A 57,671-nucleotide genomic window follows, 5' to 3' on the forward strand; every position below is an offset into this window, starting at 1 on the left:
CGATTAATTTACCTGTATATCTATTTAAAGAAATTCGTATGCTCTTCTCGTTATTATCTTGATGTTCCCAAAATAATACATGAAACGGTTCATTCACTGTTTGATCATCCACAACAAGATGATATTCAGCTGGAATTTCAATAATATGTGCTACTTGCTTTTTTCTTTCTTCATCTTTTTGATTCATCATATCCTCTCCCTATCTCTAGATATGGTAATTATATCATTTTCTAGAAAAAGTCCCTCAATCTATAGAAAAAACAGCTAGACTTCTCTAGCTGTTTTACTTCGTTTCACGATGCAATGTTACCCGCTTTAATCGTGAACAATATTTTTTTAGTTCGATACGTTCTGGGTTATTTCGCTTATTCTTCTTTGTAATATAATTACGATCACCGCATTCTGTACAAGCTAATGTTATATTTACGCGCATATGTAGCCCTCCTTTTCAAAGATTGCAAATAAAACGTAATGATTACGATTTATATATTATACATTAAAATTTCATTTGTCAATTACATAATAAAGTGAAACTTTTATCAGTGAGGTTTTCTTCATCCCCTACTGATTATTAGCCCTCACCAATCGGACTTTTACGGGCGTTCTATCTCCTACCTAACTTTTTTTACTTTCGCCGAATTTTGAGGCGGGAGTCTTACTCCCCGCAAATAGCGGGATAAATAGAAAGAAAGCGACTAAACCATCTTGATTTTAAGATGATTTTAGCATTTATTACAGAAAAGACAAAAAACTGCAACAATTAGTTCATACGAAATTCACATCAATCGATTACTATTAAATTTGTACATAATGAATTTACTAAAAATCTCATTTATGAATATATGAAGCCTCATTAGAAAGGAGTTAAAAACATGAAAGCTAAATATCGTTTTATGATTTCATCATTTGCAGCATGTGCTTATATGATTTGGTATTTAGTATAATAAGCAACCTGACTTGTAAATATGAAAAGGTGTGTATATAAATGGACTATAATCAATCAACTGTTAACTATTGGAAAGCATTTGTATTACCATATACATTCGCTTTAGAAGAGTTAAAAACAAAATTCGAAATTATGAACCGGGAAGCTCAATTTTTAGAAGACTATAACCCGTTTGAACATATAAAAACAAGATTAAAACAACCTGCAAGCATCATAAAAAAACTGGAGCGTAAAAATTTAGCTCCAACAATTGAGAATGCCCAAACACATTTACAGGATATTATCGGCATACGGATTACATGCTGCTTTGTAGAAGATATCTACCACTTAAAGGAAGTTATTGAAAATCGTGAAGACATGCAAATTGTAGAAGTCAAAGACTACATAGCCAATCCAAAGCAAAATGGCTATAAAAGTTTGCATATGATCATTAAGTATCCATTATCATTGAATTCTGGCACAAAAGATGTCTTTGCAGAAATTCAGTTACGTACACTTGCAATGGACTTTTGGGCAAGTTTAGAGCACAAGCTCTACTATAAATATGAAGGGAATATTCCCGATTATTTGAAAGATGAACTTCACGATGCTGCCATGAAAGCTGAAGAACTTGATAATAAAATGGCAACAATCCGCCAAGATATCGATGATATTGAAGCATGTTCAAATCAAATTTTATTACCATTATAAAAATCATACTAAGTAGTTCAGCTTTCGTGGAGAAACAATAGAAATAGCATACAAATTATTAGGCCAAATCACATATTGATTTGGTCTTTTATTTTTGCTATTATTTCAACGTTTTTAATGATTTGATATATAAGCAAAAAAAGATATGAAATAGCACTCAATGATTACGTATAACTGATAAGGTATTCGATTTAAAAACATAATATATCTAAAATAGTTCACTTAATATTGGGAAAACTTTTTTTGGAAGGTAAATGGAAATTTTGTGTTAAAATAAATGAATATACAGATTCCGAAAAGTTGTATGTAAACTAATGAGCAGAATACTTGAATCAGACTGAATAAAGAATAACTCCTTAGAGGGAGGGGATACAATGAAAAAAATAATGGTTGTCGGTGCTTCGGGAGTTCTTGGTAAATTAGTTTGTACAGAACTACTTCGTATATTTAATAATCAAGTTAAATTAACAGTTACTGACTATAAAGCTGATAGAGGAATGAGATTAGCAAAGTCATTTGATCAGGAAGTGATGTTTCAATATTTAGATGTAACTAATGAAGAAAATACAAAGAAAATACTTAAAAATATTGACATTGTAATAGTTATTTTAAAACAACAAAACCCATATATTCAAAAAGCTTGTGTAAATAACGATATTCTATGTATCGATGTTACACCATTTACGGACTTTGTAAAAAAAATAGAAATATTGCATCAAGACACTGAAAAAAATGAAGTAGGGTCAATCGTAATGTCTGGATTCTTTCCAGGATTATCTGGATTGATGGTTAAAAAAGCAGTCTCAAATTTTCATGAAATAACAGAGGTGAATGTAGGGCTACTACAAAATACTAATGCAAAAGCTGGAATATCAGGAATTTTAGACATGTTAAAAATAATTTCTCAACGTGTCGATTATTATGAAGACCGCCATTCAACTAACTTATCAGGATTTTCCAAAAAAAGAAGAATGTATTTCTTTGAACCAAATGATAATCGGGAAGTAAGACTAATTGACCATGCTGAAAAACAATTCCTACAAAAAGCACTACATATTAAAAATATAAACTATTGGACTTCTTGGAATAGTGTTTTCTTTAACAAACAAATCTCTTTCCTTAAAAAATTTGGATTAATTGATGTTATCCTTAAGCTTAATAATAACAAGTTTCTTTCAAAAATTGTTAAACATAACCCCAATAAAAATGAAGATGCGTTTCTTACAGTAGAAGTAACAGGGGTTATTGATGATACAAAGTGTAAAAAAACTTTATCCTTATCCACCTTTTCTGATTATCATTTAACGGCTATGGTTACAGCTGCCTTGGCCAAGATAGCAGTTAATAAAAAGATAACAGGTGTAGTTTTTCCTTCTGAACTAACGAGTGTAGATGAAATACTTTCTGAAATAAATTGTAAAGATGTAACTTTTAAAGAATTTTTTCAAAAATAAAGTATTTATAGCTTAGTGGTTCTTCTTAATTCCCCTTTGTTCTTGGACAACCTTATGATATAAATTATGGTATTAGTTCAAGAACAAAAAATAAACACGCTAAACAACGCTTGGAGATGTATCTAAGCATTTTTATGTGCTAAATTTATTGCTAATTGTATCGTTTTTTGGTACGAAAATTTTACTGTGAATTTAAATTTTCTCCACGTTATCGGAACTACTTATCCTAATACAAAGCCTTTTTTATTTCTTTTTTATCCCCCTATTTGCGGGTAGTAAGACTCCCACCTCAAAATTCGGCGAAAGCAAAAAAGTTAGGTGGGAGATAAACTGCCCGTAAAAGTCCGATTGGTGGGAGATAATAACCACCAATGTGGGATGAAGAAAACCCCCACTGATTAAAGTTTCACTTTATCGTACGAACCTCTTCAATTTTCCAATGTTCCTCTTCTTTTCCAAGTGCATACTGCACTTTTTTCTGAAGAGATTTTCCACTATCCATTTCTTTTTCTTCTGTTTCCGCAATAACAAAATTACCTTTCGTATCTTTAATCTGAACATGCTCTAACTCAATTTTTTTATTTCCTCTTTGAAATGCTGCTTCTTTTTGTGTCCGTAAATCTTCAGCACCAACAATTTTGGTTGAAAACAACGCCATATGTTGATCGAGGTTTTTGTCATTCGTTGTTTGAACAAATGCCTCAATTACATTTCGAACTTCTTTTTCATCTTCTGGTGTTATATGTAGTTTCACTTCTTTTTTCACTGTGATGTCTTTCTTCTCTACCTCTTTTTTCTGTGTTTCCTGCTGAGATTGACATCCCATTAACAATAATCCAGCTGCAATAACAATCCCTAATTTCTTAATGAATCTTCGCATCCTATTTCCTCCCCCAAAAATAAAAAGCGAGGCAAACTGCCCCGCTTTTTATTTCGCAATTAGCGTCTACCTTTATTCGGGTCACCACCGCCAACAATATCGAAAACACGTTTTGCTATATTTGTATTTTCTTGAACACCAGAGAATAAGTATTTACCTGGTCCAAATGCATATACGTTTACATCTTCACCAGTATGTCCACCTGTTGTCCAACCTGTAACTGATCGCTTATTAAAGATATCTTCAATTGCATTATCAATTTTCGTTACATCTTTTGATGGAGCAATATCATTAACAGCTTTAATTTCTTCTGGCGTTAATTCTAAATCAATATATTTTTTCAATGTTTCTTCTACATTTGCACCTTTTACAATTTCATTTGCCATAAAGTCTGGTGTGCGTTTTGCAGCTTTAATTGCATCTACTTTAAAGTTATATTCACCGTTCGCACCTAGAGAGAAACCACCTGTAGAATGGTCAGCAGTTGCAACGACTAATGTATGCTTATCCTTTTTCGCAAATTCGATTGCTGCTTTAAACGCTCTTTCGAAGTCTTCCATCTCACTCATCGCTGCCACTACATCATTATCATGACCAGCCCAGTCAATTTGGCTACCTTCGACCATTAAGAAGAATCCCTTATTATTTTTATTCAAGCGATTAATGGCTGCATTTGTCATTTCTTCTAATGAAGGTGTTTGATCATTACGATCAATCATTTTATCTAAACCACCTGGTGCAAATAAACCAAGAATTTGATCATTTTTATCGTTTAATAATTGCTGACGATCCGTTACATAACTATAGCCAGCTTTCTTAAATTCTTCTGTAAGATTGCGATCCTTTCTTACGAAGTTATTCACACCGCCGCCAAGCATAACATCTATTTTATGCTTACCTTTAATTTTTTCATCAAAGTAATCATTCGCAATTGCATCCATATTTTTACGACTAATATCATGTGCACCAAAGGCAGCTGGTGTTGCATGTGTAATTTCAGAAGTTGCAACTAGCCCTGTTGATTTCCCTTGTTCTTTCGCTTGCTCAAGTACCGTTTTTACTTCTGTTTTATCATTATCAACTGCAATTGCTGCATTATATGTTTTCACACCCGCTGACATCGCTGTTGCTGCCGATGCCGAGTCCGTAATATTTTCATGTTCATCTTCTGGATATGTCTTTTGTGTTCCTACAAGATGTTTATCAAATTCTAACGGCTCCATTTCAAATGTTTTTGGATTATCTTTCATATAACGATGAGCTGTCATATAAGAAGGCCCCATACCATCCCCAATTAATACGATGACGTTCTTAATTTTTGCATCATTTTCTTTTCCGTCTGCCTTGATTACATCCGAACGCGTAAAGTTCCATGTTGTTACTGAAGCAATTGCTAAAGATGCAACAGCAGCAAACGGCCATGCTTTCTTTACAAACTTTTTCACTTTTTTGTCCCCCTAATAGGTTATTAAGTTCCCTCTACTCAATTTAATGGAAAACTATTAAGGAAGAGTTAGACTTATGTAAATATTTTGTTAAGTTATGTAAATTATAGTTATAATTTGTATTTATTTGTCTATTGTTATGAAATATAGATTTTACAAAACACATGTAAGTGGATTGGATTTTCTGCAAATTCACAACAAAATCTTTACATTTCCTATGATAAAATATTCTTACTATCGTTTGCTCTTTCTGTTTTCACTTCGCATGTAGCAGAAAAAAGCCCTGACCGCTTCTATGCATGGCCAGATGCTCTCTCCCATCTAAAAAGAAAAGGGGGATATGTCGGTTTTTTAATTGATGTATATATAATTAGAAATGTGGTGATTCTCTATGCAAATACAAAAACTAAATGAATCTAGTATTCCAGATCTTCTTTCGCTTTGTGAGGCTGTTGGTTGGTTACAGCATGAATCGTTTATGAAGAAACAATTTGAAATGTACCTTTCAGTCGGAACATTATTCGGGTGTCTCCATCGCAACAAACTAATCGCTACTGGAGGAGTATTTCCTTTTGAACCCGGCTTTTCTTCCATTGGTATGTTAATCGTTCATCCTGACTTTCAGAGACAAGGAATTGGCCGCGCCTTGCTAGATCATTGTCTGCAACTAGCCGAGGCCGCCCTTCCTACTATCCTTATTGCAACAGAAGCTGGTATACCTTTATATGAATCATATGGTTTTAAGACAATAACAAAAATTCATCGATTCGAAAAACTTGTTACGAACTCAACTACGAATCTCTCTCATTTAAAACAAATTGAACAACATGATCTTGACTCTCTCATTGAACTGGATCAAATGGCAACAGCCGCTCATCGATCACATCTCTATTCATTATTACTATCTAGGGCCAACTTCTCTCTTAAATTAGAAAAAGACCATAAAATAGAAGCCTTTGCATTATGTACACAAAAAGGGGATGTATTATGCGTTACCCCCATGATCGCCAAACAGGAGGAAGATGCTATACGGTTATTACAAATGATTTGTAACGCTTGGAATGGAGCAATCCGTATTGATGTTCCACATTCACAATTTACATTTCGTAAATACCTTCAAGCAGAAAATTTCCAAGAAACACTACTTTCACCTCTTATGATAAAAAATGGAAAACACCTCTCTGGAAATCGCGATATGCTATTTGCTATGATAGATGCAGCGTTATGTTAGAAAGGGGACACCTATTTGAATCGAATGAAATATTATATGGTGAGTTGCCTCGCTCTTACCCTATTAGCGGGATGCAGTATGGCAGAAAAGCCAGCAGAACAAGCAAAACAAGTAAAAGATACAATTGCAACCAAATTAACTACCGATGAAAAAATGGTCGAAATAGATGGACAAACTATTTATTTCAAACAAATTGGAAAAAAGAAACCACCATTACTTATGCTTCATGGATTCGACGGATCATCTAACGGCTTTCGTGATATTTATTCCGAATTAGCAAAAGACCATACCATTATTGCTGTTGACATTTTAGGATTTGGTCGCTCGTCTAAACCAATGGATTTCCAATATACATTCCCAAATCAAGCAAACTTATATTATAAGTTAATGAAAAAACTAGGCTACGATACATTTTCAGTCCTTGGTCACTCCATGGGAGGAGAAATTTCTCTAAATTTAACATACTTATATCCCGATGCAGTGACCCATCTTATTTTAACGGATGCCACAGGGATTAGATCGTTAACGAATAAAAAAGGCTCACCAAAGCCTCAGCTATCGAGCGATTTACATACGGTTTCTTCTATTGCAAATTATGATGAAAGCAAAGTAAAATTCAAACGGAATGACACAGAACACTATACAAAAATGAAAAACACGCTGTGGGCCAACCGTCTTCGTATTAATGCTAATAAAATTCAAGCTCCAACTTTAATTATTTGGGGAAGACATGACGATAGTGTCCCTGTTACAGAAGGTGAATCCTATCATCAATTCTTAAAAAACAGTACTTTCCACGTTATAGAAAAAGGTTATCATGCACCATTTCGCCAAGAACCAGAAGAATTTATGGGATATGTAAAAGAATTTTTTGAAAAGAATCCAATCCAAACAACGAAGTAACAAAAACGGGTATCCCATCTTTGAGATACCCGTTGCATATATTAAGCAGCTGGTTTTTGTCGTCTGTGCATTTTTGAACCTAGTAATTTGGGTACAATCCAGCCATCGACTCCAAGTTTTCCGGCATTCATACCAGAGACAAGAACGAACATAGATAAAATAACCATTTGTGGATTTACACCTAGAGACCCACTAAACATATAGGAAAAGTTCATTACAAGGCCAAAAAAGACAGCTGTTTTCGTTAAACAACCTACAATTAAACCTATTCCAACTAGAATCTCTCCCCACGTTACAAGTGTGTTAAATAGATCGACATTCGGGATGGCAAAGTCTTGTAAAAATGATGCCCACCAAGATTGAACAGCTGGTTGTGCTCCTTTTGATTTTTCAATAGCTCCTTGCAAATAACCTGTCGCATTAAATCCATTACCTTGGAGTTTACCGATACCAGCCATCACCCATGTATACCCAAGATAAACACGGATAACCGCTAACACAAAAGAAACTGCTTTGTTTTCTCTCAAAAATTGAATAACCATATAATCCCCCTAAAACTGTAATTAAGTTAGTTACAGAAAATGCAATAACATTAGTTACTTATTTTATCATGTTAATTATCAATTATGATAATCACATAGATTGTTAAAGACTAACATTTATATAGTTACTTTCATTTCCCTGCAAAAAACTTAAACACATCATAACATAATTGATAATGATTTTCACTATCTTTCATAAAAAAATGATATGATAAAGAATAAAACGTACTTNNAAGTACGTTTTATTCTTTATACAGTTCAAATGTAAGAGTCTCATCATCTAATAGTTTCGCATCTTGAAATGCATCGTCTATTGTTTTTTGATGATTGATAATTCCATAAAATAAGCGAATTGTAAACATAAGTGCTGCATTTCCATCCACATAATCTGTTGAACCAATGTATGCTTTCACACCACTATTTAAAAAAACTTCCGCAAGTTTTGGATCCCCTAAAGTACAGCCACTATTGATAATATATTTATTATGCAATTTTGCATATCGTTTGATTTCACCTACACCAAAGTTCCCTCTCGGTTCATCTTCTTCATATACATCTTCTCCTAATTCCCCCATTATTAACTCACCTTCATCACCATGGAAACAAAAAATAATATAATTTACATCTTCATACAAACTTTTCCCTGAAAGAACATCTATCAAATCACGTGGCCGACAAATCCAATATGTAATAACTCTTGCCCCCAAATACTCAAATGTCGCTCGAAGTGCTTGTGCTTCTAAATCAGAATTATCCCCAACTACCAATGCAATATTCAAATGAATCCCTCCGTTCCTAAGGTCATTTCATATATACCTGTTTCTTCTAAAAAGTCTTCTCTGGTTAGCGCTTGCTTTTGTAAGTACTGCCTATATGCCGTGATTGTTCCATCATGTGAAACAACATAGATTCTTTCTGCCTTTAATGTACAGCACCAATTGATGAATTGATCTGCAATATTCCAAAATTCCGTCTCTGAAATCGTATTCACCCCCTCATTCCACAATATACCATTTATACTTTCTCCTAAAGAAAAACTAGGAAATAATTCTTGAATCAACTGCTGATTTAGTAACTGATCACAAGGCAATGTTCTCGCTCCTTTACGATACGGAAAAATACGCGGGGAAATATACGGATGTGTTACTTTACGACAGAACATTTGCGAACTCCATATTGCCGCAGTTTGTAATGTTCGGAGGGTGGGACTTGCGATTAATACATCAGTTTCCTCTAGTGGCAAACTACTTTGAAGTAATAACGCTTGTTTCTCACCTTCTTTTGTCAAAGGCGGATTCTCTACTTGCAAACTCATTGGTAAATCTTTCGTATGCTTCCCTTCACCATGTCTTATGAAAATAAGTTTCATTGTTTTATTCCTTTCAGTAAAAATAAGCGCCTCCTTCTACAATTCTTTCTTCTTTATCATCCTCTGAATTCCTTCCACAATATTTTTTAGCGCAATGGTAAATACAAATGTAAAAAACATTTGACACACATTTTGGAAATTATTATGATAAATGATGTAAAACCTTTTTTACACCATTTATTTTTTTAGGAGGGTTCACAAAGATGAAATGGCTTATTTATTTTATCGGCATGATAATATGGGGATACATAAATGGATTTTTTAGTAGTGATAAAACTGCTAATCCTTGGATTAAAGATGATGAGCGAGAACAAAAAATTAAGCATAAAGCAATTATAGCGAGTTGGTCAGGAATTTTTATGTTTTGTATAATTAGCCTTTTTAATAAATTATTAGGTTTAGGTGGAGGAGAAAAATCACCTTACTTACCAGATCCCTTCGCCACTATTTTAAAAGAAAATGTTGAGTTACAAGTTTTAATTATACTTTTCATCATGTATGGAGTTTTTTATTTATATTATCGAAAAAAATTGAGCGCTTAAGCCTGTTCATTCATTAATCCATCATTTCAAACTCATGATTTTCCTCCCAAATGGTTATAGTAACAGAGATAAAGTGAAACTTTAATCAGCCCTCACCAATCGGGCTTTTACGGGCAGTTTATCTCCCACCTAACTTCTTTGCTTTCGCCAAATTTTGAGGTGAGAGTATTACTGTTCGTTAATGCGGGATAAAACGAAACTCTGAGGAGGATATATCAATGAGTAACTCAAACGACTTTTTAGACACAATACAAGAGAAACAAGCGAAAGACGAGCAGAACAGAAAACACCAAGGTAAAGGGAACCCTGGGAAAAAGAAACCAAATAAAACACACAAATAATCATCAGCAAAAATGGATTTACCTAAAATAATTTTAGGTGAATCCATTTTTTAGTTCTCTTTTATAGAAACAACATCATCCCAATTCCACATCTCATAATAACTCCCCAGTACATCAATATTTCCAATCCATTTCTTCGCTTTCGATCCATCACGGTTTGCCAGCCACATGTTAGCTGTTTTGCGATTTGAACGCACCCAAGTCAGCTGCTTGTTGCGTTTTATATACAATGGGTGATAATCTCCATATTTGTTAGGAGGGATTGTAATCTTTCGTTGTAAATCCGTTTCAATATCAACTTGATATAAAGAAGGTAATGACCTTTTTTCTTCTTCGTTTGCCCACTCCATTTCTCTTGCTCTTGAAAGAGTAAGCAGTTTGTCGTTATGCCAAGTAAAATCCCAATCAACATATCCTTTAGGAGTAAATTTTTCTCGCTGAAGAGCAGGTAACTCTTTTACTTTAAAATGTTTATTCTCTAACGCAACCCTCCCGCTTCCTTCAATATAAGCTAATATATTTTTCGATGGAGCCCATTGTATCCACCTGCCGTTTAGTAACATTTGATCCACTTTTTCAAAATGACTGCCATCCGCTTTCAAAAGACAAAGTGTATTACTATCAGCTGACCACGAGGCAGTTGGTTCAGCTAAAAAAGCAATCCACTTTTGATTTGGCGACCACTTGAAATTACTTGCAACATAAGCTAGGAAATCCTCCTGCATACTCGGCAATGAATACAGGTGCTTCATTTTATTTGGATTCATTCCAGCATCACTTTGCACTTCATATAACTGCGCTCCTGTCCAACCTGTCGAAAGCAGCTGAGCAGTGGAAGATACGAGAAATTTCTTTCCATCTGGGTACCATGCATAATCCCCTACACCTGACGATACATTTTCAAATGTTGCATTCTTTTTTTCTGCATCAAATATATTTAACGTGCCTGTAAATTCAAATGCAATTGTATTTTCTACCGGGGACCATTGATAGTTTGTTGCTTCTGCATGAAACGGGACAATCTTTTTTCCATCCGCAACTCGGTACAATTCAAGTCGATTTTGTTCTTCCCCCTTTGCGTATGCAATCCATTTCCCATCATGTGACCATTTTGGCTTTGTTATGTACTCTCCTTTTGTTATTTGTTTTTCTTGTCCATCTATTTTCAACCACAGATTATGACCACGAATAAACGCTACTTTTATCTCGTTTATCTCAGCTTGAACAGTAGGCACAGCTTCACATAAACAGTAAATGCAGATAATAGAAACAATAAGGTGCTTCCACATTTTTCTTCGATCCTCCTATCGCTCATCCATCTTATCATTCCCTGCATTTTTTATTTAAATAAAATTATTGTTGACAACTTTTCAAATATAGTTTCATAATACAAAACATAGTTTAGTTAAACGAATTATATATCGGCTTTGGAGGAATCCTAGTAGCGACTTATATCCCTGTCTCAGAGAACTGATGGTTGGTGCGAATCAGTACACATACAAGCGTGAATTACAATTCTGGAGCTTCTTTCCCATAGTGCAAGTAAGCATGAAGGGAAAGACGGGTCTTTCCGTTATCTTAAAGTGAGTGGTAAACAATTTTTCTGTTTACAAGTAGGGTGGTACCGCGATTTCTATCGTCCCTATCGGAGTTTCCGATAGGGACTTTTTTGCATCCCCCTTTTTAAACAAATTCATATATTACGCGTTGAAAGAATCGCAGTAGTAACTTATATCCCTGTCTCAGAGAGCTGATGGTTGGTGTGAATCAGTACATATACAAGTGCGAATTACAATTCTGGAGCTTCTTTTTCGTAGTGCTATTTATTGCATGAAGGAAGAGACGGATTTTTCCGTTATCAATAACTGATAAGTAAGCACATTCTTGCTTACAAATAGGGTGGTACCGCGATTTTTTCGCCCCTATCGGAGTTTCCGATAGGGGCTTTTTCTGTTTCTCACAAAAGAAATATTAAATAATTCCGAATCTTATGATAAAATTTTATAAGCGCTTACAATAATTGAAAGGTGGTGATATATGCCAAAGAAACCGTAGCAATGTTTACAGATAAAAAAGGAGGATGTATCAATGACAAAAAAAACAGAAATTCCATCACATTTAAAACCATTTGTATCTAAGCAACATTATGATCAGTACACACCAGTTAACCACGCTGTGTGGCGTTACATTATGAGACAAAATCATAGTTTCCTCAAAGATGTTGCCCATCCAGCCTATGTCAACGGGCTACAATCATCTGGTATTAATATAGATGCAATTCCAAAGGTTGAAGAAATGAATGAATGCTTAGCACCAAGCGGCTGGGGCGCAGTAACAATTGATGGACTTATCCCTGGCGTAGCATTCTTTGATTTCCAAGGTCATGGTTTATTACCGATCGCAACAGATATTCGTAAAGTAGAGAATATCGAATATACACCAGCTCCTGATATTGTTCATGAGGCGGCTGGTCATGCACCAATCTTACTTGATCCTACATATGCAAAGTATGTAAAACGATTTGGACAAATTGGAGCAAAAGCTTTCTCAACAAAAGAAGAACATGACGCTTTTGAAGCAGTGCGCACGTTAACAATCGTGAAAGAAAGTCCAACTTCTACACCCGAAGAAGTTGAAGCTGCCGAAAGAAAGGTAATCGAAAAACAAAAACTTGTTTCTGGATTATCAGAGGCAGAACAAATTTCTCGTCTATTCTGGTGGACGGTCGAGTATGGATTAATTGGAGATATAAATAATCCTAAAATTTACGGTGCTGGCCTTCTTTCCTCCGTCGGTGAGAGCAAATATTGTTTAACAGACGCTGTAAAAAAGGTTCCATTCTCAATTGAAGCTTGCACAAAAACGACCTATGATGTGACGAAAATGCAACCTCAACTATTTGTTTGTGAGTCATTTGAAGAATTAACAGAAGCGCTTGAAAAGTTCTCTGAAACAATGGCTTTCAAGATAGGAGGCACAGAGGGCTTAGAAAAAGCAATCCGCTCTGAAAATACAGCAACAGCTGAACTAAGTAGTGGGTTACAAATTACAGGCACATTTGCAGAAACAATTCAAAATGATACTGGTGAAGTGATTTACATGAAAACAAATACACCAACCGCATTAGCGCTAAACAATCAACAACTAGCGAATCATTCTACAGCTGTACACCAAGATGGATTTGGCACACCGGTTGGTTGGTTAGAAGGTAATATTGCATTAGAGGACTGTACAGCAGAAACATTACAATCATTAGGCATTATTATCGGTAATCATGCCGAACTTTCCTTTACAAGCGGTGTTCATGTAAAAGGAACCGTAACAGACATTGTGAAAAACGATGAGAAGATTGCTCTTATCTCATTTACTGATTGCACAGTTGTCTACAAAGATCGTCTATTATTTGCTGCTTCATGGGGAGCGTTTGATATGGCAGTTGGTTCAAAAATTACTTCTGTATTCCCGGGCGCAGCAGATGCAGCCGCATTCTTCCAGATGGATGAAGAAAAAGAAGAAGAACCAACGCCACTTGCATTAACGGAACTTGATCGCATGTATCAAACGGTTCGTGATATTCGAAACGAAGGAGCATTACAAGATTCACATGTAGAACAGTTAGTAGCCATTCAAGAAGTATTAAATAAGTTCTACGCAAAAGAATGGTTGCTTCGCCTTGAGATTTTAGAATTGCTTTTAGAACATAACAAAGGACACGAAACATCTGCTACATTACAAGAGCAGCTCTCTGCTTTTACAGAAAACGAATCTGTACAACGTTTAATTCATAATGGACTTACCCTACTTCCAATAAAGGATGTGAAAAATGATGCAACGCCTAACAAATGAAGAAGTACAAGAGGAATTGATGAAGTTAGATAAATGGACAGTGAAAGATGAAAAATGGATTGAAAGAAAATATATGTTTTCCGACTACTTAAAAGGTGTCGAATTTGTCTCTGAAGCCGCCAAACTATCAGAAGAACATAATCACCATCCATTTATCCTTATCCAGTATAAAGCAGTCATTATCACTTTGTCATCATGGAATGCAAAAGGCTTAACAAAACTTGATTTTGAGCTAGCAAAACAATTTGATGAACTCTTTTTACAAAATGAAAAAGCAATTATAAGAAAATAAACAGGAGAAGCCTTATTTAGGCTTCTCCTTTTACAATGAAATGAATACAGTGACCAAATGGATCGTCTACTTGTAGTATTCCATCTTTGTACGTCGCAATAGCGCCAATATATTTTAAGCTTTCACATACTTGCTCTTTTTCTTTCTCATCAGCTAGTACAATTGTGAAATATTTCAAGCCAACAGAATTTGGCATTTGCTGTGGTATCCCTTCACCTTGCCATGTATTAAAACCAATATGGTGATGATATCCACCGGCTGAAACAAACAATGCACCATTACGAGCTGGGATTGTTACTTCAAATCCAAGTCCATCCACATAAAAACGTCTTGCTTCTTCTAAATCAGCTACATGGAAGTGAACATGTCCCATTACCGTACCACCTGGAAACCCATTCCATGCACTTCCTTGTTGTAATAATCCTTCACCATCTAATGGGTTACTAACAAATGGAAGCTCTCCCTCTTCATCACGCCACACTTCTCTTTGACGATCATGATAAATTTCAATTCCATTTCCATCCGGGTCAGACAAATAAATAGCTTCGCTAAAGTAATGATCTGCTCCGCCTTGTAACGGATATACTTTTTGTACAAGATGAAGAAGGATGTTTGCTAAATCCTTTCTGCTTGGCAATAAGATTGCATAGTGGTATAAACCAGTGCGGCCTCTTTGCTTTGGAAGAGCATTCTCTTTCTCTTCTATTATAAGAAGGGGTTCATTATCTTCATTACCAAACGTAACGATCGTTTCCTCTTCTTTGATCACTTTCATTCGTAATACATCTGTGTAAAATGCAATTGACTTTTGTGTATTCGATACGTGTAAATGAACAACGCCGAGTGTTGTATTTGGATGAAGTTGAAAGCTCATATTGTTATACCCCCAGGTTCAATTAGTCTTTTTTAAATACAGTGGCTTTTAAGAAATTATCTACAAAACCATCAGCTTTCGCAACAAATAAGTAAAGACCCATTGCTAATAATGCAAGTTCTAATTCAAATCCAGGATTCTTTCCATCTCCTAGTAAACCAGCTGACCATTTTACTTTTATAATTGCTCCAACCATAACTAATGCAAATAATAACCCGATATATCTTACACCTAAACCGACAATTAATAATAGACCACCGACTAATTCTGCTGTTGCTACGCCATACGCAAGGCCACCTGGTAAACCAATACTTGTAAACCATCCTGCAATATTGTCAATTCCTGATTGGAATTTTGTTAAACCGTGCATGAAGAATGTTATTCCTAACACGATACGAATAATTAAATTACCAATTTGTTGATTCATTTCTTTCTCTCCTTTAATTGTTTTGTTATACAAAACTTTTATTCTCATTACAAAACATACAATATTTTTTTTTATTCGTCAATTCATTTTTCTTGAGAAAAAATATAATTTTTTTGCTATGATACAAATAGTTGTTTACAAAAAGGAGATTGATTTTATGAACATTGGTTCTGCAATACGTGAAATTCGTCAACGCAGAGGCATCACAATCGCCCAAATTTGTGAAGGAACAGGACTTTCTAAAGGTTTTATGAGTCAGGTTGAAAATAATAAAACCTCGCCATCCATTTCAACTTTAGAAACCATTTCTAATTTTTTAAACGTTCCTCTCCCTTATTTGTTACTTGAACAAAAAGATCGCATGAAAATTGTAAAAAAAGAAGAGCGAAAATACAGTGTGTACGGAAAAGATGAGCAGAGAATTGAGCATGTCGCTGAACAAGGTGGTCTTCGTTTATCTTTAGTAGAAATCCCAATTGGGTTCCCAAAAGAAAACATACCAAATGCTCATGAAGGTGAAGAATGCCATCTTGTGTTACGTGGAAAATTAGAAGTGCAGCACGGAGAAGATATTGCAATTGTAGAAGAAGGAGATTCTTTTTCCTGGAGTGCATGCGTACCGCATATTGTGCGCAATATTGGCGAGGAATCTGCATTATTACTTATCTCCAGCCATGCTGAAAATCGAAAGCGTGTATATTAAACAGCAATGCAAACAATACAAAAAGCCTGTTTTCAAAAATGAAAAACAGGCTTTTTGTATTATTCTCGTACAATTCCATGACTTGATCCTACTAATACTTCTTTCCCTTTTTGATTACGATACACCGACTCTATAGATACCTTTTTATACCCCTCCATTTGTTCGACACTTATGAGAGTTACATCACAAGTAATTGTATCTCCAGTAAAAACAGGCCTGATGAATTCACTTACCAATTCCCGTGCTATGTAATGTAAGTCTCCACCAATTTTCGTACCTATGCTTGCAGTTAATAAACCATGCACCATTAAACGCCCCTGCTCATCATGCTCCATATGGTGTCTTCCTTTATCACCTGTAAGATGAGCAAATTCACGAACTTCTTCTTCTGTAAATGTTCTTTCATACTGAAGTGTATCCCCGACTTTTATATTCATTTTTATCCCCCTTTTAAATTTCTGAATTTTCTTTATAATATTAACATAAAAAAACTATAAAATGAATGATTGTTCATTTTATAGTTTTTAATCTTTCTATCGATGTCCCTGCTTTTTCGCTTCATGATAACCGTAATAAGCACATGTCCCATTCTGTGATAAATCTCGCACTTCAAATCCGCAACTACGATAAAAATCAAAATTATTAGCAGATGTATGGGCGAGCCAATCTCCATGGGGTAGTTTCTGCATACAAAGGGAAACGAGCTTCTTTCCTAATCCTTTTCCTCTATATTCACACTTCACAACTAAATCCATAATATTGGCAGCCATTATCTGGTCAGAAATGACACGAACCATCGCAATCATTTCTTCATCATCCCAAATCGTAAAAGCCCACGTGGAATTTTCAAATGCTATCGTAAATTTTTCAATTTGCCAAGATGGAATGCTATTGTTACTCCAGCCTGCATCTTCGAATAAACTTTTAATTGCATAAGCTGGTACACCTGTCGTTCCTTCTCGAATAATGAGCCCATTATGATAAATATACAATCCCATTCCCCCTTTTATTGTTATATACTATTCTTTAAGAGTTAAATATTACCTTTTTAAAAAGAGAAAAAGATGGGGAAATTATTATGTTTATTTTCTTTTACACTTCTTATGATTACCGTGCAAACTACTAATATAGTATTTTTGAGTCTATGGCTTCTTACATTACTTCCTTTACTTAAAAAGCAACATTATCATCATTTTGTATGGACTGCTCTTTTATTTGGGATTGGATTTTCCCTTTATTTATCTGCTATGAATCAAATTTCATTTTCTTCAAGAGAACTAACGATTATTGTAAAACGTCTTTGCCTACTTCTTGTTTTTGTGCCATTTCTCTTAGATGCTCTTGCACGCAAACAGCGGATATCTCTAAATTGGCATCCACCACAGTGGAATAATACTTTACGTATGCCTTTTATTTGGAGTGGACCTCATCAAGCGAAAATTTATATGTTTCTTATCATCGCAATTTCTATTAACATCATCACCTTTACACCTTTTCTACTGCAAAAAGAATGGTCTTACATACAACATATTTTGTTATTTGCTTTATTGTTTTCGATTATCAATGGTGTACTAGAAGAATGTATTTGGCGAGGAATCTTACTGCGTCATTTTTCAAATCAGCTTGGTGAAAAATGTGCTGTCGTACTTACAAGCATCGGTTTTGGTTTACAACATTACTCTTTAGGTTTTCCTTGGAGTATTTGCACTGCATTCATTTTAGCTGGTGTATTTTATGGAGGAATTGTTGTGAAGTCAAAGAGTATAATACCAGCTATTATATGGCATGTAGTTTTAAATATATTAATGGTATTTAGTGGTCTCATTCTTTAAAAGAGCAGGATTTATCCTGTTCTTTTAATTGCATATACAAGAACATCTATTCCATGAAATGATGCTGTCTTCTCATAACTCATTCCTGTTTTTCGGGCAACAAAGATAGAAGCCGGATGATCCGGATTAATAAGAGAGATGAGCTTATTTAGTCTTAATGCTTGGAAGCCATAATCCCGGAACGCTGCCGCGGCTTCTTTTGCATATCCTTTCCCCCAATATTCTGGAAGTAACCAATAGCCAATTTCAATTTCTTCTTTTCCTTCTACTTGCTGCCTTACAAGCCCTGCATGCCCAATTGGTGTCCCCGTATCCTTTTCAATCATCAAAAATAATCCTAGACCATTTTTATAACCTGGAAGAACCCAGCTTTCGAGGCTTTTTTTACACTGCATATATGTTTTGGGAGTCCCACTCCCAATATAGCGCATCACTTTCTCATTTTGCCATAAGGAAGCGTAAAACTCTAAGTCATCCATCGTATACTTACGAAATTGTAAACGGTCTGTATGAAACATACCCTTACTCCTTTCTCGTAGATTCTCTTACTATAACTGAAATAGGCAATCGAATCTGCTGTACAGGTTCTCCTTGTAATTGTTTATGCAATAAAGCAATAGAAGCTTTGGCCATACTTTTAATAGAAGTTTGTATCGTCGTTATATTAGGATTCATCATCATCGAAAGTTCTTGATTATCAAATCCTATAACGCCAAAATCTTGCGGAATACAAATGTTCAATCTTTGTGCTGTCATAATCATGCCAGCAGCTATTTCATCACTGCCTGTAAAGATTGCATCTGGCGTATTTTGCATGGAATGGATGCTATGTATCACCTTTTTTCCGTCCTTCAATCCAAAACAATTTGGAAATATCCATTCTTGCTGTAGCTGTAATGGATTTCAGAGTGTACAGTTTATGGTAAGCTTTATATCTATTATAAACGAGGTGACATAAAATATGGGAAAAATTCAAATTTCAGGAGAGGTTATTGAAACAAAAGCAATTGCCTTTGATAAAGATGGTACATTGTTTCAAGCTATTCCGTTTTGGCAAGAAATTGATAGACTACGAAAACAGAAATTTTCACAAATTGTTGGCGATACTGTTGTAGATGTAAAAATGGCCAAAGATGCTGGTAGTATTGCTGTAGGTATCGCTAATCATAAGCATGCTATAGAAGAATTAATGCCTTATGCGGATTTTATCATTACAGACTATAGTGATATACAAGTTTTAACGAAAAAAAAGCAGTAAACAAAAAACTTGTCTACTGCATACATTTCCTGCAAAATTTTACTTATGCAAAAAAAACGCTACAAAAAGTTTCACTCTTTTTGTAGCGTTTCATCTAGCAATCTTATTCATATTCGCTCTCCTCTAACCGATTGCGCAACTCTTTAGCACGTTTGAAAAAGAAAAATGATATACATAAAAACAAAACAATGCCACCCATCATCGCCAAGAATTGCATCGTTTCTCTTCCCTCATTAGGAAGCAATAAACCTATCATTAAAAATGTTCCTACTGCAAGAAGAACTTGACCGAAGCGAATATAATCTGCTATTTTCTGTTGTAATTCTTTCATACATCTACCACTCCTCTTTCTCACTGTATCATATTCTAATAGTTTCAGAGGCAAGTAAATACAACCAGTAAGGGAGAAGTTTTCCAAAGTAAAAAGAGCCGCTGCTAAGCGGCTCTTTTTACTTTTCTATACACCTTTATAAGCTTGCATATACACTTCTTTCAGCTCTGAAACCAGCGGTAATTTTGGATTTGCTGTTGTACACTGATCTTCAAATGCTCGTTCAGAAAGTACATCAATAACCGCTTCAAATGCTTCTTTTTCAACACCTTGGCCAGCAATGCTCATATTAATATTTAATTCTTTTCCAAGAGCAATAATGGCTTGTACTAATGATTCCACACCTTCTTCCACTGTGCTTGCTGGAAGCCCAAGCGTTCTCGCAATATGTGCGTAACGCTCATCTGCAACAAAGTGCTCATATTTTGGGAACAGTGCATGTTTTCTCGGTTTAATTGCATTATAGCGAATGACATGCGGCATTAAGATCGCATTCGCACGGCCATGCGGAATATGAAATTCCGGTCCAATTTTATGTGCCAGGCTATGGTTAATACCAAGAAATGCATTCGCAAACGCCATCCCAGCAATTGCTGAAGCGTTATGCATTTTTTCACGTGCTTCTTCGTCATTGCCATCTTTATATGCTCTTGGTAAATATTTAAACACAAGATCAATTGCTTTTAACGCTAAACCATCTGTGTAATCATTTGCCATGATAGACACGTATGCTTCAATGGCATGTGTTAATACATCCATTCCAGTATCTGCTGTTACATGCGGTGGTACTGTCATTACAAATTGCGGATCAACAATCGCTACATCTGGTGTTAATTCATAGTCAGCAAGCGGGTATTTTATATTGTTCTTTTTGTCTGTAATAACCGCAAATGGTGTCACTTCTGAACCTGTTCCAGATGTTGTTGGAATCGCAACAAACTGCGCTTTAGTTCCTAGTTTTGGATATTTACATGTACGTTTTCTAATATCTAAAAACTTTTGTTTTATACCAAAGAATTCTGTTTCTGGGTGCTCATAAAATAGCCACATTCCTTTTGCTGCATCCATCGCTGACCCGCCGCCAAGAGCAATAATAACGTCCGGTTTGAAGCTTCTCATCATTTCTGCACCTTTAAATACAGTTTCATCTGAAGGATCTGGTTCTACTTCAGAAAATATTTCTACTTTTACATCATTTCTATGTTGGGCTAAATAATGCGTTACTACATCAACATATCCATGCTGCACCATTCCAGCATCTGTTACAATGAATGCACGTGAAATGTTCGGCATACTTGCTAAATACTGTGTCGCGTGTTTTTCAAAATAAATTTTTGGTGGCAGCTTGAACCACTGCATATTCTTTTTTCTATTTGCAAGTCTCTTTACGTTCATTAAATGTGTTGCTGTTACGTTTTGAGATACAGAGTTCTTTCCGTATGATCCGCATCCAAGTGTAAGTGATGGAATGAAGGCATTATATACATCACCAATTCCGCCTTGTGATGACGGAGCATTTACGATAAGACGACATGCTTTCATACGTAAGCCAAACTGTTTTTGTATTTCCGGATTTGTAGAGTGAATAACCGCAGAATGTCCTAAACCGCCAAGCTCTAACATGTTTTCACAATGCTGCAATCCTTCTTCTAATGAATTTGCTTTTATACAAGCTAATACTGGACTTAATTTTTCACGAGATAACGGATAAGCTGCGCCGACTCCTTTAATTTCAGCTACAAGCATCTTTGTGTCTTCTGGTACAGTAATTCCTACTAATGCCGCAATATAATAAGGCGATTTCCCAACGATATCACTATTTACTGCACATGTATTCTCATTAATAACAAGTTTCTCTAATTTTTTTCGTTCATCTTCTGTTACAAAGTAACAATTGTTCGCTATCATTTCTTGTTTCACATCATTATAGATTTCTTTATCTACGATAATTGCTTGTTCAGAAGCACAAATCATACCGTTATCAAACGTTTTCGATAAAATCACATCATTTACAGCACGTTTCACGTTCGCTGATTTTTCCATGTAGCATGGAACGTTACCTGGTCCTACTCCTAGAGCTGGTTTACCAGTAGAATATGCTGATTTCACCATTCCTGCTCCTCCAGTTGCTAAAACAAGCGCTACACCTTCATGATTCATTAATTGTTTTGTTGCCTCAACAGAAGGCTTTTCAATCCATTGAATACAGTTCTCTGGTGCACCAGCTTTCACTGCAGCATCGCGCACTGTTTTTGCAGCAGCGATAGAACATTGCTGCGCGGAAGGGTGGAATGCAAAAATAATTGGGTTTCTTGTTTTCATCGCAATGATCGCTTTAAACATCGTTGTTGAAGTTGGATTTGTTACTGGCGTTACCCCAGCAACCACACCGACCGGCTCTGCAATTTCTATTACTTCCTCATGCGGATCCTCACGAATAATTCCTACTGTTTTGTCATTTTTTATGCTATTCCAGATATATTCAGTTGCAAAAATATTTTTAATACATTTATCCTCATATACACCGCGTCCCGTTTCTTCAACAGCCATTTTCGCAAGCGGCATATGTTGATCCACACCCGCAAGTGCCATTTCATGTACAATTTTATCAACTTGTTCCTGTGTAAAACCTTCTAATGCTTGTAAAGCTTTTTTACCATTATTTACTAATGTCTCAATCATTTCTGTTACTTCTTGCGTTTCATTTACAACTTTCTCTTTGACTACCATGTAATTTCCTCCTATTCTGCTATATGGACCTAAATAGTCCCTGATGGTCTTAATAAGTCCATATTGGCGTAAAAAAATAGAGTTACTTTTCCTACATGAATCCCATTGTTTGTGAAACTTTTCACAAGTTTATGTGTGAACATCGTTTCATGAATCTAATATACACGAAATATTTTTATTTGTGTGTGTCTAATTTGTGAAATGTTTCACAAATTAGCATAATGAACAAGCACCGCCCTATGTAGCAGTGCTTGTTCATTATGCTAACGCTTGTGCTAAATCTTCAATTAAATCTTCGCCATCTTCAATGCCAACAGAAATGCGAATTAATGTATCTGTAATTCCTAACTCTTTGCGGCGATCCGCTGGAATAGATGCGTGTGTCATTTGTGCTGGAATAGAAATTAAACTTTCGACCGCGCCTAAACTTTCAGCAAGTGTAAAGTACTGTACTTTCTCAAGTACTTTATTTAACGTTTCTTCACTGTCCACATCAAATGAGATAATCGCACCATATCCATTTGCTTGTTCTTTTGCTAATTCATGATTCGAATGTGATTTAAGACCTGGGTAATACACTTTATTTATTTTTGGGTGATTGTTTAAAAACTCAGCAATCGCACGTGAGTTTGTTTCATGCTCTTCCATACGGATTCCTAATGTTTTTAAACCACGAAGTAATAAGAAGCTGTCTTGTGGTCCAAGAATACCACCTGTTGAGTTTTGTACAAAATGAAGATCTTCTGCTAATTGTGGGCTATTTACAACAACTAAACCAGCAACAACATCACTATGTCCACCTAAATATTTCGTTGCACTATGAAGTACAATATCTGCCCCTAGAGAAATTGGTGACTGCCAGTATGGTGTCATGAATGTGTTATCAATAATTGTTAGTAAACCTTTTTCTTTTGCAAATGTAGAAATTTGCTTAATATCCGTAATTTTTAATAATGGGTTTGTTGGTGTTTCTACATAGATTGCCTTCGTATTCGGACGAACTGCCTCTGCTACCTCATTTACATTTGTTGTATCTACAAATGTATGTTCAATACCGAAGCGATTTAATACTTTTGTAATGACACGATATGTTCCGCCATAAACGTCATCTGTTAAAATGACATGATCCCCTTTTGAAAACAACATAATCGTTGCTGTAATAGCAGCCATTCCTGAACCAAACGCAAAGCCTGCATGACCGTTTTCTAATACAGCAATCATTTCTTCTAATGCTGCACGCGTTGGATTACCTGTACGTGAATATTCGTACCCTTGATGTTTACCAACTGCTTCTTGTCTATACGTACTTGTTTGATAAATTGGTACGTTTACAGATCCAGTTAAGGGTTCTCCTATGCGAATACCATGAATTAACTTTGTTTTTGCTCTCATTTTTATTCCCATCCTTTGTATATGTCTTTGCTTAAATAACGCTCACTACTATCTGGAAAAATCGTGACAATATTCGTACCTGGTTTTGCCTTTTCAGCTTCTAATAGGCTTGCATGAAATGCCGCACCTGAAGAACTACCAACAAGAAGGCCTTCTTTCTGTGCTAACTCTTTCACGCGTCTAAATGCATTTCGATCAGAAATGGTATAAATTTCATCAAAATAAGACGGTTTTAAAAATGGTGGAATGAATTCAAGACCAATTCCTTCTGTTTCATGTGAACCAGCCTCACCACCATTTAAAATAGATCCTTCTGGTTCTACAATTACTGTTTTAATTTCACGATTTTGTTCTTTTAAATAAGACGCAGTCCCCATAAATGTACCACCAGTACCTGCACCTGCCACAAATATGTTAATTTCTCCATCCAATGCTTCCCACAGCTCAGGGCCTAATGTTTTGAAATAAGCGCGTGGATTTGCATCATTTGCAAATTGACTTGGAGAGTATGAATTTGGAATTTCTCTTACTAATTCTTTTGCCTTTGCAATTGCACCAGTCATCCCTTGTTCAGTTGATGTATGCACAACCATTGCACCGAGTGCTTTCATTAGCTCTTGTTTTTCAACGCTAAACTTCTCAGGCACACAAACAATAACACGTAAATTATGCTCTAGTGCAGCAAGTGCCAGTCCAATACCAGTATTCCCCGCCGTTGGCTCAATAAGCGTTCCACCTTGTGTCACGAGCCCTTTTGCTAGTGCATCTTCAATCAATTCTCTTCCCAAGCGATCTTTCACGCTTCCACCTGGATTATAAAATTCAAGCTTTGCAAATAAACGAACGCCCTCTGGAAGTGAAAAGCGAGTAATTTCTACAATCGGTGTATGACCGATTAATTCGTGAACCCCGCGATACACCTTCATCGTGTTTCCTCCTTATTTGCCAATAAAAAAAGGCAACTGTTTGTATTTTCTTTATATGAGACAGTTGCCTTTTTGTTACATTATTTTAACTCTTCTAGTACTTTTACAATAAAGTTTGTAGAATGAAGAGCTGCTTGATCTAAAAATTGATCAAATGAAACGTTTGATTCTTTACCAGCAATATCAGAAAGTGCACGAATAATCACAAATGGAACTTCATATTGATGGCATACTTGTGCAACCGCTGCAGCTTCCATTTCTACTGCGTAAAGGTTTTCGAATTTATCACGGATTGCTGCAACTCGGTTTGGATCACTCATAAATGAATCACCTGTTGCAATCATCCCTTTCACAACTTGAATATTTTCTTCCGCTTTCATACATTTCTCTGCTAATGCAACTAATGCCTCATCAGCTTTAAATCCTGGCGGCATTCCTGGCACTTGACCATATTCATAATCAAACGCAGTTACATCTACGTCATGATGGCGAACTTCAGTTGAGATAACAACATCCCCAACATTTAAAGATTGGTGGAATCCACCAGCTGAACCTGTATTAATTACTTTTTCAGGCTGGTATCTCTCTAATAAAATTGTCGTTGACATCGCTGCGTTCACTTTACCGATACCAGACTTTAACAAGATTACTTCATGTCCCGCTAATGTCCCTTTCGTGAATTCACAACCTGCAACGATTTCTGTTTCTGCCTGTTCTAATTTGTCACGTAAAATACGTACTTCTTCTTCCATTGCTCCAATTACAGCAATTCTCAATCTAATCCCTCTTTCTATTGCTTAGTTGCCTCCATTACCCAGACGAAATGATTTAATCTCGAAAACGTTACATGGAAGCCATTGTTTTCAAAAATAGATTGCATGATCGGAATACGTGTATAGTATTCTGTTTCCAAATCATTCGCTAACTGATGAAAACCTCTTTGTTTTGCGGCTTCAACAGTTTTATCATACGCTTCTTGATCTGCAAATATCGTATCAGCAAAGACTATTTTACCACCTTTGTTCAACAATTGACTATATTTCGCAATTGCCACATCTTTTTCAGCATCTGTTAAATGATGAAATGCATAGGTACTTACAATGGTATCAATAGCATCTGGGACATCAAATTCAAGAAAATCTCCCTCTGTAACTAAAAATTCTTTCGGCAATTTTTCTTTTGCAATAGCACGCATTTCACGTGACGGTTCTATACCGTAAACAGTATGGCCGGCAAGTAATAATTTATTTGTTAAATTGCCAGTACCAACACCAAATTCTAATACATTTCCAAACGATTTGTTTACTACATCCTCTAAAATGTCCTCATAATGGGCGAAAACTTCTTTATATTGTATATCTTCGCCTTGTACGAATGAATCATACGTATGAGCCCATTCATCAAATAAACCATTAAATTCTGTACCCATAAATAATTCCCCTTTTTCTTATCGGTTTTATCAGTATGATATGCCTTCTTTGTAAAAATGTCAATCGAAATGTACATGGTATTTCCTTCTTTTCTTTGTTACACTAGACTTGATTATGTAGAGAGGGGCGGTCTTTATGTCATTTACCTTTGAGATGTTAGAAGATAAAGTAGAATTTTTTGAGGCAGCAAACTTAGTTTCTTTAGAAAAGAAAATTAACGAACAAATTGATAATAACAAAGCACTTATGCTAGAAGTTCATCACATTTCTCATCAAATGATTATGGATCCTGAAAGCAAAAGACCTTATTATAGTGCTGTTGTTCATTTTAAATTAAAAAAATTACGCTAACAAAAAAGAGAGAGGTTATAAGAACCTCTCTCTTTTAGTTTAGAGTTTGAACAAGCGTTGGTTTCCAACCCTCATTGTCTACCCAGTCAATATTTACATAGTATTTTTTCCCAGTTTGCTTATCTTGAACATTACCGTATGCTTTATTCTTACCATTATTTCCAATACGATGAATAATCAATTGATCTACTGGCACTTCAATTGCAGAGGCAATTGCTTGATTCATTTCATTCCAATCTGCTGATCCTTTTTGAAATGTCATTGCCGGTGTTGTACCTTGCGTTGTACCTACTGGTTTCCAAGAAGGTTTTGTATAAGCATCCGTTGCCTTTGGCTGTGTTTTTTCAGCTGGTACCTTTTCGTTTGCTTTTGCTGCTTCTTCAGCCTTTTGTTTCTCTTCTTCAGCTTTTTTCTTTGCTTCTGCTTGCTCCTGTTTCTTCGCTTCTTCCTTCTCTTTCGTTTTCTCAGTTTTATTATCCTTTGTTGTTTGCTGAGATGCTTTATTCTCTTTCGAAGATGCTTGTTCTGTCGTATCAGAAGTAAAGAATATTTGGTACGCTACAACAATGACTGCTAGCAATACGATAGCAATCGCAATATTTAAAACACCGTTTTGACGACGTTTTTGTTGTTTCTCTTGGAATCTAGATCCTCCTGCCATTCTTTCAAACCTCCATGCAGTTTTTCCTACTTGCTATTGTAACATTAAATCTAGAAAGGTTGAACAATTACAATGATATTTTCATGAAATGAAAACATTTAGTAAACTATTGCAAGATTACTTCTAGTCTTCCAAACGCGCAATTTCTTCCACGAATTCTTTAAAAATCGGTGTTACACGATTTTGGTCATTAGCGGTTTCTATGTCGACTACAACTAAAGCATACCTTGGATTTTCATAGGGAAAATAACCCGCAAACCAACGATTTACCCGATTTCCTTTTCCTGTTTGTGCAGTCCCAGATTTTCCAGCGATAGATAAGGGCGATGATTGAAAGACCGAACCAGTCCCTTTCTCCATCGTTACTACATTTCTTAATAATTCTTGTACTTTTCTTACCGTTTCATAAGGAAGTTGTCTTCCTTCCAACTTATGATCTTCGAATTGAAAAAAACTCGTTCCGTTTTTATATCGTACTTCTTTTACAGCCTTTACTTCCCGCTTCTCTCCACCGCGGGCAATCGTTGCCATCATATTTGCAATAGCTAAAGGGGATATTCGCACATCCTTTTGCCCAATTGTCGTTTGAGCAATCGCTTTATGACTGCCTTTATTTTCTTCCCCATTCCAAACAATCGCATCCTTTTCTTCTGGCAATTGTTTAAACTCCGTTGTATGGAACACGGAACCCTTCCATCCAACTTCTCCGCTTGCTCCTAACGCCTCTAAATATGCTTCTATCACCTTTTTATCCTTTTGCATCAATTCGTTACCAAGCACAGCAAATGTGCGGTTACAGCTTCTAGCAAAGCTGTCTTTAAAGTTTAATTGGCCCATCCTAACTTGCGGAAGTTTTTCACCATATGGATCTGTATCACAGTTAAACGTACGGTTACGCTGAACAAGATTTTGATCAATTGCCGCAGCAGCTATTACTGTCTTAAAAACAGAACCAGGAAAATGAGGCGTTAACATTTGGTTTTCCACCGCTTGCTGATATGTACGCTCATCATTCGTCTGTAAAGATGGTTTACTCACCATTGCTAAAATTTCACTCTTTTTCACATCAAGTAGTACTAATCCACCTTTTTTTATTCCATGCATTTGTAGAAGCTCTTCTGCTTTTTGTTGCAATGATTTTTCTATCGTTGTTTGAATCGTAACGGGATAAAATGGATTTCCAGGGGATGTATATTTTGCTTGTTTTCCAAAAATCGGTTCTCCCTGCCTGTCTACTTGATATAATACTTTTGTTTCTCCATCAGTCATTAGAAATTCATCAAATGATTGTTGCAATCCGGAAATACCAATCGGTGTTTGGCTAGGTAACTTTTTCATCTCTCCGTATCGTTTTTGAAATTCCTTCTCGTTTTCTCCTACTGCACCGATTACATGTTCTGCTTCTGATATTTGTTTCATCCTGACTTCAGTTGCTACCATACCTAACATATCAGCACGATTAATCTTCTCCATCTGTTCTTTCGTTAATCGGAACGGTCTATCACCTCTTTGAAATATAAATGGTTTCTGTTTATCCTTCATTTGTGCCTTTACGTCTTGCCCTGGCACACCAATAATATGCGTAATTTTCTCTAACATGTCATTTTTTATTTGTAGAAATGGAAAAATAACTAACACTGGATATTTTACTTCACCAAGTTCCGTTCCATTTCGATCAACAAAATGCCCCCTACCGTCATCCACTGTAACTGCTTGTGTACGCTGAGCAACACTTTTTTCAATTAAATTGATATGCTTATCCGTAAATGACTCAGTAGCTATCAGTTGTATTTGTGCTAGCCTACCAAGTAATGCGAGCATCATACATGTAAAACAGAGTAAGGTGATCATAATTCTCCGCTTGATTTTCATAAAACAACACCTCGTCTATTTTAGTTTAGACGAGGTGTTGTTCCTTTTATACAAAACATAATGAGCGTTTGTATCTTTCTTGCTACCATGATACTACAAGTCAGTGTCACAAATAGCGGGCTAAATATTGTTTTTCTTCCCTATAAAAGGCAATTACCCCAAAGTCTTGAGCACATGTACGAAATAAGAAAGACTAAAATAATAAAAAAGGTTCNNGAACCTTTTTTATTATTTTACAGAGATAATTTCTACTTGCATTTCTCCACCTGGTGTTTGGATTGCTACCTTTTCACCAATTTGCTTACCTAATAAGCTTTTTGCGATTGGAGAATCGTTAGAAATTCTTCCTTCAAATGGATCTGCTTCTGCGCTACCAACAATTGTGTAAGCTTCTTCATCACCATCTGGTAATTCTTTAAACGTTACTGTTTTACCTAATGCTACAACTGTAGACTCTTCACCATTGTCTTCAATGATAACTGCATTACGGATCATATTTTCTAGTTGTGTAATACGTCCTTCTACGAATGCTTGCTCATCTTTCGCTGCATCATACTCAGAGTTCTCAGAAAGATCGCCGAAGCTACGTGCGATTTTAATACGTTCTACAACTTCTTTACGTTTTACTGTTTTTAATTGCTCAAGCTCGTTTTCTAATTTTTGTTTACCCTCTTGCGTCATAGGGTATGTTTTTTCTGTTGCCATGTTTTCCACTCCTTTTATATACCAATCCCCCAAAAAAGAGGAGTTCAATATGAAAACTCCTCCGCTTTATCCTATAGCGGAGGTTCCTAGTACACATGCACTAGCGGAGTTGTCACATACAACCCCGTATTTTCCAATTCTTCCTCATATAAAGAAGATATGTATGGAAAGTTCATATAAATATGCCCTCACCTATAGATAGATGAGGTTGGCATGTTTCATTGTATTCGATAGAAAGGGAAAAAATCCCTTCCTATCGTATATCTTTTACTATGCTATTACAAATTCACTTTTTCTTCAAGAATTGTTGCGATTTTTGTAACCATAATATCAATTGCAACATGATTTTGTCCACCTTCTGGAATAATAATATCCGCAAATTTCTTAGAAGGCTCAATAAATTGATTATGCATTGGGCGTACAACATTCACATATTGTTCAATGACAGAATCCATTGTACGACCGCGCTCTTTAATATCGCGTTGCATACGACGTAAAATACGAAGGTCAGCGTCCGTATCAACAAACACTTTAATATCCATTAGCTCACAAAGACGTGGGTCTTCTAAGATTAGAATCCCTTCTAAAATAACTACATCTTTCGGTTCTACTGGAATAATTTCTTCTGAGCGTGTATGCAATGTATAATCATATACGGGCTTCGCAACCGGCTTATATGAAAGCAACTGCTGTAAGTGCTCAATTAGTAAGTCATTATCAAATGCTAATGGATGATCATAATTTGTTTTTAAACGCTCTTCCATTGGCAAATGGCTTTGATCTTTGTAATAATAATCTTGCTCCAAAATTAAAATGGAATGACCTTGAAATTGATCAAAAATTGCTTTTGTTACACTTGTTTTACCTGATCCTGAACCACCAGCAATTCCAATTACAACCGGCTTATTCGTCCCCATTCAAATACCACTCTTTCTTATTGATGTATGCTTTTGCGCATCATGTTGTTCACATACACTGGTTGATCCACTTTGAATTTCACGATTTGCAGCGGATGTCTCGCTGCATCTAATTCGTTTCCATCCTCATCCCAAATTTTCTCCACCGTTTGTGTAAAGTTTTCTATTTCTGGTCCAAAGAATTCAACTTCATGGCCAGGTTTGAAGTAATTACGCTGCTCTAACGTCACAATGCCTGTTTCTTCATTATAATCTAACACTAAACCAGCAAAATCATACGTTGTTTTCTTACTATGATTTCCATACATTTGTTCTAAGTGCCCAGGAACCCCTTCAAAGAATGCAGGAGCTGTATCACGATTTGCACATTTATCAAGTTCATCTAACCATTCCTGTTTAAACTCAAAATTATCAGGATCCGCGCAATACGTATCAATTACTTTACGATATACAGTTGCTACTGTTGCTACGTAATGAATAGATTTCATGCGCCCTTCTACTTTCAAGCTGTCAATTCCAATTTCGATCATTTTCGGAATCGAAAGAATTAGATTTAAATCTTTTGGACTCATTGCAAAATGAGCATCGCCTTCTTGGAATAAAGGAAGTTCTTCTGCTTCTTTATGTTGTGATACTGTTTGAACTAAATCATAATCCCAGCGACAAGACTGGCAACAACCACCACGGTTAGAGTCACGTGCTGTCATATGGTTACTTAATGTACATCTTCCAGAGTATGCAATACACATTGCACCGTGGACGAATGCCTCAATTTCAATATCAACATGCTCTTTAATTTCCTTCATTTCTTCATAGCCGACTTCACGAGCTAATACAAGACGGTGTAATCCTTCTTCCTTCCAGTACTGAGCCGCTTTCCAGTTAGACAATGATTGCTGTGTACTTAAATGCACTTCAACAGAAGGTGCTACACGTTTACACGTCTCAATAATAAGAGGATCTGCAACGATAATACCCGTTACACCAGCTTTTTCAATCCCTCTTAAATATTCTTCTAGCCCATCCATATTTTCGTTATGAGCAAAGATATTTGTTGTTACGTATATTTTTGCACCATATTTCTTTGCAAATTCTACGCCTTCCGCCATTTCTTCTAGCGTAAAGTTACCTGCATTTGAACGAAGACCAAATTCTTGTCCACCTAAATATACAGCATCTGCACCGTAATGAATAGCTACTTTTAATTTTTCTAAATTACCTGCAGGGATTAGCAGTTCAGGTTTTTTCACAATAACGCGTTTTCCATCGATTACACGTGAAATTTCTTGTACAGTCATATCCTACACCCTCCTCTTTAGTAAACCGTTTCTTTAAAGAAGAATCCAGTATCTAACCGACGATTCACCGGTTGGATTTCTTCAATTTCTTTATATAAATCGTCTTTCACGTCATAATACGCATCACGATCTTCTACACATAAATCAATTGCCTTACGATATTTCTTTGTCACTTCAATAATGTACTCAGAGTTTTTTAGCACACCATCAATTTTCAAGCTATCAATTTCAGCATCAATCAGTTCATCTAACTCATCAATGAAACAAATATCATTTGGACTCATAATATGAGTACCATTTTCATCTTCATAAATTGGATATTTATTATTACGTTCCGGATCATGTAAGAACATATTTTCTTCATATTTTTTCTTTTCAATTTCCAGATTACGATCTTGATACTCAAAATAGTTTCCTACTAATGAACGTTTCGATTGGAACATACATGTCATACCGTGAATTTGTACTTCCAGCTCCACTTCAGCTTTCTCTTTTAATTCAACAATTTCATCTAAGCTTAATTCACGTGCGAGCACAGCACGTTTTGCACCTTTGCGTCCCCAGTAGTTACATGTAAACCAGTTCGTTGCTGTTGTTTCCGTATTCCAATGCATTTTCATATTTGGTGCAACCTCACGCACCGTCATTAATACAGCTGGATCTCCAAATACAACTGCATCTACGTTTACTTCTTGTAAAAATGAAACGTAAGCTTTTAATTCTTCTACTTTGTCGTTATGGAACATAGCGTTCATCGCTACGTATACTTTCATACCATTTTCATGTGCAATCTTTACAGCTTGTTTCACATCATCACGTGAGAACTCCCCTGCTAAACGTAAGCCAAACTGTTGTTCACCAATCATCACTGCATCTGCACCTGCTTTTGCAAGTGGTTCGATATCCGCCACATTTCTTGGCGTTACTAACAACTCAGGTTTTTTCATTGTATGTCACCCTTTCTTTTTACTCACTGCTACTCCGTCACCAATTGGGAAAATGGTTGTATCATATCCTTCATGATTCATGAGCCACTCGTTATACGTTTTAATTCGTCTAATTAAACCGCGTGTACGTCTATTTTCAATGTGTTCCTTTGTCGTCACAAGACCGTGATATAGTACATTATCTGAAATAATGACACCACCAGGATTTAATAACGGTTCATACAAGTCAAAAAAGCGACGATATTGCCCTTTTGCAGCATCAATAAAAATAACATCAAATGTTCCATGTTCTTTTACTTGTTCACCTGTTTCTAATGCGTCACCATAAATAACGGAAATACGCTCGTTCACAGGAGAACGCTCTATATATTCAAGTGCTTTTTCATATCGATCGCCATTGCGTTCTACTGTTACAATACGCGAATTTGGAATAGATTGCATCATACGAATACTGGAATAACCGATTGCTGTCCCAAGCTCTAATATGCTTGTCGGTCCAATTAAACGTAAAAATTGCAACATAAATTCCATTCCAAGACGATCCATAATCGGCACATGATGTTCACTTGCATACTCTTCCATTTCAAGAATCAGTTTATCTTTTGGATCAATAAATGATAATAGGTACTCGTTAACTGCATCCTCCATAAATGGTCCTCCTTATTTACATGGAGAAGTGCCTCTATGACGTGTCAGTCTTTGTCTTTTCACACATAGAATGCAATAAAAATACAAGCCAGCTTTACCCTTAGCTTGTACGTCCCGTTTTGATATTAAAAACGATTCTTCTGCCAGTTTTTAACCCGATATATTTTACCACAAAAAAGAGGGATATGCGACCCTTTTCGCTCTCCCTCCTATTTTCATTTCTTTTGTGTAATATATTTTTGTTTTAATGCATTGTGCTCTTCTAACGTTTTCGCATAATACACTTCACCATTTGGTGCTGCTAAGAAATAATAATAATCAGTTTGTGCAGGCTCTAACGCTGCTTCTATAGAACGCTTACTAGAATTCGCAATGGGTCCAACAGGTAATCCTTTTACAACATACGTATTATACGGTGAATTTACTTTTAAATCCTCATATAATACACGTTCTTTATGCTTTCCAAGCGCATATAATACCGTCGGATCTGTTTGCAGTGGCATTCCCTTAGCTAAGCGATTATAAAAGACGCTAGAGATCTTTTGACGGTCTGTATACCCAGTCGCCTCTTCCTCAATTAAAGAAGATAGTGTTAAGAGCTGATGAACGTCCAACTCCTTTTCTTTCATTTTCGCCTCATTTTGAACAATGAGCGCATTTGTTTTCTCAAGCATCGGCGTCACAATTTCTTCCAAGGTTGTATCTTTTTTATAGAAAGAATATGTCGCTGGATATAAATAGCCCTCTAACGGATATTTAATGTTGCTATCAAAAATCTTGTTCGTCAATAATACCGGATACTTTTGTTGCATCTTTTGAACAAACGCCTTATCGTTTAATTGACGCACAACATCATCTTTATTCCACTTCAATTCCTTCGCAATCATATCTGCAATTTCAACAACTTGTGCACCCTCTTTAACCGTCAGTTTATAGGCAACTGGACGATGCACATTACCCGATGACATTTGTTCCATTACATCATCTACATTCATTGACGAATTTAATAAATATGTACCCGCCTGTAATTTTTTAGATTTTACTTTTGCATAAAAACTAAATACTGTACCATTTTTAATAGCACCTTTTCCCTCTAAAATTTCTCCGATTTGACTTGTAGATGAACCCTTTGGAATCTCGACTTCAATTTCTTTTTTATTTCCGCTATCAACTGGTTTTAATGCAGATAAAATATACGCATAGATTGACACGCAGACTACAATTAGTGCAATAACTGTTATGAAAAGGGCGCGTCTACGCTTCTTCTTCACTTGATTCTCTATCAAAGTTCTTCCTCCTTATTCCATTGTAGACCATATGTACTTCCTCTATACAATGCTCTACAAAACCAAAGCAAAGCTCATGCATTTGCAGATCGTTTTTTATTTAATACAATCCGTCTTATTATACTATAAATAATTATGTGGTTTCGACAAAAATATCTGTCATTTTACAAATGAATACAAAAAAAGATGGGCTGTCATACAGCCCATCTCTTCATAAATTATTCTTCGCCATCTTCTTCTGCAGCAAGAGTGTTAAACATTTCTTGTACCATTTCCCACTCTTCTTCAGATTCGATTGGAAGCAATGTTCCACCAGATTCATCTTCGCTTTGCTCATATGCCATTGCATCGTAAATTGGGTCTCCATCTTCGTCAACTTCACCAATTGGGGAGAAGACTACATATGATTTATTCCCGAATTTCTCAGCATCGAAAGTGAAAATAATTTCACATAAATGCTCGTTTCCTTTTTCGTCTACAATTGTAATTTGATTTTCTTCCATTCTGGTCACCTCTTATTTGCTATCTAAATATCCTTGTAAAATCACGACTGCAGCCATCTTATCAATGACTTGCTTTCGTTTTTTTCGGCTAACATCAGCCGAAATAAGAAGACGCTCCGCCGCCATTGTTGACAAACGCTCGTCCCATAGTAAAACTTCCAATTGCAACAGTTCACGTAAACTTTGAGCATATCGCTGACATGCTTCGCCACGCGGACCAATCGTACCATTCATATTCTTTGGCAATCCTACTACTATCTTGTCCACATTGTACTGTTTTACTAACTCAGACACCCGATCAAAACCAAAAATTTCTCGTTCTTCATTGATTTTAATCGTTTCTAAGCCCTGTGCCGTCCAGCCCATTTCGTCGCTAATTGCAACACCGACTGTTTTTGTACCAACATCTAAACCTAATATCCGCATAAACTACTCCTCATGATGTTGTTTCAAATAAGACTTCACAAGCTCTTCAATTAACTCATCACGTTCAAGCTTGCGAATAATGCTTCGTGCATCTTTATGACGGGGTATGTATGCTGGATCTCCACTTAATAAATAACCGACAATTTGATTAATCGGATTATAGCCTTTTTCTTGAAGTGCATCATACACAGTTAAAAGTACATCGTTTACATGGACACTCTGTTTTTCATCTTGAATGCTAAACTTCATTGTTTTATCAAAACCGTCCATTTTAAGCACCTCACTTATAAGTAGTAAGTATAGGGAGAAGACTTTCTCCTCTCCCTACTATTGTACACTACTATCTCTTTATTTTGAAACAGATTTAACGTACTCTTCTACAAATGCTAAAGCTTCATCCACTTGTGCCGGGTTTTTACCACCTGCTTGAGCCATATCAGGACGGCCTCCACCGCCACCGCCACAGCGAGAAGCAACTTCTTTCACAAGTTTACCTGCATGGTAGCCTTGGTTGATTAAATCTTTCGTTACACCTGCTAGGATATTCACTTTATCATCATTTACAGCTGCTAATACAACAACTGCAGACTCTAATTTGTTTTTCAGGTCATCCATCATTGTACGTAAGTTGTTCATATCTGCAACATTTACTTTTGTTGCTAATACATTAACCCCGTCAACTGTAAGAACTGAATCTGTTAAATTTCCAGCTTCAATGTTGCTTAATTTAGCAGCAAGAGATTCGTTCTCTTTTTGAAGTTGTTTCACTTCAGCAAACAGGCCGTCTACTCTTGTTAAAATATCTTTCGGATTTGTTTTCATTTTACCAGCAGCTTCTTTTAATAAACCTACTTGATCATTCATTAATTCGTATGCTGATTTTCCAGTTACTGCCTCAATACGACGCGTTCCTGCTCCGATACCAGACTCAGCAACAATTTTGAAAATACCGATAGATGCTGTGTTATCAACATGGCAACCGCCACAAAGCTCTAGGCTGTAATCACCTACTTGGACAACGCGTACAACGTCTCCGTATTTTTCACCGAATAATGCCATTGCACCCATTTCTTTTGCTTCTTCGATTGCTTTTTGAGAAATCTCAACATCAATACTTTCCCAAATTTTTTCGTTTACAATACGCTCAATTTTTTCTAATTCGTCAGCTTGTACTTGACCGAAGTGAGAGAAGTCAAAGCGTAAACGTTCTGAAGTTACAAGAGAACCTGCTTGGTTAACATGTGTTCCAAGTACATCCTTCAGTGCTTGGTGTAAAATATGCGTTGCTGTATGATTTTTCACAACACTGCTACGGTTTTTCATATCGATAATAGCTTTTACAGCTACTTCTTTCGTTAATGTACCTTCTTCTACAACAACTTTGTGTAAGTTTTGACCATTTGGTGCTTTTTGTACGTCTTTTACAAGAACTTTCACACCGTCAGCAAGAAGGTAACCACGGTCTGCAATTTGTCCGCCGCTCTCAGCATAGAATGGTGTTACATCAAGCATTAATTGTCCTTCTTCACCTGCTTGTAGGCTATCTGTGTACTCGCCATTTTTCACAAGGGCAACAACGTTACTTTCTGTCGCAACTGTACCGTAACCAACGAACTCGCTTGCTACTTTAATTTCTCCAAGTACCCCGCCTTGAACTTGCATAGAATCAACGTCTTGACGAGCAGCACGTGCACGTTCACGTTGTTTTTCCATCTCTGCTTCAAAACCTGCATGATCAACTGTCATACCAGCTTCTTCTGCATATTCTTCTGTTAATTCAATCGGGAAGCCATATGTGTCATATAGACGGAACGCATCTGCTCCAGAAATAACAGTTGTTTTTTCTTCTTTCGCTTTTGCAATTACTTCTGCTAAGATTGCTTCTCCATCATGAAGTGTTTCATGGAAACGCTCTTCTTCGTTTTTCACAACGCGTGCGATAAAGTCTTTCTTTTCAAGAACTTCTGGGTAGAAGTCTTTCATTACTTCTCCAACAACCGGTACTAATTCATACATGAATGGGCGGTTGATGTTTAATTTCTTCGCATAACGAACAGCGCGGCGTAATAAACGACGTAATACATAACCACGGCCTTCGTTAGAAGGAAGCGCACCGTCACCAACAGCAAATGTTACTGTACGAATATGGTCAGCGATTACTTTAAACGCCATATCTTTTTCTACATCGCCACCGCGATATTTTTCACCAGAGATTGATTCGGTTGCACCAATCATTGGCATGAACAGGTCTGTATCAAAGTTTGTAGGTACATCTTGAACGATAGATGTCATACGCTCTAGACCCATCCCTGTATCGATGTTTTTCTTCGGCAGTGGCGTATATGAACCATCTGGGTTATGGTTAAATTGTGAGAATACAAGGTTCCATACTTCTAAGTAACGCTCGTTTTCGCCGCCCGGATATAATTCTGGGTCGCTAAAGTCGTTACCGTAAGCTTCACCTCTGTCATAGAAAATTTCTGTGTTCGGTCCACTTGGGCCTTCACCGATATCCCAGAAGTTTTCTTCTAAGCGAATGATGCGTTCTTTCGGAACACCCATTTTCTCATTCCAAATTGTAAATGCTTCTTCATCTTCTGGATGAATTGTAACAGATAGTAATTCTTTATCGAATCCAATCCATTTGTCGCTTGTTAAAAACTCCCAAGCCCATGTGATTGCTTCTTCTTTAAAGTAGTCGCCAATTGAGAAGTTCCCTAGCATTTCAAAGAATGTATGGTGACGAGCTGTTTTCCCAACGTTTTCAATATCGTTTGTACGAATTGATTTTTGTGCATTTGTAATACGTGGGTTTTGCGGGATTACACGGCCATCAAAGTATTTCTTTAATGTCGCTACACCACTGTTAATCCATAAAAGAGATGGATCCTCGTGTGGAACTAATGATGCACTTGGTTCAATTGCATGCCCTTTCTCCTCAAAAAAGTCTAAAAACATTTGACGAATTTGTGCGCCTGTTAATTGTTTCATCTATATTTCCTCCTTTAAGAAATTCCATAAAAACAAAAAACTCCCGTCCCTATAAAAGGGACGAGAGTTAACTCGCGATACCACCCTAATTATGAAATAAAAAGCGGAAGCGTCTCGCTTAAAAGCGGAAGAAATTGGACCAGTCGAACCGAAAGACGCTTTTTGTCTTTCAGTGAGATTGGGAAATTTCGGAGCTTTTAGACGCTGAAGCTAGATTGCATACCGTAATATGCATTTATTCCATCACCTCATGGTGCCGTAACGTGGCAAGACGGCAGGGATTAACTGCTCTCAGGATTAGCGTTCTGTCACCCTTCATTTAAAGCTTCTTTCAGCCATTGGAAGCTTCTCTCTGAAAATGGACTGTAACATACTCATTCCGTCATCAATTTCACAACATATATAATACATTTTATTATATAAACTTATATAAGTTTATGTTATATGCCAAAATTGTAGCGAATCCGTTTCCATTTGTCAATGTTTCCAGAGTGGCTTTATATGAACAACTACTGTTCGAATCACCGCTAAAATAGGAACTGATATTAAAAGACCTACAATTCCGCCAACTTCTCCTCCAACTAGTAGTGCAAGCATAATAACAACCGGGTGCATACGTAGTGATTTCCCAACAATATACGGAGATAGAATGTTACTTTCAACAAATTGTAAAATAGCAAGAGCAATACTAGCTTTCACAAAAAGATTTGTGGACACTGTTGCTGCAATCATCAACGTCGGAATTGCTCCTAAAATTGGTCCAAAGTAAGGAATAATATCGGTAACTCCAACAATAATGCCAAGTAGTAAAGGATATTTCATACCGATAAACCAAAAGGAAAGAGCGGACATTCCTCCTAAAACTAAACAAACAAATAATTGTCCTCGAATATAACTTCCAAGTGATTTATCAATTTCTTTTGTCAACTCTTGTCCTGTACTACGCCATTTTTGCGGAATAATATTCCAAAAAGTACGATAAAATTCTCCATAATCCTTTAATATGTAAAATACAATGAATGGAATTAAAAAGATGATGAGCAATGAATCCAATATACCACGCGCTGTACTCATCATTTTATTTAATAACGCTTGTATCTTCATTTCAATTCCAATAAAAACTTGCGTTACTTTCTCATGAATAAACGATGGAAAATTGTCTGTCTGCTCTGTCACACCATCCATCCACGAATCATACATTTTCATAAACTGTGGGAATTGCTTATTGATTTCTTGCAGCTGTGCCATAACAATCGGTGTTCCTTTATAAATCCCATACCCAAGACCAGCAAAAAAGAGAATATAAATAAGCAAAATAGCAAGTGTACGTGGCATTCCTTCTTTATGTAATTTTTCAATTAAGGGATGCAGTAAATATGCAATGAAACAAGCAATAAAAAACGGTGTAATCGCCACCTTAAACACAAATATAATCGGCGCCCATAACGGTTTAATTTTTAAGAAAACGAACAAACATAGAAACACCAATAACAGTAATCCTAATCGATAGATCCAAATGATTTTAAGATTCTTCAAACGAAAAACCTCCTCCATCCTTATTTTGAAAAGAAATAGAGAAGGTTATGTGTAAAACTTTTAAAAAAATAAGCGTACTAAAATATTTTCATACAGCCCATACTGTTTTTAAAAGACTTGCATATATTTAACACAATAAGGACAACCACTCTGAGACTACAGCAAATCACAAATATGGTCAGGAGGAACACAATGGTTTGGCTTATGCTAACTTTATCGGCACTTTGCATGGTTCTTGAATGGGTCTGTATTGGCTTTGGTATTTGGAAGGGGCTCTTCACGCGTTCGCCGCGAAAGGAGCGAGCAAAACAACTGTGGTATTACGGAGTTCTCGGGATTGGATGCTACGGACTTTCTTACCTTTTTTCGGAAATTGGACTTTTTTATTTATATACGAGCGCATGAAAAAAACTCCCTGTTAGGGAGTTTTTCATTTATAAAAATGATTATAGATAAGACTTAATCATTTTACGTGCTCTTCTCATATTGCGTTTGGAAAACATATCTTGTTTACGTGCATATTGATATGCCGCAGCCCCAATACCTAATGCGATTAATGAATTGCGTAGATTCAAAGTAAATCCCCCTTTTGATTATCCAATCGTTCGTTCATTCTCATCAAATAAATCATCAAGAGAACTAAGCGAACCATCTTCTTCTACTTGATGCGTATGGATTTTCCCCTTTGAAACCGATAATTCAATATAACAATTCCAGCAATAAAATTGGTTGACACCTATTTTTCCAATGTCCTTCCCTTTGCAATTTGGACAACTGAACATACGGCTTTCATCTCCTTAAAAACTCCCAGTTTCTATTCGCCATTATGTCCAAACTGCATTCATTTATACATGCTAGAACTGCTCTTACACTTTCAAAATAACGTTATACGCATCGAAAGATTCACTATATAATTTCACCTTACTACATAAAATCATACGGGGAAATGTTTTCCACATCCATCTCTTGACCATCAATCGTAACCATTTGCACTTCTCCTTGTGACTCCTGCAGGCGACCAGCTAGCGTCGTTTGACGCATTGCATCATCGAGACGATTCACACCGGATTGAAAGGCTGATTCTTCACCGCAAATAATTAAAAACTTTTTACTTCTCGTAATCCCTGTATAGATTAAATTCCGGCGCAGCATACGATAATAGCTCTTTACAATCGGCATAATTACAATTGGAAATTCACTACCTTGTGATTTATGAATCGAGCAACAATATGCATGCGTAATTTGATTTAAATCTGGCTTTATATACGTTACTTCAATCCCATCAAATGAAACGACGATCATGTCTTGTTGCTCGACATTCTCTTTCGCATAAAATACCGAGACAATTTCTCCAATATCACCATTAAACACTTGGCTTTCTGGTTGGTTGACTAATTGAAGTACTTTATCGCCCCTTCGGTATACAACGTCACCGTAGGCAATTTCTTTACTCTTTTCTTTTTTCGGATTAAATACTTCTTGAAGCGCCTCATTTAGCACATTAATCCCTGCTGGTCCGCGGTACATAGGCGCTAACACTTGCACATCTCTTGCGCTAAACCCTTTTGTCTTCGCGTTTTCACATACTTGTTTTACAACCTCAACAATTTGATTTCCTGTACATCCAATAAACGAGCGATCTTTTTTATTTTGCGCTAAATCTGGCGGCAATGTACCATTCTTTATTGCATGGGCAAGCTGAATTACGGATGATCCTTCTGCTTGACGATAGATTTCCGTTAATTTTACTGTTGGAATGGCACGTGCCTCTAATAAATCCTTTAATACTTGTCCAGGTCCTACAGATGGTAATTGATCTTCATCACCTACAACAATGACTTGCATATTTGTTGGTAATGATTTAAACAATTGATTTGCGAGCCAAATATCCACCATTGAAAACTCATCAATAATAAGCAACTTTCCTTGTACGGGGTCCGTTTCGTTACGCTGGAAAGATCCTTCTGGCGTCCAGCCAAGTAAACGATGAATTGTGCAAGCCGGGAGCCCCGTTGACTCACTCATTCGCTTTGCTGCTCTTCCTGTCGGAGCTGTTAAAAGAATCGGAAACGGATTATCATCACTATAATCTTTTGGGTTTAACGATAGCCCATGTAGTGACGCATACATTTCAACAATCCCTTTAATAACCGTTGTTTTCCCTGTTCCTGGTCCACCAGTTAATAGCATCATCGGCTTATGAAGCGCAGTTTGAATTGCTTCTTGCTGAAGCGGCGCATACTGTACTTTTAGCTGTTCTTCAATTTTCCCTAATGTCAATAACACTTCTGCTTCAGGAAATGACGGTGTCTCTTCTTGATTCATAAGACGACGGATTGACTTTACAACGCCTTTTTCAGAATAGAATAAAGAGGCTAAGTAAATGCGGGCTTCTTCTATAATGACTTTTCCTTCACCTTGCATCATTTCCACGCACTCTACAATATCTTCCTCTGTTACGGCACCTTCTTGCTTATTTAAAAGTGAAATGGTTTCCCGCACAAGTTGTCCCTTTTCCATATAAACATGACCATCTTGTAGCGAAACATTTTCTAGTGTATAAAAGCATCCCGCTCGTACGCGGTCATTATGATTCCCTGATATACCAAGCGCTCGTCCTATATCATCCGCTCTTCCAAAGCCTATTCCATCTACTTCCTCAATAAGCTGATACGGATTATTTCGAATTACTTCAAGTGTCATTTCTTTATACTGCTGATAAATCTTAATTGAGAGCTTCGTTCCAAAACCATAACCATTTAAAAAGCTCATGACCTTTTCAAGCCCTTGATGTTCGATAATCGTGTCGTATATTTCTTGTGCTTTTTGTTTGTTTACAACACCTTCTAGCGCAGCTGGGTCATCCATAATTTTAGAAATCGCATGTTCTCCAAGATGGTCAACAATCTTTTCTGCTGTTCGCTTCCCGATTCCTTTAAATAAATCACTTGCTAAGTATTGCACCATACCTGTTTTCGTTTGGGGCAGTTCCTTTTTAAACGTTTCAACTTGATATTGCTTTCCATACTTTGGATGGTCTTTAAAGTGACCTGTCAATGTAAACACTTCATCTTCATGCATACGGGGAAAGTGACCATTGATCATCACTTTTTTTTCGTCGTATGTTTCATTTGTTTCAATGATTTTCATACTGACAACGGAATAGAGGTTTTCTTCGTTGTGGAAAATGGTATGAAGAACTTGTGCTTTTATAAATTTTTGCTCTTCCTCAAACAAATCCATTGCATGTTGATTTTCCATTTGTCCTCTCCTTTCCGGTTTCTCTCACTCTAACAAGCAGTACAGCCCCCACCTCTTGGCCTACCCATTAGATGAGGGGTAACTGCACGTTAAAGTATCATTTTCATTCGCCTTCTTGCTCCAATAAACGAATGCCATTCCCTGCCAAAAAGTGATCTGGTTGAATGGCAGTCGCCTTCTTAAATAAAGCAAGTGCTTTCTCATTATTTTCTTCGAACACGTAAGCAACACCTAAATTATAATACGCATCCGCATGCTCTTCGTCCATTTGTAATACCTTTTCAAAATAAGGTTTTGCCTCTTGAATATGCTCTAGTCGTGCAAAGCATAATCCGCACTGAAATACCGCTTCTACATCCATCTCATCTAATTCAGTCGCCCTTTGTAAAAACGGTAACGCAAGACGATCATTTCCAAGCTGTACATGTGTAATACCAAGCATAAATGTCACATCAGCTGATTGCAATCCAGCTTGCATTGCTTGCTCAAACGCAAATTTTGCTTCTGCAAATTGTTCTTGTCCATAATATATGTTTCCTAGCCCATAATAGGCAGTAGCTGATTTTTCATCTAGTTCTAATGCACGTTTATAAAATAAAATTGCACGCTCGCTATCACCTAACACATCTAATAAATTTGCAAAGTTAATGTATCCAAGCGCATCTTTCGGATTTTCTTCAATTGCCTCTGTAAAATTTTTAGCTGCTTCTTCCCAGTTTCCTTCTTGCATATATTGAATGCCTGCTTCAAGTTTATTTGACATGATCTTCACCTCTACAACAAATTATAACAAAGAATCTATTTTCCGAGCGAACAAAAATTCGCGTTTATAAAGTGAAACTTTAATCAGTGGGGGGTCTTCGTCCCTCACTGATTATTAGCCCTCACCAATCGGGCTTTTACGTGCAGCTTATCTCACACCTCACTTCTTTAAAAAAGCGGAAGCGACTCGCTCAGAAACGGCCGGAGATTCTAGCCACTAGAGTTGGACAATGCTTTCACTAAATTTTAAAGTGGAAGTATTACTGCCCGCAAATAGCGGGATAAAAAAGAAACCTCTAACCGCTAATCGGCAGAGGCTTCTCATTTTTATCCTAAATAGTCTAATTTCTTACCACTACGATATACTTCATCAATTGTAGCGCCGCCTAAGCATTCATCTCCGTCATAGAAGACAACTGCTTGTCCTGGCGTAATTGCGCGAATTGGTTCGTCACAAAGAATACGAATCGTATTCTCATCAACGATTTGAACCGTTACTTTGTTATCCTCTTGACGATAACGGAATTTCGCTGTGCATTTAAATTCCTTTTCTTTAGCTCTGTTGCTTACCCAGCTTACATTTGTAGCAATGACTTCATCACCATATAGAAGCTCATTATGGAATCCTTGATCAACATATAAAATGTTTTCTTTCAAGTTTTTCCCAACAGCAAACCACGGATCACCATTACCACCAATACCAAGACCATGACGTTGTCCAATTGTATAATACATAAGACCGTCATGTTTCCCTTTCACTTCACCAGATAATGTTTGCATCACACCTGGTTGAGCTGGCAAGTAGTTGCTTAAGAAATCTTTAAAGTTACGCTCACCGATAAAGCAAATACCTGTACTATCTTTTTTTGTTGCTGTCGCTAAACCAGCTTCTTTCGCCATTTCACGAATTTGCGGTTTCTTTAATTCACCTAACGGGAACATCGTTTTTGATAGTTGCTCTTGGCTTAATTGATTTAAGAAGTAGGTTTGATCCTTATTATCATCAACGCCGCGAAGCATTTTATATTCGCCGTCCATATAAGCAACACGTGCATAATGACCTGTCGCTACATAATCAGCACCAAGCGCAATCGCATGCTCTAAAAAGGCTTTAAATTTAATTTCTTTGTTACACATTACATCTGGGTTTGGTGTACGACCAGCTCGGTACTCATCTAAAAAGTACGTAAATACTTTATCCCAGTATTGTTTTTCAAAATTTACTGCATAATATGGAATGCCAATTTGATTGCACACTTCGATTACATCGTTGTAATCTTCTGTTGCTGTACAGACACCATTCTCGTCTGTATCATCCCAGTTTTTCATAAAAATCCCGATTACATCATAACCTTGCTCTTTTAATAAAAGAGCTGCTACAGATGAATCGACGCCACCGGACATCCCAATGACAACGCGTGTTTCGTGAGGTAGTTTGTTCATCACGTCACCTCCCATGCTAGTTTTGTGTTAATCGCTTCACGATTTTCACTGTTTCGTACGCCACTTTTTCCACTTGTTCTTTCGTATTGCCAAGACCAAAGCTAAAACGTACGGATGAACGTATTTGATCGGAGTCTTTTCCAAACATCGCTACTAACACATGTGAAGGATCAATAGAACCAGCTGTACATGCAGAACCACTTGATACTGCAATACCTGCTAAGTCTAAGTTTACAAGAAATGGTTCAATATCCATTCCTGTGAAACTTACATTAAATACATGTGGTAAGCGATGCTCTAAGTTTCCGTTTACCTCAAAAGTAATGTCTTCTTTTTTAAAGACAGATACCATTATATCTTTAAATTCTTCATATTGGGCAATTTTTTGCTCACGTGTTTCTTCCACAAGAAGAATAGCATGCTGAAGTCCCACAATACTAGGTACATTTTCCGTACCTGCACGGCGTTTTCGCTCTTGCTCCCCGCCTGTTAATAAAGGTTCAAATTTCACCCCTGTGCTAGCATATAAAAATCCTACACCTTTTGGACCATTAATTTTATGAGCTGAAATGGATAATAAATCAATGCCTAATTTTTTCACATCAATTGCTGTTAAACCATAGGCTTGTACAGCATCCGTATGGAAATAAGCTTGATGTTCTTTTAACAGTTCTCCAATTTCCGCAATCGGTTGAACTGTCCCCACTTCATTATTCCCAAACATAACCGATACAAGAATCGTTTGATCTGTTACTGCCTCTTGCACATCAGAAATTTGAACACGCCCCGTTGTATCAACAGGTAAATACGTCACTTCAAATCCTGCGCGCTCTAGCACTTCACATGTATGCAAGATTGCATGATGTTCAATCTTTGTTGTAATAATATGATTTCCTTTATGGCGATTTGCACGAGCTACACCTAAAAGTGCTAAATTATCAGCCTCTGTGCCACCGCTTGTAAAAATAATTTCATTTGGATTTGCATTGATGCTGCGCGCACAAACGCGTCTTGCCTCATCTACAGCATGGCGCGCTTGACGTCCATAAAAATGAATACTAGACGGATTACCAAACGTCTCTGTCATATACGGAATCATCTTTTCGACTACTTCTGGGTGAAGCTTAGATGTCGCAGCATGATCTAAGTAAATGCGTTCCATCAGATCTCCTTCTTTCCAAATCGTTTCACAAGGAATTAAATGTAAAACATGTAACCCCCATGATTTTCTTCCTCGTAACGTACTAAATCTTCTAAAGTTGTACTATCTAATACTTCTTGCACTGCGTCACGAACACGCATCCATAATTGGCGTTGTGCTGGTTCTTCCTCTTCTAGCATTTCCACAACGCTAATCGGGCCTTCTAATACACGAATTACGTCACCAGCCGTAATATTAGCTGGTTGGTCAGATAATACATAACCACCATATGCACCGCGCGTACTTTTTACAAGACGAGCGTTACGAAGTGGAGAAATTAATTGTTCTAAATAATGCTCAGATAAGTCGTGCGCCTGTGCAATTGATTTTAATGAAATTGGGCCTTCGCCAAACTTTTTTGCAAGATCAATCATAATTGTTAAACCGTAGCGGCCCTTCGTTGAAATTTTCATCTATTTCGCACCTCTTTTCAGAATTTCACTTCTATTGGTTTCATCTTTATTCGTAAGAAAACATAATTTAAAAATCAAAATCCTATGAAATTATAGCATAATATAGTATTATAAGAAATTTCAACTTATGTATTCAAAATGATAACATAAAGTGAAACTTTAATCAGCGGGGAGCTTTATCCCCCGCTGATTATTAGCCCTTACCAATCGGGCTTTTACGGGCAGTTTATCTCCCACCTAACTTCTTAGCTTTCCCTGAGGTTTAAGGTGGGAATATTACTGCCCGCGAATAGCGGGGTAAAATCACATTGAAACACTCGGGAATTATTACAATTAAGGAAAGAATGAAAATCTTCATTTTCATTCCTTACATAAAACAGCATCATATTTCAATTTTTTATGAAAAAGATGATACGATAGACTGAGATTATATACTAAGGGAGACGGTCAAAATGAAACAACCACTCGCACATCGAATGCGTCCAACAACTATTCAAGACATCATTGGACAACAGCATTTAGTTGGTGAAGGGAAAATTTTATGGCGAATGGTCCAAGCAAACCATTTCCAATCGATGATTTTATACGGTCCCCCAGGTACAGGAAAAACATCGATTGCTAGTGCAATTGCTGGCAGTACAGGAACGCCATTTCGTCTATTAAATGCTGTTACGCATAATAAAAAAGATATGGAAGTGGTCGTACAAGAAGCCAAGATGCACCGCCACCTTGTTTTAATTTTAGATGAGGTCCATCGCTTAGATAAAGCTAAGCAAGACTTCCTCTTACCACATTTAGAAAGCGGTCTTCTTACCTTAATTGGCGCAACAACGAGCAATCCATTCCATGCGATCAACTCTGCCATCCGTAGTCGATGCCAAATCTTTGAACTACATACACTAACAGAAGATGAAATTTTAATTGGCTTAAAACGAGCCCTTGTAGATAAAGAAAAAGGTCTTGGAGAATATCATGTAACTGTTACAGATGAAGCACTACGCCACTTTGCAAATGCCTCTGGTGGAGATATGCGTTCTGCTTATAATGCACTTGAACTTGCTGTTTTATCTAGCTTTACAACAGACGATCAGGAAGCAGAAATCACATTAGACATTGCAGAAGAATGTTTGCAGAAAAAAAGCTTTGTTCACGATAAAGGCGGTGATGCGCATTATGACGTACTATCTGCCTTTCAAAAATCAGTGCGCGGAAGCGATGTAAACGCTGCACTTCATTATTTAGCCCGCCTTATTGAAGCTGGTGACTTACAAAGTATTGGGAGACGTCTTCTTATTATGGCGTATGAAGATATCGGGCTTGCTAGTCCGCAAGCCGGACCACGTACACTTGCTGCGATTGAATCGGCGGAACGCGTCGGATTCCCAGAAGCTCGCATTCCGCTTGCCAATGCAGTTATCGAACTTTGTCTCTCTCCAAAATCAAATTCAGCGTACAAGGCGCTTGATGCAGCACTTCACGACTTACGGAACGGACAAACAGGCGATGTCCCAAATCACTTGAAAGATAGTCACTATAAAGGGGCTGAATCATTAGGTAGAGGCACTGAATACTTATATCCACACGATTATCCAAACGGCTGGGTACAGCAACAATACTTACCAGATAAAATAAAAAACAAACAATATTATAAACCGAAAACGACCGGAAAATTCGAGCAGGCACTCTCAACTGTATATGAAAGATTGCAAAGTTCGCATAAAAGCAAACCAAAAGGGTAATCTAAGCGAAAACGACATGATAATGGAGGTTTCGCTTATGAAAACACGCCAAGATGCATGGACAAGAGAAGACGATCTCCTTTTAGCAGAAACCGTTTTACGGCATATTCGCAGCGGAAGTACTCAGCTGAAAGCATTTGAGGAAGTTGGCGACAAATTAAACCGTACTTCTGCCGCTTGTGGGTTCCGCTGGAATGCCGAAGTAAGACCAAATTACGAGGATGCTGTACAGCTTGCTAAGAAGCAAAGAAAAGAGTTAAAACGTTCTGAAGCAAATATAGAAAAAGAACAACTATTAAAGTCGAAACAAAAAGAGAAAATCGTAATTGATGCTGAATTTTCCGAAGACCTTATTTCTAGTAAACACTCTCTTACAATACAAGATGTCATCTCATTCTTACAAAACTTAAATCAGCATAGTTCCCATCTAACAAATTTACAAACTGAAAATAAAGCATTGCAGGTTAAACTCACTTCATTACAAAAGACGAATGATGAACTAGAAATAAAATTAGCAACGTTAACGAAAAAGCAACAAACAATCGAAGAAGATTATGCAATGCTTGTTAGAATTATGGACCGTGCACGGAAGCTTGTTTTAGCAAATCATCCAGAAGAACAAATTGCACCTATTTTCAAAACAGATCAGAACGGAAATTTAGATATTATTTATACGGCTGAAAATTGAAATACGCCCCACCTAGCAAAAAGATACGATTTGAAAGGAGAGATTATCTTTTCTTTCATTGACAATTTTCGAAATTCCACTCAAAGTTCTCGTATTAATTGTAGGATTTTTTGCAATTAGAAGCTTAAAAAGAAATCACTCATACAAATTAAAAAGCGTATATCCCCACGGAACATACGCTTTTTTTGTTTCTTTATTCTTGTCCTACACGCTTCACTTCTACATGCTTCAAGCGTTCACGTACAACGTGACTCGCCATAATTAACCCTGCAACAGATGGTACAAATGCATTTGAGGAAGGTGGTAATTTCGCTTTACGAATTTTTGCATTTTCGTCTGGCACGATTTCTTTACGAACCTCTTCGCGAATTACGATTGGGTTTTCATCAGAGAAAACAACTTTCACACCTTTTTTAATACCTTCTTTACGAAGCTTCGTACGAATCACTTTCGCAATTGGGTCTGTGTGCGTTTTAGAAATATCCGCAATACGGAAACGAGTTGGGTCCATTTTATTTGCTGCACCCATACTTGAGATAATTTTAATTTTACGTCGTAAACATTGTTTAATTAAATGAATTTTGAATGTAATTGTATCAGATGCATCCACTACGAAATCTAAACCATACTTAAAGAACTCTTCGTATGTTTCATCTGTATAAAACATTTCTAATGCGATAACTTCGCAGTCTGGATTAATATCAGCAATACGCTCTTTCATTAGTTCTACTTTTGAACGACCTACAGTAGAAAGTAATGCATGGATTTGACGGTTCACATTTGTAATATCGACAACGTCTTTATCAACTAATACAAGGCGTCCTACACCAGAACGCGCTAACGCTTCTGCTGCAAATGAGCCTACGCCGCCAATTCCTAAAATACCAACTGTACTATTTTTTAATATTTCAAGACCTTCTTTTCCGAAGGCTAATTCATTACGCGAAAATTGATGTAACATGCGTTCTACACTCCTATTACAAAAATGGCCTACCATGTATTCTAGCGTTTTTCCGACTATTTGTATAGAAAAAGTTGCAGAATTCCTAAAAATAAATATTCCAAAAGCATAAGAAAGAAATCCGAATCGTTCTATGACTAGATGAAGTAAGCTTAAAAATTTGTTTTAAAATCAAAACCCTTAAGTTATACTGAAATAATATCTAAATATATTAAGGAGATAACATTATGGATTGGAAAGAAAAAAACGAAATTATTGAGAGTATTCCACAAAAAGGTTTTTTTGGACATCCTAAAGGTTTATTCACTTTATTCTTTACGGAATTTTGGGAAAGATTTTCTTACTATGGAATGAGGGCCATATTACTTTACTATATGTATTATTCCATTGCAAAAGGCGGATTAGGGATTGATCAAGCTACTGCCACCTCGATTATGGCGATTTATGGATCCCTATTATATATGTCCAGTATTATTGGTGGTTGGGTCTCCGATCGTCTACTTGGTTCAAGTAGAACTGTTTTTTGGGGCGGCATTTTAATTATGGTTGGTCACCTTATTCTATCACTGCCAGGTAGTATTACTACTTTATTTATATCGATGGTATTTTTAATACTTGGAACAGGATTATTAAAACCAAACATCTCTAGTATTGTTGGAAATTTATATAGTGAATCAGACACACGTCGAGACTCCGGGTTTAGCATTTTCTATATGGGCATTAATCTAGGTGCTCTTGTAGCTCCTCTTGTTGTTGGTACATTAGGTCAACAATATAATTTCCATCTTGGTTTTGGAATTGCGGCAGTTGGTATGATGGTAGGCTTATCAATATTTGTGTTTACGAAAAAGAAGACTCTTGGTTTAGCTGGTACACAAATACCAAACCCTTTAACAAGTATTGAACGAAAGAAAACACTTAAACAATTTAGCATAAGCATACTTGTTATAGTATTCTTATGTGCTGTTACAATACCCACTGGGTTATTAACTATTAATCGTTTTACTTTTTTAATAAGTATCTTAGGAATTATTATTCCTACTTGCTACTTCATTTATATGTACCGTAGTCCAAAAACTACAAAGGTTGAACGCTCTCGCCTTCTTGCTTATATACCGTTATTTATTGCAGCTACAATGTTTTGGGCTATACAAGAGCAAGGTGCAATTATTTTAGCTACCTATGCTGATCAACGGACCCAGTTACAATTTGCTGGCTTCAAAATACAATCTGCATGGTTTCAATCATTGAGTCCTATATTTATAGTAATACTGGCACCATTATTTGCATGGGTTTGGGTAAAACTTAATACACGCCAACCTTCTACTACAAATAAATTTGCTATCGGATTACTTTTTGCTGGATTATCATTCTTGATTATGATTATTCCTGCTTATATTAACGGTACAGATTCTCTAGTAAGTCCTATCTGGTTAGTTCTTAGCTTTTTGTTAATAGTAATTGGGGAAGTTTGTTTATCACCTGCAGGATTATCAATAACAACAAAATTAGCTCCAGCTGCGTTTTCAGCACAAACAATAAGTTTATGGTTTTTATCTACTGCATCCGCACAAGCTATAAATGCACAGGTTGTAAAACTATACAATCCTGCAACAGAAATTATTTACTTTGGAGTTATTGGAGCTATATCTATCGTATTAAGTATAATATTATTTATGCTATCAACAAAAATTCAAAGCTTCATGAAAGGGCTCCACTAATATCCATTTGATCAAAACGAAAAGCTGGTATTGCACCAGCTTTTTTATTTTTACCTTTGTAAACTTACTATATACCATGAAATTTAAAAACACTACCCTAAAAAAGAAGCCTAGATGGCTTTAGTATAACCATCTAGGCTCCGTTCTTACTTCTCTTCTTTCACGTTTAACTGTAAGTTAAGTTCTTCAAGCTGCGCTCCTGCAACTGGGCTTGGCGCATCTGTTAATAAACAGCTTGCACTTGCCGTTTTAGGAAATGCGATTGTATCGCGAAGGTTTGTACGACCTGCAAGTAACATTACAAGACGGTCTAAACCTAATGCAATTCCGCCGTGTGGTGGTGTACCATATTCGAACGCTTCTAATAAGAATCCGAATTGCTCTTGTGCTTCTTCTTGTGAGAATCCAAGTGCTTTGAACATTTTTTCTTGTACATCACGCTCATAAATACGAAGTGAGCCACCGCCAAGCTCATAACCGTTTAATACAAGATCGTATGCTTGTGCACGCGCTTTTTCTGGTGCTGTTTCTAATAACTCAACATCTTCACGGAACGGCATTGTGAATGGATGGTGCGCTGCGAAGTAACGATCAGCATCTTCATCGTACTCAAGAAGTGGCCAGTCAGTTACCCATAAGAAGTTAAATTTGCTTTCATCAATTAATTCAAGCTCTTTCCCTAATCGTAAACGAAGTGCACCTAAGCTATCTGCAACGACACTCTTCTTATCCGCAACGAATAGTAATAAGTCTCCAGCAGCCCCATCTAATGTATTCATTAGTACATTTGCATCTTCTTCGCCGAAGAATTTCGCAATCGGTCCTTTTAAGCCATCTTCTTCAACTTTTAACCAAGCCAAACCTTTTGCTCCGTATACTTTTACGAATTCAGTTAATGCGTCGATGTCTTTACGAGAATATTTACCTGCCGCACCTTTTGCATTAATTGCTTTTACTTGTCCACCGCTCTCTACAGCGCTTGTAAATACTTTGAATCCACATCCTGCTGCGAATTCAGATAGGTCAGTAAGCTCCATCGCAAAGCGCGTATCTGGCTTATCAGAACCGTAGCGAGCCATTGCATCAGCGTATGTCATACGAGGGAATGGTGCGTTAATTTCTACACCTTTCGCATCCTTCATAACTTTCGTCATCATGCGCTCCATCATATCTAAAATTTCTTCTTGTGTTAAGAATGAAGCCTCAATGTCGATTTGTGTGAATTCTGGTTGACGGTCTGCACGTAAATCTTCATCACGGAAACAACGTGCTACTTGATAGTAACGCTCAAATCCACCGACCATAAGAAGCTGTTTAAATAGCTGCGGGGATTGAGGCAATGCATAAAATTCACCGTCGTGCACACGGCTTGGTACTAAATAGTCACGTGCGCCTTCTGGTGTGCTCTTCGTTAAAATTGGTGTTTCAACCTCTAAGAACTCTTCTGAATCTAAGAAGTTACGAATTGTTTTTGTTACGTCGTGACGCATTTTAAATGTGTTGTACATAACAGGACGACGTAAATCTAAATAACGATATTTTAAACGAACATCTTCTGATGCATCTGTATCATCAGCAATAATAATTGGCGTTGTTTTCGCTGCATTTAATACATTTACTTTCGTTGCCTGTACTTCAATGCGGCCAGTTGCCATATTATCGTTAATCGCACCTTCTGCACGTTCAACAACTGTACCTTCTACGTGTAACACGTATTCACTACGAATTGTTTCTGCTACTTCTAGTGCTTCTTTTGATGTTTCTGGGTTAAATACAACTTGCACGATACCTGTACGGTCACGTAAATCGATGAAAATTAGTCCACCTAAGTCACGGCGTTTTTGTACCCAACCTTTTAATTGAACTGTTTGTCCAGCTGCTTCTACTGTTACTTTTCCACACGCATGTGTTCTTTCAGCCATTGTTAGTTCCCCCTATATTAATTTCTCTGCTACATATGAAGCAAATACATCTAATGCTACTTCCTCTTGCTCACCTGTTGCCATATCTTTTAAGTTAATGATGCCTTTATCTAACTCATCTTCACCTAATACAGCTACATATTTTGCCTTTAGACGATCTGCGGATTTAAATTGTGCTTTCATTTTGCGATCTAAATAATCTTTTTCAACTGATAATCCAGCTTTGCGAAGATCAAACGCAACTTTTGCAGCATGATCTTTCGCTTTGTCACCAAGTGCTACAATATAGCAATCAATGTTATGCTCAATTGGTAACTCAATATTTTCAGCTTTTAGTGCCATGATTAAACGCTCGATACTCATCGCAAAACCGATACCAGGCATTTCTGGACCACCGATTTCTTGTACAAGTCCGTTATAACGACCGCCACCACTTAATGTTGTGATTGCACCGAAACCTTCTGCTTCACTCATAATTTCAAAAACAGTGTGCTGGTAGTAGTCTAAACCACGTACTAAATTTGGATCCTTTTCAAATGGAACGCCCATCATCGTTAATAACTCTTGTACTTTTTCGTAGTATACTGCTGAGTCTTCGTTTAAGTACTCTGTAATAGATGGTGCTGTGCTCATTAATTCATGATCACGATCTTTTTTACAGTCTAAAATACGAAGTGGGTTCTTTTCTAAACGAGATTGACAGTCAGAGCAGAACTCGCCAATGCGAGGCTCAAAGTGAGCGATTAGTGCATCACGATGCGCTTGACGGCTCGCTGCATCACCTAAGCTGTTCAGTACAACTTTAATATTTTTTAAGCCCATGCCACGGTAAAATTCCACAGCAAGTGCAATTACTTCTGCATCAATTGCTGGATCATTACTACCGATCGCTTCAATACCGAATTGCACAAACTGACGATAACGACCTGCTTGTGGTCTTTCGTAACGGAACATTTGACCGATATAGTATAGTTTCGTCGGCTGCGTTGCATCACCGAACATTTTATTTTCAACATAAGAACGTACAACAGGTGCTGTACCTTCTGGACGCAGTGTTAAGTTACGCTCACCTCGATCCTGGAATGAGTACATTTCTTTTTGAACGATATCCGTTGTATCACCAACACCGCGTAAAAATAGCTCTGTGTGTTCAAAAATTGGTGTGCGAATTTCTTTATAGTTGTAACGACGGCAAATTTCGCGTGCTTGCCCTTCAATATACTGCCATAACTCAACACTACCTGGAAGAATATCTTGCGTTCCGCGTGGAATTTGAATAGACATATTCAGTTCCTCCTCAAATTATTTTAATCTTAATAAAAATAAAAAAACTCCCGCCTCTACTGATTATCCAGTAGGGACGAGAGTATTATACCCGTGGTGCCACCCTAATTTGAAGCACATATGCTTCCACTTTTTTAATAACGCTTAAATTTGCGTTCAATCTCTACTAAGCATATAAGCCTTTCAAGTTGAAACCTACAGAGTGTCCTTCAATCAGTCATCATGTAGAAATGTTTTCAGCCTTAGACATTTCTTCTCTTTCCATGTGTGTCTCATTTACTCTTCTCTATCATCGGTTCTCTTCATATGTAAATATAAAATTACTATACGTTTGTTCACAGCGATTGTCAAGTGCCCTAGGAGCGTTCCATCTGCTTCTTTAAACGTTTTACATCTTGTAATGAAATACCAAATTCAGAAGCAAGCTCCATCGAAGTATTGTTTTGTTCTTTTGCAATAAACTCATGAAAATTCACATTAAATAATTGATTGGCACCGTTCATAACAGAGTGCCCTTTTTCGTTCATGCGCATACGTATATCCCTCACATTCAATATGGATGTTTTTACTTCTATTGTTCCATATTGATAAGGTAGTTATACACAGATACAAGGCTAGAAAACTACTGGTCCCAAATGAACATAAGAATACGGTTCATAATAATAACAACTGCTAATACACTTGCAAGAGTGTAGTGCCTTAAATGATATAACGCCATAACACCTAATCCAAAAACGAGAATTTCTAACAATACATGTAAGGTTCCTTGTACCTCCCATTCTGCATTAGGCGCTCCGAATAACCCCCATATAACAGCAACAATAACTGGAAGTGTGATGGCAAGTGTAATTTTCATAGCCGGTATTTTCCCTACACGAAATCCCCAGTATCCAATAATCCCAAGAATACATAACTCTAATACGAAACGCAGGGCTATATTCAATTCTTGAAACATAATAAATTGGCCTCCTATTTCAGATTCCCCTTCCCTTCAGTTCCCTTTTTATATTTTCATTATTTTCAGTACAATTATATTACAAATTAACAAAATATACCTTTTATAAGACTTATAAAAAAAGAGAGGATCTCATAATCCTCTCTTCCACCACTATTATTTACTTTCTAAAATTAAGGTCACCGGACCATCGTTGATTAAAGAAACATCCATCATTGCTCCGAATTGTCCCGTTTCTACGTGCAGTCCTTGTCTACGAAGTTCTTCATTGAAGAAATCATACAAACGCTCTGCGTAGTCTGGTTTCGCAGCATCCATAAAGTTCGGGCGTCTCCCTTTACGGCAATCTCCGTATAATGTAAATTGCGAAATAGAAAGAACTTGTCCCTTCATATCCAGTACAGAATGGTTCATCTTTCCATTCTCATCTTCAAAAATACGTAAATTTGCAACTTTTTCAGCAATGTACGTTGCATCTTTTTCTGTATCTTCATGCGTAATGCCAACTAGCAATGTTAAACCGAACGGAATTTGTCCTACAATCTCGCCATCTATTGTAACAGACGCTTCCTTTGATCGTTGCAAGACAACTCTCATATCTTATACACTCCCTATTAATGCATCATGCGGCGTACGGCATAAATTTCTGGAACTCGCTTAATGCGTTCTACCACTTTCTTCAAATGGTGTAAATTGCGAATGGAGATAGACATATTAATCGTCGCCATTTTATTGCGGTCACTTCTACCTGAAACAGCTGAAATATACGTTTTCGTTTCTGTAACAGCTTGCAAAA

The 57,671-nt window shown here is 36.8% G+C and carries 63 protein-coding genes and 3 other annotated features (2 of these 66 only partly in view); of the genes, 16 read left to right on the forward strand and 47 right to left on the reverse strand.

All coding sequences use genetic code 11. The features are described from left to right. Together COO03_RS09745 and rpmG are read right to left on the reverse strand one after the other, a co-directional pair. On the reverse strand, positions 1-190 hold the 5' portion of the coding sequence (locus COO03_RS09745; RefSeq protein WP_097896975.1) for a YcdB/YcdC domain-containing protein. 1,301 nt of this gene lie to the left of the window's left edge; only the first 190 of its 1,491 coding nucleotides appear in the window; its start codon is at positions 188-190; its stop codon lies beyond the left edge, outside the window. A gap of 93 nt (positions 191-283) precedes the next feature. Next, positions 284-433, reverse strand: coding sequence for a 50S ribosomal protein L33 (gene rpmG, locus COO03_RS09750; RefSeq protein WP_097896976.1), 150 nt, complete (start codon positions 431-433; stop codon positions 284-286). Between the two features lie 552 nt (positions 434-985). Between rpmG and COO03_RS09755 the strand changes: the two genes are divergently transcribed. Together COO03_RS09755 and COO03_RS09760 are read left to right on the forward strand one after the other, a co-directional pair. After that, positions 986-1,636: a GTP pyrophosphokinase gene (locus COO03_RS09755; protein ID WP_097896977.1), complete on the forward strand. Its 651-nt coding sequence runs from the start codon at positions 986-988 to the stop codon at positions 1,634-1,636. 374 nt (positions 1,637-2,010) lie between these two features. Then, complete coding sequence (locus COO03_RS09760; protein WP_097896978.1) at positions 2,011-3,090, forward strand: saccharopine dehydrogenase NADP-binding domain-containing protein; 1,080 nt, start codon at positions 2,011-2,013, stop codon at positions 3,088-3,090. A 406-nt stretch (positions 3,091-3,496) separates the two neighbouring features. Here the strand turns inward: COO03_RS09760 and COO03_RS09765 are convergent, their stop codons facing one another. Next, positions 3,497-3,970, reverse strand: a complete 474-nt coding sequence (locus tag COO03_RS09765; protein ID WP_097896979.1) for a hypothetical protein — start codon at positions 3,968-3,970, stop codon at positions 3,497-3,499. A 59-nt stretch (positions 3,971-4,029) separates the two neighbouring features. Continuing rightward, positions 4,030-5,415 carry an alkaline phosphatase gene (locus COO03_RS09770; protein WP_097896980.1) on the reverse strand — a complete coding sequence of 462 codons (1,386 nt, stop codon included), beginning with the start codon at positions 5,413-5,415 and terminating at the stop codon, positions 4,030-4,032. A 391-nt stretch (positions 5,416-5,806) separates the two neighbouring features. Here COO03_RS09770 and COO03_RS09780 point away from each other — a divergent pair, with 391 nt between their 5' ends. Together COO03_RS09780 and COO03_RS09785 are read left to right on the forward strand one after the other, a co-directional pair. Further along, entirely contained in the window at positions 5,807-6,646 is an 840-nt protein-coding gene (locus COO03_RS09780) for a GNAT family N-acetyltransferase (protein WP_097896981.1), read from the forward strand. A 24-nt stretch (positions 6,647-6,670) separates the two neighbouring features. Further along, entirely contained in the window at positions 6,671-7,549 is an 879-nt protein-coding gene (locus COO03_RS09785) for an alpha/beta fold hydrolase (protein ID WP_373605243.1), read from the forward strand. A gap of 41 nt (positions 7,550-7,590) precedes the next feature. On the opposite strand, the gene COO03_RS09790 is transcribed toward COO03_RS09785, so the two are convergent. From COO03_RS09790 to COO03_RS09800, 3 genes are all read right to left on the reverse strand, one after another. Next, entirely contained in the window at positions 7,591-8,091 is a 501-nt protein-coding gene (locus COO03_RS09790; RefSeq protein WP_097896983.1) for a DoxX family protein, read from the reverse strand. 242 nt (positions 8,092-8,333) lie between these two features. After that, positions 8,334-8,870 (reverse strand): delta-aminolevulinic acid dehydratase, encoded by a 537-nt coding sequence (locus COO03_RS09795; RefSeq protein WP_097896984.1) that lies wholly within the window; start codon positions 8,868-8,870, stop codon positions 8,334-8,336. After that, positions 8,867-9,460 carry a histidine phosphatase family protein gene (locus tag COO03_RS09800; protein ID WP_097896985.1) on the reverse strand — a complete coding sequence of 198 codons (594 nt, stop codon included), beginning with the start codon at positions 9,458-9,460 and terminating at the stop codon, positions 8,867-8,869. Before COO03_RS09800 ends, COO03_RS09795 begins: the two co-directional genes overlap by 4 nt. 203 nt (positions 9,461-9,663) lie before the next feature. Here COO03_RS09800 and COO03_RS09805 point away from each other — a divergent pair, with 203 nt between their 5' ends. Both COO03_RS09805 and COO03_RS09810 read left to right on the forward strand, forming a co-directional pair. Then, entirely contained in the window at positions 9,664-10,002 is a 339-nt protein-coding gene (locus COO03_RS09805) for a phosphoglycerate mutase (RefSeq protein WP_097896986.1), read from the forward strand. 218 nt (positions 10,003-10,220) lie between these two features. Next, on the forward strand, positions 10,221-10,343 hold the full coding sequence (locus COO03_RS09810) for a DUF4023 domain-containing protein (RefSeq protein WP_097896987.1): 123 nt from the start codon (positions 10,221-10,223) through the stop codon (positions 10,341-10,343). Between the two features lie 50 nt (positions 10,344-10,393). Here COO03_RS09810 and COO03_RS09815 read toward each other — a convergent pair whose 3' ends face one another. Then, positions 10,394-11,632 (reverse strand): TolB family protein, encoded by a 1,239-nt coding sequence (locus COO03_RS09815; RefSeq protein WP_097896988.1) that lies wholly within the window; start codon positions 11,630-11,632, stop codon positions 10,394-10,396. A gap of 129 nt (positions 11,633-11,761) precedes the next feature. Beyond that, positions 11,762-11,990 (forward strand) — a binding site (T-box leader). A 51-nt stretch (positions 11,991-12,041) separates the two neighbouring features. After that, positions 12,042-12,270: a binding site (T-box leader), on the forward strand. Positions 12,271-12,431: 161 nt separating this feature from the next. On the opposite strand from COO03_RS09815, the gene COO03_RS09820 reads away from it, so the two are divergent. Beyond that, positions 12,432-14,189, forward strand: a complete 1,758-nt coding sequence (locus COO03_RS09820) for an aromatic amino acid hydroxylase (RefSeq protein ID WP_097896989.1) — start codon at positions 12,432-12,434, stop codon at positions 14,187-14,189. Further along, a complete protein-coding gene (locus COO03_RS09825; protein ID WP_097896990.1) occupies positions 14,167-14,481 on the forward strand; it encodes a 4a-hydroxytetrahydrobiopterin dehydratase in 315 nt (104 codons plus the stop codon). Before COO03_RS09820 ends, COO03_RS09825 begins: the two co-directional genes overlap by 23 nt. Before the next feature lie 16 nt (positions 14,482-14,497). On the opposite strand, the gene COO03_RS09830 is transcribed toward COO03_RS09825, so the two are convergent. Further along, a complete protein-coding gene (locus tag COO03_RS09830; RefSeq protein ID WP_097896991.1) occupies positions 14,498-15,355 on the reverse strand; it encodes a VOC family protein in 858 nt (285 codons plus the stop codon). 22 nt (positions 15,356-15,377) lie between these two features. Further along, positions 15,378-15,782, reverse strand: a complete 405-nt coding sequence (locus COO03_RS09835; protein ID WP_097896992.1) for a DoxX family protein — start codon at positions 15,780-15,782, stop codon at positions 15,378-15,380. A 157-nt stretch (positions 15,783-15,939) separates the two neighbouring features. Here COO03_RS09835 and COO03_RS09840 point away from each other — a divergent pair, with 157 nt between their 5' ends. Next, positions 15,940-16,485 carry a helix-turn-helix domain-containing protein gene (locus tag COO03_RS09840; protein ID WP_097896993.1) on the forward strand — a complete coding sequence of 182 codons (546 nt, stop codon included), beginning with the start codon at positions 15,940-15,942 and terminating at the stop codon, positions 16,483-16,485. Positions 16,486-16,544: 59 nt separating this feature from the next. On the opposite strand, the gene COO03_RS09845 is transcribed toward COO03_RS09840, so the two are convergent. Both COO03_RS09845 and COO03_RS09850 read right to left on the reverse strand, forming a co-directional pair. Further along, positions 16,545-16,922: a MaoC family dehydratase gene (locus COO03_RS09845; RefSeq protein ID WP_097896994.1), complete on the reverse strand. Its 378-nt coding sequence runs from the start codon at positions 16,920-16,922 to the stop codon at positions 16,545-16,547. Positions 16,923-17,018: 96 nt separating this feature from the next. Next, positions 17,019-17,477 carry a GNAT family N-acetyltransferase gene (locus tag COO03_RS09850; RefSeq protein WP_097896995.1) on the reverse strand — a complete coding sequence of 153 codons (459 nt, stop codon included), beginning with the start codon at positions 17,475-17,477 and terminating at the stop codon, positions 17,019-17,021. Between the two features lie 72 nt (positions 17,478-17,549). Here COO03_RS09850 and COO03_RS26385 point away from each other — a divergent pair, with 72 nt between their 5' ends. Beyond that, complete coding sequence (locus COO03_RS26385; RefSeq protein WP_098211966.1) at positions 17,550-18,317, forward strand: CPBP family intramembrane glutamic endopeptidase; 768 nt, start codon at positions 17,550-17,552, stop codon at positions 18,315-18,317. A gap of 11 nt (positions 18,318-18,328) precedes the next feature. Here the strand turns inward: COO03_RS26385 and COO03_RS09860 are convergent, their stop codons facing one another. Together COO03_RS09860 and COO03_RS09865 are read right to left on the reverse strand one after the other, a co-directional pair. Next, complete coding sequence (locus COO03_RS09860) at positions 18,329-18,835, reverse strand: GNAT family N-acetyltransferase (protein WP_097896996.1); 507 nt, start codon at positions 18,833-18,835, stop codon at positions 18,329-18,331. A gap of 4 nt (positions 18,836-18,839) precedes the next feature. After that, positions 18,840-19,154, reverse strand: a complete 315-nt coding sequence (locus tag COO03_RS09865) for a substrate-binding domain-containing protein (protein WP_230322422.1) — start codon at positions 19,152-19,154, stop codon at positions 18,840-18,842. 124 nt (positions 19,155-19,278) lie between these two features. Here COO03_RS09865 and COO03_RS09870 point away from each other — a divergent pair, with 124 nt between their 5' ends. Then, on the forward strand, positions 19,279-19,575 hold the full coding sequence (locus COO03_RS09870; protein WP_097896997.1) for an HAD family hydrolase: 297 nt from the start codon (positions 19,279-19,281) through the stop codon (positions 19,573-19,575). Positions 19,576-19,678: 103 nt separating this feature from the next. Here the strand turns inward: COO03_RS09870 and COO03_RS09875 are convergent, their stop codons facing one another. From COO03_RS09875 to COO03_RS09900, 6 genes are all read right to left on the reverse strand, one after another. Then, complete coding sequence (locus COO03_RS09875; RefSeq protein ID WP_097896998.1) at positions 19,679-19,906, reverse strand: YrhC family protein; 228 nt, start codon at positions 19,904-19,906, stop codon at positions 19,679-19,681. A gap of 126 nt (positions 19,907-20,032) precedes the next feature. Continuing rightward, complete coding sequence (gene adhE, locus COO03_RS09880) at positions 20,033-22,636, reverse strand: bifunctional acetaldehyde-CoA/alcohol dehydrogenase (RefSeq protein ID WP_097896999.1); 2,604 nt, start codon at positions 22,634-22,636, stop codon at positions 20,033-20,035. A gap of 258 nt (positions 22,637-22,894) precedes the next feature. Next, positions 22,895-24,028 (reverse strand): bifunctional cystathionine gamma-lyase/homocysteine desulfhydrase, encoded by a 1,134-nt coding sequence (locus tag COO03_RS09885; RefSeq protein ID WP_097897000.1) that lies wholly within the window; start codon positions 24,026-24,028, stop codon positions 22,895-22,897. 2 nt (positions 24,029-24,030) lie between these two features. Next, a complete protein-coding gene (locus COO03_RS09890; RefSeq protein WP_097897001.1) occupies positions 24,031-24,954 on the reverse strand; it encodes an O-acetylserine dependent cystathionine beta-synthase in 924 nt (307 codons plus the stop codon). An 80-nt stretch (positions 24,955-25,034) separates the two neighbouring features. Then, on the reverse strand, positions 25,035-25,730 hold the full coding sequence (gene mtnN / locus COO03_RS09895; protein ID WP_097897002.1) for a 5'-methylthioadenosine/S-adenosylhomocysteine nucleosidase: 696 nt from the start codon (positions 25,728-25,730) through the stop codon (positions 25,035-25,037). 14 nt (positions 25,731-25,744) lie between these two features. Beyond that, positions 25,745-26,383 carry a class I SAM-dependent methyltransferase gene (locus COO03_RS09900; RefSeq protein ID WP_097897003.1) on the reverse strand — a complete coding sequence of 213 codons (639 nt, stop codon included), beginning with the start codon at positions 26,381-26,383 and terminating at the stop codon, positions 25,745-25,747. A gap of 136 nt (positions 26,384-26,519) precedes the next feature. On the opposite strand from COO03_RS09900, the gene COO03_RS09905 reads away from it, so the two are divergent. After that, positions 26,520-26,735 carry a YrzA family protein gene (locus COO03_RS09905; RefSeq protein ID WP_002015268.1) on the forward strand — a complete coding sequence of 72 codons (216 nt, stop codon included), beginning with the start codon at positions 26,520-26,522 and terminating at the stop codon, positions 26,733-26,735. A gap of 34 nt (positions 26,736-26,769) precedes the next feature. Here COO03_RS09905 and COO03_RS09910 read toward each other — a convergent pair whose 3' ends face one another. The 13 genes from COO03_RS09910 to COO03_RS09970 all read right to left on the reverse strand — a co-directional run bounded on the left by COO03_RS09910 (position 26,770) and on the right by COO03_RS09970 (position 40,543). Then, positions 26,770-27,396, reverse strand: a complete 627-nt coding sequence (locus COO03_RS09910) for a YrrS family protein (protein WP_097897004.1) — start codon at positions 27,394-27,396, stop codon at positions 26,770-26,772. Between the two features lie 123 nt (positions 27,397-27,519). Then, on the reverse strand, positions 27,520-29,268 hold the full coding sequence (locus COO03_RS09915) for a peptidoglycan D,D-transpeptidase FtsI family protein (RefSeq protein ID WP_097897005.1): 1,749 nt from the start codon (positions 29,266-29,268) through the stop codon (positions 27,520-27,522). 228 nt (positions 29,269-29,496) lie between these two features. After that, positions 29,497-29,973, reverse strand: coding sequence for a transcription elongation factor GreA (gene greA, locus COO03_RS09920; RefSeq protein WP_097897006.1), 477 nt, complete (start codon positions 29,971-29,973; stop codon positions 29,497-29,499). 278 nt (positions 29,974-30,251) lie between these two features. Next, a complete protein-coding gene (gene udk / locus COO03_RS09925) occupies positions 30,252-30,890 on the reverse strand; it encodes a uridine kinase (RefSeq protein WP_097897007.1) in 639 nt (212 codons plus the stop codon). Between the two features lie 17 nt (positions 30,891-30,907). Further along, complete coding sequence (locus COO03_RS09930; protein WP_097897008.1) at positions 30,908-32,188, reverse strand: peptidase U32 family protein; 1,281 nt, start codon at positions 32,186-32,188, stop codon at positions 30,908-30,910. Positions 32,189-32,205: 17 nt separating this feature from the next. Beyond that, a complete protein-coding gene (locus tag COO03_RS09935) occupies positions 32,206-33,135 on the reverse strand; it encodes a peptidase U32 family protein (protein ID WP_097897009.1) in 930 nt (309 codons plus the stop codon). Positions 33,136-33,141: 6 nt separating this feature from the next. Further along, on the reverse strand, positions 33,142-33,783 hold the full coding sequence (locus COO03_RS09940; RefSeq protein WP_097897010.1) for an O-methyltransferase: 642 nt from the start codon (positions 33,781-33,783) through the stop codon (positions 33,142-33,144). Between the two features lie 215 nt (positions 33,784-33,998). Beyond that, positions 33,999-35,069: an endolytic transglycosylase MltG gene (gene mltG, locus COO03_RS09945; protein WP_097897011.1), complete on the reverse strand. Its 1,071-nt coding sequence runs from the start codon at positions 35,067-35,069 to the stop codon at positions 33,999-34,001. 218 nt (positions 35,070-35,287) lie between these two features. Further along, a complete protein-coding gene (locus COO03_RS09950) occupies positions 35,288-35,572 on the reverse strand; it encodes a DUF1292 domain-containing protein (protein WP_097897012.1) in 285 nt (94 codons plus the stop codon). 12 nt (positions 35,573-35,584) lie between these two features. Continuing rightward, a complete protein-coding gene (gene ruvX / locus COO03_RS09955) occupies positions 35,585-35,998 on the reverse strand; it encodes a Holliday junction resolvase RuvX (RefSeq protein ID WP_097897013.1) in 414 nt (137 codons plus the stop codon). A 3-nt stretch (positions 35,999-36,001) separates the two neighbouring features. Further along, positions 36,002-36,268: an IreB family regulatory phosphoprotein gene (locus COO03_RS09960; protein WP_097897014.1), complete on the reverse strand. Its 267-nt coding sequence runs from the start codon at positions 36,266-36,268 to the stop codon at positions 36,002-36,004. Positions 36,269-36,346: 78 nt separating this feature from the next. Then, a complete protein-coding gene (gene alaS / locus COO03_RS09965) occupies positions 36,347-38,989 on the reverse strand; it encodes an alanine--tRNA ligase (RefSeq protein ID WP_097897015.1) in 2,643 nt (880 codons plus the stop codon). 477 nt (positions 38,990-39,466) lie between these two features. Then, positions 39,467-40,543, reverse strand: coding sequence for an AI-2E family transporter (locus COO03_RS09970; RefSeq protein WP_097897016.1), 1,077 nt, complete (start codon positions 40,541-40,543; stop codon positions 39,467-39,469). Positions 40,544-40,717: 174 nt separating this feature from the next. On the opposite strand from COO03_RS09970, the gene COO03_RS09975 reads away from it, so the two are divergent. Then, positions 40,718-40,930 (forward strand): hypothetical protein, encoded by a 213-nt coding sequence (locus COO03_RS09975; RefSeq protein WP_097897017.1) that lies wholly within the window; start codon positions 40,718-40,720, stop codon positions 40,928-40,930. A 41-nt stretch (positions 40,931-40,971) separates the two neighbouring features. On the opposite strand, the gene COO03_RS09980 is transcribed toward COO03_RS09975, so the two are convergent. From COO03_RS09980 to cymR, 7 genes are all read right to left on the reverse strand, one after another. Continuing rightward, on the reverse strand, positions 40,972-41,100 hold the full coding sequence (locus COO03_RS09980; protein ID WP_097897018.1) for a YrzQ family protein: 129 nt from the start codon (positions 41,098-41,100) through the stop codon (positions 40,972-40,974). An 18-nt stretch (positions 41,101-41,118) separates the two neighbouring features. Then, on the reverse strand, positions 41,119-41,307 hold the full coding sequence (locus COO03_RS09985; protein WP_000490499.1) for a hypothetical protein: 189 nt from the start codon (positions 41,305-41,307) through the stop codon (positions 41,119-41,121). 142 nt (positions 41,308-41,449) lie between these two features. Continuing rightward, entirely contained in the window at positions 41,450-43,786 is a 2,337-nt protein-coding gene (gene recD2, locus COO03_RS09990) for an SF1B family DNA helicase RecD2 (RefSeq protein WP_097897019.1), read from the reverse strand. Positions 43,787-43,889: 103 nt separating this feature from the next. Next, a complete protein-coding gene (locus tag COO03_RS09995) occupies positions 43,890-44,549 on the reverse strand; it encodes a tetratricopeptide repeat protein (RefSeq protein WP_097897020.1) in 660 nt (219 codons plus the stop codon). Between the two features lie 326 nt (positions 44,550-44,875). Beyond that, positions 44,876-45,991 carry a tRNA 2-thiouridine(34) synthase MnmA gene (mnmA, locus tag COO03_RS10000; RefSeq protein ID WP_097897021.1) on the reverse strand — a complete coding sequence of 372 codons (1,116 nt, stop codon included), beginning with the start codon at positions 45,989-45,991 and terminating at the stop codon, positions 44,876-44,878. 16 nt (positions 45,992-46,007) lie between these two features. Next, positions 46,008-47,153, reverse strand: a complete 1,146-nt coding sequence (locus tag COO03_RS10005) for a cysteine desulfurase family protein (RefSeq protein WP_097897022.1) — start codon at positions 47,151-47,153, stop codon at positions 46,008-46,010. Positions 47,154-47,188: 35 nt separating this feature from the next. Next, positions 47,189-47,605, reverse strand: coding sequence for a cysteine metabolism transcriptional regulator CymR (gene cymR, locus COO03_RS10010; RefSeq protein WP_097897023.1), 417 nt, complete (start codon positions 47,603-47,605; stop codon positions 47,189-47,191). 452 nt (positions 47,606-48,057) lie between these two features. Here cymR and COO03_RS10015 point away from each other — a divergent pair, with 452 nt between their 5' ends. Both COO03_RS10015 and COO03_RS10020 read left to right on the forward strand, forming a co-directional pair. After that, the gene (locus COO03_RS10015; RefSeq protein ID WP_097897024.1) at positions 48,058-49,344 is read left to right on the forward strand and encodes a replication-associated recombination protein A; all 1,287 of its coding nucleotides are present in this window, start codon (positions 48,058-48,060) and stop codon (positions 49,342-49,344) included. A 37-nt stretch (positions 49,345-49,381) separates the two neighbouring features. Continuing rightward, positions 49,382-50,032: an RsfA family transcriptional regulator gene (locus COO03_RS10020; protein WP_097897025.1), complete on the forward strand. Its 651-nt coding sequence runs from the start codon at positions 49,382-49,384 to the stop codon at positions 50,030-50,032. Between the two features lie 193 nt (positions 50,033-50,225). Here COO03_RS10020 and COO03_RS10025 read toward each other — a convergent pair whose 3' ends face one another. Beyond that, positions 50,226-50,993, reverse strand: a complete 768-nt coding sequence (locus tag COO03_RS10025; RefSeq protein WP_097897026.1) for a tRNA threonylcarbamoyladenosine dehydratase — start codon at positions 50,991-50,993, stop codon at positions 50,226-50,228. A 227-nt stretch (positions 50,994-51,220) separates the two neighbouring features. On the opposite strand from COO03_RS10025, the gene COO03_RS10030 reads away from it, so the two are divergent. Continuing rightward, complete coding sequence (locus COO03_RS10030; RefSeq protein ID WP_097897027.1) at positions 51,221-52,714, forward strand: peptide MFS transporter; 1,494 nt, start codon at positions 51,221-51,223, stop codon at positions 52,712-52,714. 146 nt (positions 52,715-52,860) lie between these two features. Here the strand turns inward: COO03_RS10030 and aspS are convergent, their stop codons facing one another. From aspS to relA, 6 genes are all read right to left on the reverse strand, one after another. Next, positions 52,861-54,636 (reverse strand): aspartate--tRNA ligase, encoded by a 1,776-nt coding sequence (gene aspS, locus COO03_RS10035; RefSeq protein WP_097897028.1) that lies wholly within the window; start codon positions 54,634-54,636, stop codon positions 52,861-52,863. Between the two features lie 12 nt (positions 54,637-54,648). Next, positions 54,649-55,920 (reverse strand): histidine--tRNA ligase, encoded by a 1,272-nt coding sequence (gene hisS, locus COO03_RS10040; RefSeq protein WP_097897029.1) that lies wholly within the window; start codon positions 55,918-55,920, stop codon positions 54,649-54,651. A 69-nt stretch (positions 55,921-55,989) separates the two neighbouring features. After that, positions 55,990-56,222: a binding site (T-box leader), on the reverse strand. Between the two features lie 54 nt (positions 56,223-56,276). Further along, positions 56,277-56,453, reverse strand: coding sequence for a hypothetical protein (locus COO03_RS26965; protein WP_097897030.1), 177 nt, complete (start codon positions 56,451-56,453; stop codon positions 56,277-56,279). A gap of 89 nt (positions 56,454-56,542) precedes the next feature. Then, the gene (locus COO03_RS10050) at positions 56,543-56,875 is read right to left on the reverse strand and encodes a YrdB family protein (protein ID WP_097897031.1); all 333 of its coding nucleotides are present in this window, start codon (positions 56,873-56,875) and stop codon (positions 56,543-56,545) included. Positions 56,876-57,031: 156 nt separating this feature from the next. Continuing rightward, entirely contained in the window at positions 57,032-57,472 is a 441-nt protein-coding gene (gene dtd, locus COO03_RS10055) for a D-aminoacyl-tRNA deacylase (protein WP_097897032.1), read from the reverse strand. A gap of 17 nt (positions 57,473-57,489) precedes the next feature. After that, a protein-coding gene (relA, locus tag COO03_RS10060) for a GTP diphosphokinase (protein ID WP_097897033.1) crosses the window boundary here: on the reverse strand, positions 57,490-57,671 show its final stretch. It continues 2,005 nt past the right edge of the window; only the last 182 of its 2,187 coding nucleotides appear in the window; the start codon falls outside the window, past its right edge — the gene reads right to left on this strand; it ends in the stop codon at positions 57,490-57,492.

Origin of the sequence: Bacillus sp. AFS098217 (assembly GCF_002551815.1) — a bacterium.
In the GTDB taxonomy this organism is placed as follows: Bacteria; Bacillota; Bacilli; order Bacillales; family Bacillaceae_G; genus Bacillus_A.

Coding starts and splice junctions, on each gene's coding strand:
- hisS (WP_097897029.1), bottom strand. CDS start 55,920: ATGTCTATTCAAATTCCACGCGGAACGCAAGATATTCTTCCAGGTAGT.
- dtd (WP_097897032.1), bottom strand. CDS start 57,472: ATGAGAGTTGTCTTGCAACGATCAAAGGAAGCGTCTGTTACAATAGAT.
- COO03_RS26965 (WP_097897030.1), bottom strand. CDS start 56,453: ATGCGCATGAACGAAAAAGGGCACTCTGTTATGAACGGTGCCAATCAA.
- aspS (WP_097897028.1), bottom strand. CDS start 54,636: ATGGCTGAAAGAACACATGCGTGTGGAAAAGTAACAGTAGAAGCAGCT.
- adhE (WP_097896999.1), bottom strand. CDS start 22,636: ATGGTAGTCAAAGAGAAAGTTGTAAATGAAACGCAAGAAGTAACAGAA.
- COO03_RS26385 (WP_098211966.1), top strand. CDS start 17,550: ATGGGGAAATTATTATGTTTATTTTCTTTTACACTTCTTATGATTACC.
- COO03_RS09800 (WP_097896985.1), bottom strand. CDS start 9,460: ATGAAACTTATTTTCATAAGACATGGTGAAGGGAAGCATACGAAAGAT.
- COO03_RS10025 (WP_097897026.1), bottom strand. CDS start 50,993: ATGTTACATCAATTTTCGCGTAATGAATTAGCCTTCGGAAAAGAAGGT.
- COO03_RS09950 (WP_097897012.1), bottom strand. CDS start 35,572: ATGGAAGAAAATCAAATTACAATTGTAGACGAAAAAGGAAACGAGCAT.
- COO03_RS09930 (WP_097897008.1), bottom strand. CDS start 32,188: ATGACTGTACAAGAAATTTCACGTGTAATCGATGGAAAACGCGTTATT.
- COO03_RS10030 (WP_097897027.1), top strand. CDS start 51,221: ATGGATTGGAAAGAAAAAAACGAAATTATTGAGAGTATTCCACAAAAA.
- COO03_RS09835 (WP_097896992.1), bottom strand. CDS start 15,782: ATGAATCAACAAATTGGTAATTTAATTATTCGTATCGTGTTAGGAATA.
- COO03_RS09825 (WP_097896990.1), top strand. CDS start 14,167: ATGATGCAACGCCTAACAAATGAAGAAGTACAAGAGGAATTGATGAAG.
- udk (WP_097897007.1), bottom strand. CDS start 30,890: ATGGGGACGAATAAGCCGGTTGTAATTGGAATTGCTGGTGGTTCAGGA.
- COO03_RS09755 (WP_097896977.1), top strand. CDS start 986: ATGGACTATAATCAATCAACTGTTAACTATTGGAAAGCATTTGTATTA.
- COO03_RS10005 (WP_097897022.1), bottom strand. CDS start 47,153: ATGGAACGCATTTACTTAGATCATGCTGCGACATCTAAGCTTCACCCA.
- COO03_RS09765 (WP_097896979.1), bottom strand. CDS start 3,970: ATGCGAAGATTCATTAAGAAATTAGGGATTGTTATTGCAGCTGGATTA.
- COO03_RS10015 (WP_097897024.1), top strand. CDS start 48,058: ATGAAACAACCACTCGCACATCGAATGCGTCCAACAACTATTCAAGAC.
- COO03_RS09875 (WP_097896998.1), bottom strand. CDS start 19,906: ATGAAAGAATTACAACAGAAAATAGCAGATTATATTCGCTTCGGTCAA.
- COO03_RS09870 (WP_097896997.1), top strand. CDS start 19,279: ATGGGAAAAATTCAAATTTCAGGAGAGGTTATTGAAACAAAAGCAATT.
- COO03_RS09845 (WP_097896994.1), bottom strand. CDS start 16,922: ATGAATATAAAAGTCGGGGATACACTTCAGTATGAAAGAACATTTACA.
- COO03_RS09815 (WP_097896988.1), bottom strand. CDS start 11,632: ATGTGGAAGCACCTTATTGTTTCTATTATCTGCATTTACTGTTTATGT.
- COO03_RS09985 (WP_000490499.1), bottom strand. CDS start 41,307: ATGTTCAGTTGTCCAAATTGCAAAGGGAAGGACATTGGAAAAATAGGT.
- COO03_RS09995 (WP_097897020.1), bottom strand. CDS start 44,549: ATGTCAAATAAACTTGAAGCAGGCATTCAATATATGCAAGAAGGAAAC.
- COO03_RS09780 (WP_097896981.1), top strand. CDS start 5,807: ATGCAAATACAAAAACTAAATGAATCTAGTATTCCAGATCTTCTTTCG.
- greA (WP_097897006.1), bottom strand. CDS start 29,973: ATGGCAACAGAAAAAACATACCCTATGACGCAAGAGGGTAAACAAAAA.
- COO03_RS09935 (WP_097897009.1), bottom strand. CDS start 33,135: ATGAAAAAACCTGAGTTGTTAGTAACGCCAAGAAATGTGGCGGATATC.
- COO03_RS10020 (WP_097897025.1), top strand. CDS start 49,382: ATGAAAACACGCCAAGATGCATGGACAAGAGAAGACGATCTCCTTTTA.
- mnmA (WP_097897021.1), bottom strand. CDS start 45,991: ATGAACAAACTACCTCACGAAACACGCGTTGTCATTGGGATGTCCGGT.
- COO03_RS09810 (WP_097896987.1), top strand. CDS start 10,221: ATGAGTAACTCAAACGACTTTTTAGACACAATACAAGAGAAACAAGCG.
- COO03_RS09830 (WP_097896991.1), bottom strand. CDS start 15,355: ATGAGCTTTCAACTTCATCCAAATACAACACTCGGCGTTGTTCATTTA.
- cymR (WP_097897023.1), bottom strand. CDS start 47,605: ATGAAAATTTCAACGAAGGGCCGCTACGGTTTAACAATTATGATTGAT.
- COO03_RS09915 (WP_097897005.1), bottom strand. CDS start 29,268: ATGAAAATCAAGCGGAGAATTATGATCACCTTACTCTGTTTTACATGT.
- COO03_RS09805 (WP_097896986.1), top strand. CDS start 9,664: ATGAAATGGCTTATTTATTTTATCGGCATGATAATATGGGGATACATA.
- COO03_RS09970 (WP_097897016.1), bottom strand. CDS start 40,543: ATGGAGGAGGTTTTTCGTTTGAAGAATCTTAAAATCATTTGGATCTAT.
- COO03_RS09960 (WP_097897014.1), bottom strand. CDS start 36,268: ATGGACGGTTTTGATAAAACAATGAAGTTTAGCATTCAAGATGAAAAA.
- COO03_RS09975 (WP_097897017.1), top strand. CDS start 40,718: ATGGTTTGGCTTATGCTAACTTTATCGGCACTTTGCATGGTTCTTGAA.
- COO03_RS09840 (WP_097896993.1), top strand. CDS start 15,940: ATGAACATTGGTTCTGCAATACGTGAAATTCGTCAACGCAGAGGCATC.
- COO03_RS09940 (WP_097897010.1), bottom strand. CDS start 33,783: ATGGAGGATGCAGTTAACGAGTACCTATTATCATTTATTGATCCAAAA.
- rpmG (WP_097896976.1), bottom strand. CDS start 433: ATGCGCGTAAATATAACATTAGCTTGTACAGAATGCGGTGATCGTAAT.
- COO03_RS09790 (WP_097896983.1), bottom strand. CDS start 8,091: ATGGTTATTCAATTTTTGAGAGAAAACAAAGCAGTTTCTTTTGTGTTA.
- COO03_RS09910 (WP_097897004.1), bottom strand. CDS start 27,396: ATGGCAGGAGGATCTAGATTCCAAGAGAAACAACAAAAACGTCGTCAA.
- ruvX (WP_097897013.1), bottom strand. CDS start 35,998: ATGCGGATATTAGGTTTAGATGTTGGTACAAAAACAGTCGGTGTTGCA.
- recD2 (WP_097897019.1), bottom strand. CDS start 43,786: ATGGAAAATCAACATGCAATGGATTTGTTTGAGGAAGAGCAAAAATTT.
- alaS (WP_097897015.1), bottom strand. CDS start 38,989: ATGAAACAATTAACAGGCGCACAAATTCGTCAAATGTTTTTAGACTTT.
- COO03_RS09760 (WP_097896978.1), top strand. CDS start 2,011: ATGAAAAAAATAATGGTTGTCGGTGCTTCGGGAGTTCTTGGTAAATTA.
- COO03_RS09905 (WP_002015268.1), top strand. CDS start 26,520: ATGTCATTTACCTTTGAGATGTTAGAAGATAAAGTAGAATTTTTTGAG.
- COO03_RS09900 (WP_097897003.1), bottom strand. CDS start 26,383: ATGGGTACAGAATTTAATGGTTTATTTGATGAATGGGCTCATACGTAT.
- COO03_RS09885 (WP_097897000.1), bottom strand. CDS start 24,028: ATGAGAGCAAAAACAAAGTTAATTCATGGTATTCGCATAGGAGAACCC.
- COO03_RS10050 (WP_097897031.1), bottom strand. CDS start 56,875: ATGTTTCAAGAATTGAATATAGCCCTGCGTTTCGTATTAGAGTTATGT.
- COO03_RS09890 (WP_097897001.1), bottom strand. CDS start 24,954: ATGAAGGTGTATCGCGGGGTTCACGAATTAATCGGTCATACACCGATT.
- COO03_RS09820 (WP_097896989.1), top strand. CDS start 12,432: ATGACAAAAAAAACAGAAATTCCATCACATTTAAAACCATTTGTATCT.
- COO03_RS09785 (WP_373605243.1), top strand. CDS start 6,671: ATGAAATATTATATGGTGAGTTGCCTCGCTCTTACCCTATTAGCGGGA.
- COO03_RS09860 (WP_097896996.1), bottom strand. CDS start 18,835: ATGTTTCATACAGACCGTTTACAATTTCGTAAGTATACGATGGATGAC.